Raw genomic sequence first — 57,671 nt, 5'->3', positions numbered from 1 at the left:
GGTATCCTTATAAAACTTTTTATCTTTAGGAATGTCAAATATATAATTGTCGTAAACCGTAGTACGCTTGCCGTAAATTCCTTTCGACTTTTCTTTTTTGCTCAAGCTAAAATCACTCAGCATATAATCGCGTTGCAACAGAAAAACCGAATCATTAACCACCTCAAAGTCTTGTTCAATATAAATTTCCTTAACCCAGTTTATATTAGCACTTTTGGTAACTTCTAAATTTATTTTTTTGATGGCGTAGGTAGAATCGTTAACCCAAAAGTCTCCCTTAAAAGTCAGCTCATTTTTACGCCTTGGATAATACACAATATTATAACACCACTTATTGTCAATATAAGCACTGTCTGACAGGGCATAATTGTAGACATCTATACCCGTTTTTGAAAGCGGACTGGTAAAACTTTTATCAAAAAATTTGAGGTAATTATTGTAAATATCGTAATCTGAATACAAATCTTCAACAAAGGCCGTTATCGCTTGATTGTTTGTAAATCCCGAGTTTTTACTACCCTGAAGCGATTCTTTTTTAAGTCCTAAAACATTATCACCATTGACTTTATGAAAGGTTTCATTGATAAAAACCGGCAAATATGTTTTCCCCGTAATTCTGGAGGTGTCCAAATCGTCAAAAACAAACTCTAAGCCCTTAAACATTCTACTTTTAATAACAGAGCTATCTATGGTATTTAGGTCAAATTCAATTTTCTCATACTTATCATACTGGTACTGTTGATACTTATAAACGCCGTTTTCTCTCTTTTTTGCCCAAATCTTCTTCAGAATATCAATAGCAGGATTGTTTTTTTTGGATAGCTTACCCGAGTAAATTACAACTTCGTTTAGCTGTTCGCCAGACTCCATTAATGTAATTTCCATTTCATAAGTTACTTTTTTTGTCAAACTTATGTCTTGTTTTTTATATCCTATAAATGAAATTTGTAGCGTTTCATAGGTGCTCTCAGACTCCATATAAAACCTACCGTCATCATTGGTAATAGTACCTTCCGTAGAATTTTTAAAAAGCACATTCGCAAAAGCAACAGGATCCCCAAATTCATCAATGACAATACCACTCACTTTGGTTTGTGCCATTGCTATCACGGTACCTAAACTAAACAGAAGCAATAGAAATTTCTTCATAACGCTTATTAATTAAGAACAAGACTACAATTTTTATTCCAATGAAAAAAGCTTTGCCATTACTGACAAAGCTTCTCTATTTTTTTTTAAGAAAACCAGCCTTCTTATTTGTACATTACTTTTTTAACAGCCTTTACAACATCGTTCTTGTTTGGCAACCAAGCTGCAAACAATTCAGGAGAATAAGGCGCTGGAGTATCCGCTGTATTTATACGTTCAATAGGCGCATCTAAATAATCAAATGCGTTAGACTGTATATGATAAGTAATTTCCGAAGCCACATTGCCAAATGGCCAAGCCTCTTCTAAAACTACAAGTCTATTTGTTTTTTTAACCGACTTTAAGATAGCCTCATAATCTAAAGGTTTTACCGTTCTAAGATCTATAATCTCACAACTAATACCTTCTTTTTCTAATTCGTCTGCCGCCTTATACGCTTCCTTAATAATTTTACCAAAAGAAACAATAGTGACATCTGTACCTTCTCTTTTTATATCTGCAACACCCAATGGTATTGTAAATTCTCCTTCTGGCACCTCTCCTTTATCACCATACATTTGCTCAGACTCCATAAAAATAACTGGATCATCATCTTGAATAGCAGCCTTTAGCAAACCTTTAGCATCCATAGGATTAGATGGCACAACCACTTTTAAGCCCGGACAATTCGCAAACCAGCTCTCAAAAGCCTGTGAATGTGTTGCCGCCAATTGACCAGCCGAAGCTGTAGGTCCACGAAAAACTATAGGACAATTAAATTGCCCACCAGACATTTGTCTAATTTTAGCCGCATTATTTATGATTTGATCTATACCAACCAAAGCAAAATTAAAGGTCATATACTCTACAATAGGTCTATTTCCATTCATTGCAGAACCAATAGCTATTCCAGAAAAGCCTAATTCAGAAATAGGAGTATCAATTACTCGCTTGGCTCCAAATTCTTCCAACATCCCTTTAGATGCCTTGTAAGCACCATTATATTCCGCTACTTCTTCACCCATCAAATAGATAGATTCATCTTTTCGCATCTCCTCAGACATAGCCTCAGCAATTGCTTCTCTAAACTGTAATGTTTTCATTTATGTTGAATAAATTAGTATAATCAATAAAACGCTAGCAAAAATAGCAAAATATCTTTCAATTAATGAGCACCACATCGTAAAAAAAAATATAAATTTGTTATGCATGCATAGTAAATTAGAAAATTATTAGCTATCTTAGCACTGTTATTTTAAATTTGATAAAACATGAAAATATTAGTCTGCATAAGTAACGTACCAGACACTACTTCTAAAATAAATTTTACAGAGGGTGATACGAAGTTTGATACTAACGGTGTACAATTTGTAATTAACCCGAATGATGAATTTGGACTTACAAGAGCAATGTGGTTCAAGGAAAAACAGGGCGCAACGGTTCATGTTGCCAATGTAGGTGGTACAGCCACTGAACCCACCATCCGAAAAGCACTAGCCATTGGCGCAGACGAAGCTATCCGTGTAAACGCAGAACCTATAGATGGTTTTTATGTTGCTCAACAATTAGCGGAAGTTGTAAAAAACGGAGGATATGATCTAGTTATTGCTGGTCGTGAATCTTTAGATTACAATGGTGGTATGGTTCCAGGAATGATCGCTACCCTATTGGATATGAACTTTGTAAACACTTGTACAGGTTTGGAGGTTGATGGCGATACCGTAACTGCTACCCGAGAAATTGACGGTGGTAAAGAAAAGATTAGCACCTCTTTACCTCTAGTTATTGGAGGTCAAAAAGGACTAGTTCAAGAAAGTGATTTAAGAATACCCAACATGAGAGGTATTATGATGGCTCGTAAAAAAGCATTAACGGTAATAGAACCAATCGCTGTAACCGCTGCCACAACAGATGTTAGTTTTGACAAGCCTGCTGCAAAAGGAGCTGTTAAACTCATAGACGCAGATAATATAGACGAGTTAATTAACTTATTACATAACGAAGCAAAAGCAATCTAAATATGTCAGTTTTAGTATATACAGAATCAGAAAACGGAAAATTTAAAAAGAGTGCTTTTGAAGTAGCTTCTTATGCATACGCCGTTGCACAGCAACTGGGAACAACAGTTACAGCTGTATCCTTTAATGCCGATAGCAACGACACCTTGGGCACTTACGGTGTCAACAAAGTATTAACTATTAGCAACGACAAGCTTAAAACGTTTAACGCCAAAGCATTTGCACACGCAATAACTGAAGCCGCAGAAAAAGAAGGCAGCCAAGTAGTGGTTGTTAGCTCAAGTACAGATAGTAAATATTTAGCCCCTATCGTAGCGGCTAAACTAAAAGCGGGTTATGCCCCTAACGTGGTAACCGCTCCAGAAAGTACTTCTCCCTTTAAGGTCAAAAGAACGGTTTTTAGCAACAAAGGTTTTGCTCATACCACAATTGGTACGGATATTAAAGTTATTGGCGTGTCTAATAACTCTTTTGGTGCTAAAGAAAATAGCACAACAGCAACAGCAGAAGACTTTTCTCCTTCCTTAACTGATGCCGATTTCGCTACAAAATCTGTAGAAGTAGATAAGGTAGTCGGTAAGGCAACTATCGCAGATGCAGATATTGTTGTGTCTGGTGGTAGAGGCTTAAAAGGACCAGAAAACTGGGGGATGATAGAAGAATTAGCAGAAGTTCTTGGCGCTGCAACAGCCTGTTCTAAACCAGTTTCAGATTTAGGCTGGAGACCACATAGCGAACACGTTGGCCAAACGGGAAAACCAGTAGCTAGCAATTTATACATTGCCATTGGTATTTCTGGAGCCATTCAACACCTGGCTGGTGTAAGTGCTTCTAAAGTAAAAGTTGTGATCAATACAGATCCTGAAGCGCCTTTTTTTAAGGCCGCAGATTACGGTATTGTGGGCGACGCTTTTGAAGTAGTTCCTAAACTAATAGAAAAATTAAAAGAATTTAAAGCTCAAAACGCTTAATTTTTTATAAATTGTGCCCATACTAAAGGGCTGTTTAAATACAAGGAATTCCCTTTTATTTAAACAGCCCTTAGTAATTTTAAATGTGAATATGAGTTTAGTACGACTAAAAATAAAAGGAATATCATATAGCCAAACGCAAAATGGCGCTTATGCCTTGATATTGAATGAAGTTGATGGTGATCGAAAATTACCTATCGTTATAGGTGCCTTTGAGGCACAATCTATTGCCATAGCCCTCGAAAAAGAAATTAAACCCCCAAGACCACTAACACACGATCTCTTTAAAAATTTTTCAGATCGATATGATATTGTTATCAAACAAGTCATTATACACAAACTAGTTGATGGTGTTTTTTATTCTAGTATTATTTGCGAGCGCGATAAGGTTGAAGAAATCATTGATGCCAGAACAAGCGATGCTATTGCATTAGCCTTGCGTTTTGATGCACCAATATTTACCTATAAAACCATATTAGACAAAGCAGGTATTTTCTTGAAATTTTCTAACAAAGAAGAAAAGGAAGAAGAAACGGATGATAGCATTATGGTTGATGAAATTCTTCAAGAGAGCGAAACCGTAGAGATTGAATCTAACCCTTCAGATGCCTACCGTGAATTAACCGTTGAGGAATTACATCAAGAACTCAATAAGGCTGTTGCCAGTGAAGATTATGAAAAAGCAGCCAAGTTACGGGATGAAATCTCAAAAAGAAAATAACCCTCTTTACACCATAAATAACATGAAAAAAAGTTACTGGATTCTCCTCATTGCTTTTTTTGTCATTTTCCCTTCTATCGCACAAGACTCCTTAGCTACTAATCTAGTACCTAAAACCGTTGAAACCATAACCACAAATGATTTTCCCGATCAGTTAATTGACAATCAAGGGTTTTCAATAAACAGTTTACTTCGAGGGGGATTAGGAATGCTAGCGCTATTGTTCATTGCTTTTTTATTTAGCGCCAACCGAAAAGCTATAAATTGGAGAACCGTAGGTATTGGACTGGGACTACAATTAATTATCGCAATAGGCGTATTGAAGGTAAATTTTGTTGCTAAAGTTTTTGATACTATAGGGAAGATATTTGTCAGTATTTTAGAATTTACTACAAAAGGAAGTAAGTTTTTATTTGAAGGCCTTGTTACAGACATGGATACCTTTGGGTTTATTTTTGCCTTTCAAGTACTCCCTACCATTATTTTCTTTTCGGCCTTAACCTCTGTATTATTCTATTTAGGGATTATCCAAAAAGTTGTAAAGGCACTAGCCTGGCTGCTAACCAAAACCTTAGGTATTTCTGGAGCAGAAAGCTTATCGGTTGCCGGGAATATATTTTTAGGACAAACGGAAGCCCCCTTATTGATTAAGGCGTATTTAGAAAAAATGAACAAGTCCGAAATTTTACTAGTGATGATTGGCGGTATGGCTACGGTTGCTGGTGCAGTTTTAGCTGCCTATATTGGTTTTTTAGGGGGTGATGACGAAATCTTACGACTACACTTTGCCAAGCATTTATTAGCTGCCTCCGTCATGGCTGCACCGGGAGCTATTGTTATTTCAAAAATACTATACCCACAAACCGAACCCATAAACACAGAGGTAAAGGTTTCAACAGAAAAAATAGGCGCCAATATATTAGACGCCATTGCAAACGGCACAACGGAAGGCTTAAAATTGGCTGTAAACGTAGGAGCAATGCTTCTGGTTTTTGTTGCATTTATTGCCATGATCAATGGTATTTTAGGCTGGGTGGGTGATATAGGAGACACCTCTTCCATAAACAGCTGGATAGCCAATAATAGTGTGTATGAACAATTTAGCCTAGAAGCAATTCTTGGAACCATTTTTGCGCCTTTAATGTGGCTTATTGGTGTAGCCAAAGAAGATATAATGCTTATGGGGCAGTTGCTCGGTATTAAACTTGCTGCAAGTGAATTTATTGGCTACATACAGCTAGCAGAACTGAAAGATATGGCAAGCAGCACCCATTTTACGTATAATAAGTCGGTCTTAATGGCTACCTATATGCTGTGTGGCTTTGCAAATTTTGCCTCTATCGGGATACAAATTGGCGGTATTGGTTCCTTAGCTCCTGGGCAACGAAAAACATTGTCAGAATTTGGACTTAAAGCCGTTTTAGGTGGTTCTATTGCCTCCTTGCTTTCTGCTACAATTGCTGGGATGATTTTAGGGTAAGGGCTGAAGGGAAAAAAAGCTCAATGAGAATCTTTTAGGAAACTTGATGTTTCGAATGACCTTAGTCAGTTGGTTAAAGATGTTTACTTCCCTATAGCACATCAACCTTCTTCAGACAAATCTGGACTACATTTAACTTTAGAAATAGAAATATTTTCTCCCTTTATGACAGACTAGTTAATAAGTTTTTAATATTGAAATGCATTCTAGCCTTATAATTTCTTTTACATTAATTAATTTTACAATCTAACATAACTCCTATTCATTTCATGGAGATAGATGTCATTAAAAAATGAAACAATACCACGACTTACTTACACACGTATTAGACAAAGGCAATCAAAAAGGAGATCGCACTGGCACAGGAACCACTAGTGTTTTTGGTCACCAAATGAGATTTGACCTAAGCGAAGGTTTCCCTATGGTCACCACAAAAAAACTGCATTTAAAATCCATCGTATATGAATTGCTTTGGTTTTTAACTGGAGACACCAACATTGGCTACTTACAAGAAAATGGGGTTCGTATTTGGAATGAATGGGCAGATGACAAGGGAGATCTTGGTCCTGTATACGGGCATCAATGGCGCAACTGGAATAGCGAGGACATCGATCAAATAAAAGAGGTGATCCACACCCTTAAAACCAACCCCAACAGCAGAAGAATGTTGGTTACCGCATGGAACCCAAGCGTATTACCAGATACCTCCGTTTCCTTTGCAGAAAATGTCGCGAATGGAAAGGCCGCGCTACCGCCTTGTCATGCTTTCTTTCAGTTTTATGTAGCAGACGGCAAATTATCATGTCAATTGTACCAACGCAGTGCAGACATATTTTTAGGCGTGCCCTTTAACATTGCATCCTATGCCCTATTTACGATGATGATGGCACAAGTCTGCGGTTATGAAGCGGGTGAATTTATTCACACTTTTGGCGATGCACATATTTACAACAATCATTTAGAGCAAGTAGAATTGCAACTAAGCAGAGCCATTAGACCGCTGCCAAAAATGACTCTAAATCCTGAAGTTAAAGACATTTTTGATTTTAAGTTTGAAGATTTTAGCTTAACAGATTATGATCCACACCCGCATATTAAAGGAATTGTGGCCATTTAACAAAAAAAAAAAGCTAAATACAAATTTGTATTTAGCTTTTTTTTATACCGAGGCAGAAATTACAATTCTAAGACAGAATTCTCAGTCCCAGCATAATCATTCCATTGGTAACGATCTGCCTTTGCTTCATTAACAAACTCACCATCTACCAAGTACTTAAATTCAAAAGTACCTTCTTTTGGTAATTCTAACGTTCCTTTAAAAGTTCCGTTTTTTAATTTTTTCAATTCACTTTTCTTAGGATTCCATTCGTTAAAATCTCCTACTACAGCAACTTTTTTTGCTTTTTCAGCGGGTACTGTAAAGGTTACTTTACAAACTGGTTTCGATTTTAAATACTGTTTTGCAATTCCCATAATTCTATGTTTATTTTTTCCGCAAATGAACAGCTTAAAACGCTCATTAGCAAGAATCAAGCACCGAATTGTCAATTTCATAAAACGATAAGAACATAAAGTAATTATTACTAATAATACGTTTGTAATTTTACAAAAACACAATTAAAAAAACGATTTCATACGATTTTAACATTCTATAAATCACCGAATTACCATTATACAAAGACAAAAACCAGTACAATTCTTCTAGAATACAGGGCAATGCCCTTCTAAACTATTTGAATTAATGTATATTTGGATGGATGCTCGGTATTCAAAAACCAAGATGAATGAATTGTTTTAAATTTTTAAAAAACACCTCTAAGAAAAATATAAAAATGGCACAAACCATTACAATGATAGCAGCAGCGGCAACCAATAATGCGCTTGGCAAAAACAACGATCTACTCTGGCATTTGCCTGATGATTTTAAACGTTTTAAATTATTGACAACTGGACACCCCATCATTATGGGAAGAAAAACATTTGAAAGCTTCCCCAAACCCCTGCCAAACAGACAGCATATTGTAATTACAAGAAATACAGATTACAAAATTGCCTTTGAAAATTGTGTGGTAGTCAACTCCATAGAAAATGCATTACAACTCACAAAATCTGAACCTTTAGCTTATATTATTGGAGGGGGTGAAATTTACAAACAAGGCCTACAGTATACCCACAAAATTGAACTCACCCGTGTGCATGTTAACCTTGAAGCTGATACTTTTTTTCCGGAAATTAATCCTGAAGATTGGAAACTACTCACTGAAGAATATCACCCGAAAGATGAAAAACACAAGTACGACTTCACCTACCTTAGCTACTTAAAAAAATAGCATTTTTTTAGGGACATTATTTCCTAAGGCTTATCCTCATTAAAATTTGAGGTATTCAATTTTCAAGAAGCTGTTTACATCACTTAGAAACGTACTTAAAATAGTTACATCGGCATTGGTGTAAAATTGATGTTTTACTGCATGCTTAGCCCCGTTGAGCAGCTCACCTTTTTCTAAAACTGCCTTTGTTTGTCGTGCTACGGCCTCACCAGAATCTATAATGGTAATATTGCTTGGCAACAATTCTTTTAATACAGGAATTAAGTACGGGTAATGCGTACAACCCAAAACCAAATAATCAATGTTTGCCCGAAGCATTGGCTCCAAAATTTCTTTTAACAGTATTTTTGTCTCCACTGACGAGGCCTTACCCGCTTCAATTAATGGAACGAGACCTAGCCCCTCTTTATCGATTATTGTAATGCCCTCTCCGTGACTTTTAGCCGTGCTGTGAAACAAACTACTAGACAAAGTCCCTTTAGTAGCTAAAACGCCTACAATTTTAGAATTAGACTGTAAGGCAGCCGGTTTAATTGCAGGCTCTATTCCAATAAAAGCGATATCCGTATACGTATTCCTTAAATAGGATATTGCATTGGTGGTGGCCGTATTACAAGCCACAACAATTATCTTACAGTTCTTAGCAATTAAAAGTTCTGTGTTTTTTACGCTAAGTTGTATTATGTCCTCGGGAGACTTTACACCGTAGGGAGCATTGGCACTATCTGCTAGGTAAATGGTATCCTCATTGGGGAGCAACTTATGGATCTCCTTCCAAATGGAGGTTCCTCCAATACCTGAATCAAAAATACCTATGGGCCTATTCTCCATTTAAGCTTATTATTCCATTATAAATATACTGCAAAGAAACAAAAAAGGCCATGCATTACGCACGGCCTTTTGTATAAAATTATTTTTCTTTTAGAAACCTAATTCCTTTTTAACTGCAGCTAGTAAATCTTTACCTTTTGCTACAAGAACACCAGAACCTGGGCTAGAATCTACAACATAGTCAATTCCTTGCGCAGCTGCTACTTTTTCTATAGCTAACATCGCTTTCTCTTGAATAGGTACAAACAATTCTTGTTGTTTCTTTTGCAATTCTTGTTGTGCCGCTTGCTGAGCAGTACCAATAGTTTGTTGGTATGTCATTAACTCTTCTTGTCTTTTAGCGTTCTCTTCATCCGTTTTAGACGCAGCTTCACTTTGGTATTGATTTGCTTTATTTCTCGCTTCTGTCATAGAAGCTTGTATGTCTGCTCCTAAGGTTTCGTTTAATTTTTTAAGCTCTGCATCTGCCGCTTTCATTGCTGGCATATCTGCTAATAATTCCTGTACATTGACATGTGCAATTTTCCCCTGAGCATTTACAAATCCTGAAGTAGCTACAAACAATACTAATGCAACTGCTATTTTCTTTACTTGTTTCATAATAATAATTGAGTGTTAATTTTAAGTATTTAGTTATATATAATTTGAGATTATTTTATTCGTTCCCGTTCTCTTCGGTATTTTCTTTCTTTTTTGCTTCTCTTTCTTCCAACAACTTCTTTCTTCTTGCTTCGTACGCTTTTTTGCGTTCTTCCCGCAATTTTAACTGCTCTGCTCTTTTCTCTTCCGCCGTTTTGGCTCTGGCAGCCTCAGCCTCCTTCGCTTTTTCTTGACGCTCTAATAAAGCCTCAGTTATTGGTTTTTCCGTTTCTTCAACATCATCATCAAACCTATTTCTAGTGGATGATTTCTTAGGAGCGCTTATTTTTCTAGTTCTAGATATGGCCCTAAGAACCAATTCACTAATATCATTTCTTTTTTCAGCATACAACATTACAACATCTGCTGATTTATCAAAAATAAAATCGTAATTTTTATTTTTTCCTATTTGTTGCACCTCATTGAACACTTGGTCTTGTATTGGCTGTACCAACCTCAGTTTTTGTATCACCAAATCTCCTTGTGGCCCAAACCTGTCTTGTTGATATTGCAACATTTCTTTTTCAAGAATTGCGATTTCTTCTTCCCGTTCGGCAATTAGCTCGTTCGTTAACAACACTTTCTCTGCAAGCAAGGATTGTCGCATTTTGTCGATCTCATTTTGCTCCCCTTCAATTTCTAGCTTCCACTTCTCTACCTTGTTGGCGAGCTGCTCATTTGCTTCCCTATACTCTTCTACATTCTCTAGAATGTATTCCATATCTACATATCCTATTCTTACACTACGTTGCGCAAACATACTCGTAGATACTACGAAGGCGGTAATTATTAAAAGAACTTTTGTTTTCATTTGTTTTTCGTTTTAATACATAGAAAATATCGTGCCAAAAATACTAATCATTTAGGGTTGAGATAGTTAGCATAAGGTAGCTTAGAAATATTCTTTGTTATTAAAACTGTTGTCCAATGATGAAGTGTGTCTGCCAACCGCTAGGTCCTACAGAGCCAGGCAGAAGATCAGAATCAAATCCATATCCAAAGTCAATTCCTAAAAGACCAAAAGCTGGCATAAATATACGCAAACCTAAACCGGCAGATCTTTTTAATTGAAACGGATTAAAATCATTAAAATTGCTGAAAGAGTTTCCTGCTTCTAAAAATCCTAGTCCATAAATAGATGCCGACGGCTTTAAAGTTATAGGATATCGAAGCTCCATAGAGAATTTATTGTAGATAATTCCTCCTTCTTGTTGTCCAGAAATTGGATCTACTGGAGTTACAGATTGGTTTTCATAGCCTCTTAATTGAACCGTTTCTCTACCGTCTAAGGTAAAGTTACCCAAGCCATCTCCCCCAACAAAATAACGTTCAAAAGGCACATTGCCTATATCATTGTTATAATGTCCTAAGAAACCAAATTCTGCATTGGAACGCAATACAAAATCTCCGGTAAGGGTGGTATACCAATCTCCTTTAAAACTTGCTTTATAAAATTCTAACCACTTAAACCTATCTTCCTCAATTTCTTCCAAACGCGTTTGCTCAAAAGCACTTAATGCTCTAGTACTACGTATGTCTTGCAATTCTTCACTTTCTGCTTTCAAGGCTTTGTGGTCTTTATCCGAAAACAAAGAATAGGGCGGTGTAGCCTTTAGTTTTAACTGAAAACTAGAACCACCTCTTGGGAATATCTTTCCACCATCTAATGACTCCCTAGAAATACCAAAGGTGTATGAAAACGAATTCGCTGATCCATTACCGAAATTAAATAATCCGATATTGTAGTTTTTAAAGTCGTACAATTGGTACGCTAATGAATGTGATGCTACAAAGTAATCATCTGGCCATTGCAGTCTTTTTGCCATCCCCACAGAAATACTAGATATAGAAAATTGTCTATCCTTATCTATATCTGCCGTTTGATAATCATAAGAAAATTGCTGCGTTCTAGACAAAGACATATTAAACTGTACTGGTTTCTTACCCCCTAACCAAGGTTCTGAGAAATTTAAACTGTACACTCTATACGTTCTACTCGCCTGTAATCGCAAGGCAAATGTTTGCCCGTCTCCCATAGGAACAGGTCTGTAAGCTTCCTTATTAAATATATTGTTCAAGGAGAAGTTACTAAAAGACAAGCCCAAAGTACCAATAAAACCACCACCTCCGTAGCCCCCTTGCAATTCTATCTGACTAGAACCCGCTTCTAACACACTGTAGTTAATATCTACCGTACCCGCATCTGGATTAGGGTTTATCACATCTGGTGTAATGCTTTCTGCATCAAAAAATCCTAAAGCACCCAATTCTCTAATACTTCTAATAATATCTGCCTTATTGTATTTTTGACCTGGACGAGTTCTTAATTCTCTAAAGATTACATGGTCATTGGTCTTATCATTACCACTTACAGTGACGTGATCTAAAAAGGTTTCTTTTCCTTCTATGATTCGAATCTCAAAATTAATAGTATCGTTTTCAGCAGAAATCTCCACGGGATTAATACTAGAAAACATATATCCAAAATTCTGATACAAACTAGCTATATCATTTGGTTGTGGCTTGGTATTATCCTCTATTCTTTCTTTCAATAACACCCCATTGTAAACATCGCCTTTTTTAATTCCTAAAGCTCTCTCTAAAAAACGGTCTGGATATACTGTATTTCCAACAAACTCAATATCACCAAAGTAATATTTATTACCCTCTTCTACTTTTATTTTTAAATTGATAGTCTTATCGTTCACCTTAGTTATGGTATCAGACACAATTCTCGCATCTCGGTACCCGTTTTCTGCGTAAGTTGCTATCAATGATGTAAGATCTGCTTGGTAATCTTCTTCTATAAACTTGGAACGTTTTAAGAGACGGTAGAATTTTTTCTTCTTTGTTTTCTTTAAAGATTTGCGAAGTTTTTTTGAAGACAATTGTTCATTCCCTTCAAAGGCAATTTCATTAATCTTAACTTTTTCACCTTTTTTAATATTAACTACCATCTTCTGCGCATTAGTTTCAGAAGTGTCTTTTGCAGTGGCTATAGTAACTCTAGTATTTAGAAAACCTTTTTTCTTGTATTTATTCTGTAAGTAGTTTTCAGTGTTATTGATAAGACTCTGGGTTATCTTCTTTCCCTTTTTAAGATCCGTATCATCAATAATTTCAGCGACCTTTCCTTTTTTAACTCCATACACAGTAACATCTGTTAAGGTAGGACGTTCAATAATATTCAGTTCTAAAAAAACTTCATCTCCTTTTATATCCACCAGGTCAAAACTAATATCACTAAACAGCTCCAAGCCCCAAAGTTTATTAATTATGGCACTAATCTCTTCTCCGGGTAGTGTAATGGGTTGCCCCACACGTAAACCTGTATACGTTTTTACTGTTTGCTCATTAAAGCTTTCCAGGCCTGTTACTTCCAAACCTCCTAAAATATACTTTTTACCGTCTTCATAAGACGTTACTTGCCCAAGGGCAGTAAGGCTGGTAAATAATAAAAGGATGGTAATAATTGAACCAAAAGAAATGGCTCTCTTGGCATTGTTAGTTGAGTTGTTCGCTAGTTTTTCCAAATCTTCTTTCTCTGTTCTGATAATTCTTAATTGCATCTACCAAATGATGTTCTTTAAAGTCTGGCCAAAGAACATCTGTAAAGTACAGCTCTGCATATGCTATTTGCCACAATAAGAAGTTGCTTATCCTATGCTCACCGCTAGTTCTAATAAGCAAATCTACGTCTGGCAAATTTTGCGTGTAAAGATGGTTATTAATAATGGTTTCGTCAATATTTTCAGGAGAAATTATATTATTTTTAACTTTGATGCTAATTTGCTGAATGGCTGTTTTAAGCTCTTCTCTGGAACCATAGCTCAAGGCCAATGTCAGTGTCATACCAGTATTTGCTGCTGTTATTGCCATTACATTCCTTAACTCCGCACCTGCTTTTGTAGGCAGAGAATCTAAATTCCCAATGGCATTAAGTTTTATGTTGTTTTTGTTAAGAGTTTTAACTTCTTTCTTTAATGAGGACACCAAAATACGCATCAAAGTATCCACTTCTAGCTTTGGTCTATTCCAATTTTCTGTAGAAAAAGTATATAAAGTGAGGTAACCAATTCCAAGTTTGGCGCAATTTTCAACAGTTCTTCGCACTGTTTTTACACCATTTTCATGCCCAAAGATGCGTAATTTTCCTTTTTGTTTTGCCCATCTACCATTGCCATCCATGATAATAGCCAAATGGTTGGGCAGTTTTTCTGTACTTAAATCTTCTATTGTATTCATAAAATTTTTTACTCAAAACAATCTCTACATGGCTTTCTGCCAAAAGTATACGTTAGTGTAAAACCAGAAAAAACATACCAATCATCACTAAAAATATTGCCAAATTTAGGGTTTATTTGTACAGCAACGTTTGATTTTTCAGGATTGCTAGCATCCAAATTATCTGTAAAAGTATACCTCGCACCTATTTCGGCACCTAATATAAAGAAATGATTTAACCTATACTTAAGACCAACTGTCATTGGAATAGCAAATGCACCATCACGCTGGTCTAAATCTTGTAAAAAACCGACTTCAAAATAATTGTAATCGTACCTAAAGTACGTTATTCCGGTGTATAAATAGGGTGTAAATGCCGGTCCTAGTCGGTGTAAGTTATATTCTGTAAAGTTCACTTCTAGTCCGCCTGAGAATTCAGTAACGGTATTCTCCATTATCAATTCTCGTTTTTGCCTAGAAGCCAAACCCGATTTTAAATCGTCTGCTACAAATTTTCCATGCATAACACTAGCGCGCCATGCGTATCGTTTACTTTTATTCCATTTAAAAATACCCCCGTAGGCAAACCCACTAGGCATTATAAAATCTGTTCTCCCTACATCACCAATGTTATTTAACCCTCCCGCAAGCACACCAACCTCAAAGGTTTGCGCATTGGAAACACCAAAAAATAAAAGCAATAGAATTACACTAAATATTCTCATAAAATTTAAAAGTTTGCAACTATAATAATGATAGGATTTTGCAATACCTTAATTACTACACCTCTGTTCTCCCTTTGAATAACAGTTTTAAAGGCCATTTATTGTTTTAAAAACAATTAATTACGTCGGTCTTCTCCCCACAGTAATTTATTGCGAAGTGTTTTTAAAAAGCTCTCTGAAGTATATTCTATCATTTTTATGGTGAAATTGGCCTTTTTCACTGTTATTTCATGTCCGTTTTCTAAGGTAGCAATTCTAGAATCTAAAGACACTAAATGAAACTTCTCTCTCCCCGAAACTTTTAATTTAACTACAGTGTCATCTGATACTACCAAAGGTCTGGCATTTAAATTATGTGGAGCTATTGGCGTTAATACCATCGATTTTGCTGTTGGCGTAATTACAGGGCCCCCACAACTTAAGGAATAACCAGTTGAACCTGTTGGAGTAGACACAATAAGTCCGTCTGCCCAGTACGAATTTAAATACTCATCATTTAAAAAGGTTTCTACAGTGATCATAGAAGTGGTATCTTTTCTGCTTACCGTAACTTCATTTAAAGCGAAATTCAGTTTTCCAAATTCAGGGATTCCTTTAGCAGAGTTCACCTCTACCAAACTCCTATCTACAATGGTATACGCCCCTGCAACAAATTCCTGTACAACCTTTCTAACATCTTCTTTTTTAAAGGTAGACAAGAATCCTAACCTACCGGTATTCACACCCACTATAGGTATATTTAAATCCCTTACATAGGTAATTGCCCTTAAAATTGTACCGTCACCCCCAAAACTCACAAACATATCAAAAGAACCATCCAAGCCTTCAGATTCGGTAAAAACAGGGAATTTTAACAAGGTATGTGAACTATTTACAAAGGCATAAAAATCGGCCTCAAAAAAAACTTCTGCCTGGTGTTGCTGTAATTCATCTAACAACTCTAAAACATAAGCAGCCGCTTCCTTATTGTAGGCTTGTCCGTAAATGGCAACTTTCATACGTTTAAGTATTTGTCTAAATATTTAGAACGCTCTTTTAAATCTTCTAAAAAAAGATCATCTTCATTACCGTACAAAATACTGTAATTATAGCGCCTAAAAGATTGTGTAATTTCGTTTAAATTTTCGGTAGTTATTTTTAAGGTAATCTCTACAATATCATTGGTAATATCAGTTATTAACGCACCGTATAATTTGGCGTTATTACTTTCTACTATTTGAGAAATCTCACTAAAAGAGTAGTCTTTAACACCCTTTGAAACCACCAATATACCACCGGGCTCCGTAAAAAATGGAGTATTTATAAAAACACTGACAATATCTGTTAATCCATAATACCCCATAACGGCATCATCCTTATCTAAAACAGGTATTAAATTCGCGTCATTTTTTGCAAAAACCTCCAAAACATCCAACCATAAAGTTTCTTCCCGAACAAAAAAAGCTTCCAAGACAAATCTGTAGTCTTCTATTTTTTTTTCTTTTTCAAAGGTTTCAAAATCATTTTCAGAAAGCATTCCTAAGAGCTTGTTATGTTCCATAACAGCCACATGGGAGAAAGTAGTTGTTTTAAAAAAACGAATTACTTTTTCCATTTCATCTTCTATTGCAAAGATGGGAATTGTAGTTAATATGTGTGCTTGTATTTGCATAGCTTTAATAATAACGCAAATTAATAATAAAAATTTCTACAGACCTTATAATTTAGTTTGCTTTTGCCATAAATTAAAAATCCTTACAAAAGTAACTACAAAACCTATGCCTTATTTGTATTTTTGCAATTGATTAAAATTCTAAAAATGACAAAACTTAGCGTTAATATTAATAAAATAGCCACTTTAAGAAACTCTAGAGGAGGCAACATACCTAACCTTTGTAAAGTAGCCACTGATATAGAAGGTTTTGGTGCCCAAGGTATAACAATACACCCTAGGCCCGATGAGCGTCATATAAAATACCAAGATGCACGCGATTTAAAAAAAATTGTAACTACTGAATTCAATATAGAAGGCAATCCCATTCAAAAGTTCATAGATTTAGTTTTAGAGGTGCAACCTACACAGGTTACTTTGGTGCCAGATGCTGTTAATGCCATTACCTCCAACGCGGGATGGGATACTCTAAAACACAGTGAATTTTTAAAAGAAGTGATTGCTACCTTTAAAGCAAATAATATAAGAACTTCCATTTTTGTAAATGCCGACTTAAAAATGATTGAAGGTGCAGCAGAAACGGGTACAGAGCGTATAGAACTGTATACCGAAAGTTATGCCGATGCATATGCCATAGGTGACAAAAACGGTGTTCTCCCTTTTACCGAAGCCGCCAAACTAGCCTACCAATTAGGCATGGGAATAAATGCAGGCCACGATCTTAGCCTAGACAATATTCAATACTTTAAAGAAAATGTTCCCAACCTATTGGAGGTCTCCATTGGACACGCTTTAATAAGCGAATCCTTGTATTTAGGACTAGACAATGTCGTGAACATGTACCTTAATAAATTAAAATAATGCAAACACTACATTCCACCATACTTGGAGAAGGACAACCGTTGTTAATTCTACACGGATTTTTAGGAATGTCTGACAATTGGAAGTCTCTTGGACTAAAATATGCCGAGGCTGGCTTACAAGTGCATCTTATAGACCAGCGCAACCATGGTAAAAGCTTTCATGCTGCCGCCTTTAATTATGATATTCTTGCCAATGACATCAAAGAGTATATAGCCCAAAACCAATTAGAAAACTGTATTGTACTAGGACATTCTATGGGGGGCAAAACAGCCATGCAATTGGCCTGTAGCTATCCAGATTTGGTGAGCAAACTTCTCATTGCAGATATTGCTCCTAAGTATTACCCTGCACATCATCATGACATAATTAATGGCCTGCAAGCGTTAGACCTCAACACCATTACCTCTAGAACGGCAGCCAGCGAGGCGCTCTCTCGACATATAGCCAACAAAGGCGTACGGCAATTTTTACTAAAAAATCTTTACTGGATAGAAAAGGGCAAACTAGCATTTCGCTTTAATTTAGAGGTTTTAGCAGATCGCATGGAAGAAATAGGAGAAAATATAGGAGCTTCCGCCATCTACAACAAGCCAACACTTTTTCTAAGAGGTGATAAATCTGAATACATTTCGCCCCAAGATGAAGACCTAATTAAAAGACATTTTCCAAAGGCAACCATTACAACCATTTCTAATGCAGGACATTGGTTGCACGCAGAAAATCCCAAAGAATTCTTAGAAAAATCACTTATCTTTATAAAAAATTAACCTTAAATTACTGCTCTATGAATACTATTTTACGCGTTTTATTAAGTGCTATTGCCGTAGTTGTGCTAGCCAAAATTTTACCTGGTGTAGGTGTAGATAGCTATACCACTGCTATTATAGTCGCCGTAGTTTTAAGTATATTAAACTTCTTTATTAAACCCCTATTGGTCATCCTAACCCTGCCCGTAACTATCATAACCTTAGGCTTATTCTTATTGGTGATTAATGCTTGTATTATTCTATTAGCAGACTATTTTATAACAGGTTTTACGGTAGACGGACTGCTTTGGGCTATCCTATTTAGTGTATTATTATCCGTTTTTCAATCCCTATTATTTTCCATCTTAAAAAACGATAAGAAAAAATAAGGTACTCTTTTGTATTGCAACCACTTAAAAACTTGTAGAGGTAATTAAAATGTACTATTTTTGCATCCCATTTTATTTAAGTAAAATCAGATTCAAAAATGAATATTACAAAAGAGCAGATTGACGCATTAAATGCAGTTGTAAAAGTTGCCGTAACTAAGGAAGATTACCAAGACAAGGTGCAAGCTATTCTTAATGATTACAGAAAGCAGGCCAACATACCTGGTTTTAGAAAAGGACATGTACCTATGGGTCTTATTAAAAAGCAATATGGTAAAGCTGTTTTAGTAGACGAGGTAAACAAACTTATACAAGACAACCTTAACAAATACCTTACAGAGGAAAAATTAGATGTTCTTGGTAACCCATTGCCAAAACAAAAGGACGATTTTAATTGGGATTCAGAAAACCTAGATTTTGAATTTGAATTAGGTTTAGCTCCAGAATTTGAAGCTCCTATTAAATCTAAAAAAGCAATTACCTACTACAAAATAGTTGCTGATAAAAAAATGATAGACGAACAAGTAGACCGTATTGGAAAACAATATGGAAATCTTATTTCGAAAACTGAAGTTTCTAAAAAAGATGAAGTAACAGGCACCTTTACCAACGAAGCAGAGGAAATAGAGAACAAAACAACCATAGAGCTAGATAGCCTTAAAGCTAAAAAAGCCATTGACACCCTAATAGGTAAAAAAGTTGGTGATGTTGTTACCTTAAAAACAAAGGGACTCTTTAAAGAAGATTACCAATTGTCTAGCGCCTTAGGCTTGGCCGCTGATAAAGCTGCAGAAGTAGACACGGAAGTTAGCTTCACTATTGAAGAAATCAACGAACGTGAGGCTGCTGAAATGAACCAGGAGTTGTTTGACAAACTTTTTGGAGAAGAAAAAATAACGACCGTTAAAGAATTAAGAGCAAAAATAAAAGAAGATACAGAAAAGCAATTTGAGCAACAATCTGATCAGAAGTTATTGAATGACATTACGGAAAACTTTATTGAGAATACAAAGTTTGACCTACCGACACAGTTCTTAAAAAAATGGATTCAGATGACGGGTGAAAAGCCATTAACTGAAGAAGAGGCAAGTGCTGAATTTGAAAAATCGGAAAAGGGATTACGCTACCAACTAATTGAAGGTAAAATAATTCAAGAAAACAATATTCAAGTACAATTTGACGAATTAAAGGAATTTGCTAAAGGTTTTATTAAGTCTCAAATGGCACAATACGGTCAGTTAAATCCTGCTGAAGAAGAGCTAGATAATATCGCTGCCAGAATTATGTCTAATCAAGATGAAGTTAAGCGATTATCAGAGCAATTAATGAGTCAAAAATTATTGTCACTTTATAAAGAAAAAGCGAACCTTAAAGAAAAAGAGGTTACCTATGATAATTTTATCAAAGAAGTTTACGGAAAGTAAATGTTGCCCAACTAAAACATCTTCAATTTAAATAATTAAGCTGTTCAAAGTTAAAAACTACACATTCCGTTAATTTTAGTATAAAACTATACTTTTAGACTTTAAAAGCAGTTTATAGTTTAGGTCGCCACTAAAAAAAATAAGTATATTTACGGTGCCGAAAGTATATCTCTCGGCACTTTTTTATATTAAATTACCAAATATTACCATGGACTACGGAAAAGAATTTAAGAATTACGCTATAAATCATCAAGGGATCAACAGCATGTACTATGATAAAATCATGAGTACAATGTACCCTAGCAACATGACACCCAACATTATTGAAGAAAGACAACTAAATGCCATTGCAATGGATGTTTTCTCTAGATTAATGATGGATCGTATAATATTTTTAGGGACAGGAATAAATGACCAAGTTGCAAATATTGTACAGGCCCAGTTATTGTTTTTAGAAAGTGCGGATGCCAATAAGGACATCCAAATTTATATCAATTCTCCAGGAGGCAGTGTATATGCAGGCTTAGGCATCTACGATACAATGCAGTTTATTAAACCAGATGTTGCAACCATATGTACAGGTATTGCGGCTTCTATGGGTGCTGTTTTATTGTGTGCTGGTGAAAAAGGCAAGCGTAGTGGCCTAACCCACTCTCGCGTTATGATTCACCAACCCTTAGGTGGTGCTCAAGGACAAGCGAGTGATATTGAAATTACAGCAAGGGAAATATTAAAACTAAAAGACGAATTATATACAATTATATCCAACCATTCTGGGCAAACTTTTGACAAAGTTAGTCATGATAGTGATAGAGATTACTGGATGAAAGCTGATGAAGCACAAAAATATGGGATGATAGATGAAATTTTAGTTAGGGATAAAAAATAATTCCGACTAAAAACACATTGTATAAAAGATGAAGAGGTAGCGTTATGGCAAAGGAAAATTTAGAATGTTCTTTTTGTAAAAGAACCAAAGCTGAAACAAACATATTAATTGCTGGCGAGGGAGCGCATATTTGTGACCGCTGTATAGAACAAGCATACGGCATTGTAATAGAAGATAGCAAACAATCTAAAACAGATAGTTTATCTGCTGAATTGGTTCTAAAAAAACCCAAAGAAATAAAAGAGTTTTTAGACACATACATTATTGGTCAAGATCGCACAAAAAGAGTAATGTCTGTCGCAGTTTACAACCACTACAAAAGATTATTACAGCCTAAAAGCAGTGAGGACGAAATAGAGATCCAAAAAAGTAATATTATAATGGTTGGTCAAACCGGTACGGGTAAAACATTAATGGCTAAAACCATTGCCAAAATGTTAAATGTACCATTGGCCATTGTAGATGCTACCGTATTAACAGAAGCAGGTTATGTTGGAGAAGATGTAGAAAGCTTACTTACACGTTTATTGCAGGCTGCAGATTACAATTTAGAAAAGGCAGAACGCGGTATTGTTTTTATTGATGAGATTGATAAAATTGCTCGTAAAAGTGACAATCCTTCTATAACAAGAGATGTATCTGGTGAAGGTGTACAACAAGGTTTACTTAAATTGCTTGAAGGGACCGTTGTAAATGTACCGCCTAAAGGTGGAAGAAAACATCCCGATCAAAAATTTATTGAAGTAAACACCGAAAACATATTATTTATTGCTGGTGGTGCTTTTGATGGAATTGAACGCATGATTACGAAGCGTTTAAACATGCAAGCCGTTGGTTATAGCGCCTCAAAATTAGACGACACCCTAGACAACACTAATATTTTACAATACATTATTCCAAAAGACTTAAAAGACTTTGGTTTAATTCCAGAAATTATTGGTCGTTTACCCGTGTTAACACACATGAATCCATTGGATGAAAAAACCTTACGCGCCATCTTAACGGAACCTAAAAATGCCATTATAAAGCAGTATGAAAAGTTGTTTGCTATGGATGATATCAAATTCACCATTACCGAACAAGCACTAGACTATATGGTTCAAAAGGCAATTGAATACAAATTAGGAGCCAGAGGCTTGCGTTCTTTATGCGAAGCTATATTTACAGACGCTATGTTTGAGTTGCCAAGTAGCAACGAAAAAGAGTTTAGGGTAACCAAGCCATATGCGGAACAAAAACTATCGTACGAAACTATTAAAAAGCTAAAAGCCGTTTCATAACAAAACGGCTTTTACAATAATATATAAAAATATCCTGAGGGTACCTTAGGATATTTTTTTGTTTAAAACGCTAACCTTTTCTACCCTTGGCTGTGGTTTTTTGGCAATCACTTGCCCCAAAAGATCCTGACATACCTTTTGGATTATCTTTTGATCAGAATACATTTTGTGACCAAAATTCTCAATAATTTCTGGACGCACACCTATGGCTTCCGACCAATTTGAAGAGGGCTTATACAGGTCTTTACCACCATATAGCATTTGCACATTACAGTCTACCCGTTCCACCTCTTTTCTTAACCTAGTGGCAGAAACAGCATACAAAGACTTCATAGGAACCCCTTTAAGATTTGCTTTCCATGCAATGGTACCTCCAGTACTAAATGCTAAATAATGGGCTGGTTTTGTTTCCTTCTTAACTAAATTAGCAACCGCAGCATCTATGCCACCATTTACAAATTCTGAATGTATATTTTTCTCTGTATTAATAAGGATATCAATATTGGCCAATTGTTGAATATCATAATATTCAATGTCATAATACTGCTGTAAGTATGCCAAATATGAGGTTATCCACATTCCTTTTTTGGCGCCCCACATATCGGATAAAACAACTAATCTTTCTGAAGCCATATGCTTATGAATTTAACTTTGGTTAGGTATCTAACGCAATTTGAAGCATTTGCACCATAAAACCCAATTTATTTGTTCATCAGGGCCAATTCCTAGATAAAGCCCTCATAAATAGATTCTTCCTACAAAAAAGACACCTTAGAATAGATACCATTAAAACCATAAAACGGTAACACCACCCTAATTACTAAAAAAAATTAGAAATAGAGGGTAACAAAAATTATGCAGAATGGATATAAGGATGAATAACAAAAAAAACATTAGTATGAAAAATTTAAAATTAATAGCAATAGCTCTTATAGCACTATTTACAAGTTGTGATAATAATGATGATGCACAAACAAACATTACAATCCCTACAGATGGCTTTACCCATAATGGTCAATTTTTTGAAACGCCAAATATGTATTTGGAAATAAATGAAGATGACAGCGACAATGACAACATACCGGACAGTTATACTGTTTTCTTCAGCAACGGAAGAATGTTTGACAATGACGCCAATGTAAATGGATCTTCTGGTGATTATCTGTTTTCCTTAAACACAACAAATTTTGTGTTCTTACAAGTATATGCTTCAGAAAATCCAGATTTAACCGTTGCAGGTCCATTACCAGGCAATACGTACATCGTAAATAACACGGATGACTCACTACTTATTGAAAACGCACAAATTACCCCACTAAACCCTTCATACATTACTAATGGGATAGAATTTGGTATGGGAGATGAAAATTATGGCACCATTATTACACCAAACAACACAAACCCAACTATTACCTTAAACGAATTAAACATAGACAACAACACCCCCGCAAACAGTACGGTAGATATAGACTATACATTTACAGCTGCAAACGGCGATATTATTACGGGTCATTACTCTGGCACCTTTGGAGTAATACAAGATTAACAAAAGAAAGCCTATCATTTTAAATAAAATGATAGGCTTTCTTTATAAAATAGCACCTTATTCTACAACGTATAAAATACCAACTATTTTAGTTATTTAATAAAAGTAATTCCTCCAAATAGTTTCTAGTATTGGACAACCTCGGGATTTTATGTTGCCCACCTAATTTCCCTCTATTTTTTAACCAATCATAAAAAAGATCCTGTCTTGCAATGTGCACCTCCGGCATTTTTAGCGTACTGTTATTATAGCGTTTTGCTTCGTAATCTGAATTGAGTGACTTTAGTGCATTGTCTAAAAGTTCTGTAAAGTGAGCTATATCTTTTGGCTCTTTTCTAAATTCTATAATCCATTCATGCGCCCCTTTTTCCTTCCCCTTCATAAATATTGGAGCCACCGTATAATCTTTAATTTGCGCCCCGGTCTTCATACACACATTCTTTAGTGCCTCCTCTGTATTTTCTATGATAAGTTCCTCACCAAATACATTGATATGGTGTTTGGTACGTCCTGTAATTTTTATGCGGTAGGGACTTATAGAGGTGAACCGTACCGTATCTCCAATTTTATAGCGCCACAAGCCCGCATTCGTTGTAATGATTATAGCGTAATTTTTAAACAACTCCACATCCCACAAGGGCACCACCTTTTGGTCCTCGCTATCGTAGTGTTCCATAGGAATAAATTCATAAAAAATGCCGTAATCCAACATCAACAACAAATCATCTGCATTGTTCCTGTCTTGAATTGCAAAGAAACCTTCTGATGCATTATAAATCTCATAATAATTAAAGCGTTTTCTAGGCAACAAATTTTTATACTGTTCCTTATAAGGACTAAAACTAACACCCCCGTGAAAATAGACTTCTAAATTTTCCCATATTTCAAACAAATGCGTTTTTCCCGTTTGTTCCAACATATTGTTAAGCAGTACCAACATCCATGATGGAACTCCTGCCAAACTAGTTACATTTTCTAATTTACTTTCATTAATGATAGCATCTAGCTTGGTTTCCCACTCACTCATAAGCGAGACTTTATTACTAGGCGTACTACTTAGTTCTGCCCAAAAAGGCATATTATCTATTAAGATTGCAGATAGATCCCCAAAAAAGCTTCCATTGTCTTCATACAGCTCCTTACTACCCCCCAGGCGTAAACTTTTACCGGTAAACAACTGGGAATTTTCATTATTATTCAAATACAAACACAGCAAATCCTTTCCTGATTTATAATGACAATCTTCCAAGGCTTCTGTACTTACCGGAATAAATTTACTTTTTGCATTGGTTGTTCCACTACTTTTTGCAAACCATTTTATTGAAGTTGGCCAAAACAAATTTTGTTCTCCTTTTCTGGTTCGCTCAATAATAGGTTCTATTTCTTCATAACACAGAATTGGCACCCGTTCTGCAAAAGTCTCATAACTTGTAATGGAGGCAAAGTCATACTTTCGACCAATTTCAGTGTCTTTGGCAATACTCACCAACTTAAACAAAACCTCTTCTTGCACTTCTGCAGGATATTTTAAAAAAAGTTCTATTTGATGATACCGCTTTTTAAGCAACCAAGAGGCAATAGAATTCACAAACGGTATTGACATTTTTAGGTATCTTTATGCCGAAAAATATTCAGCGTTTATTTTTATAAAAATAGACTTTAGTTCGTTAATATTCAAATTGATTTTATGCAGTACGAAGGTGTTTTACAAAAAATGCAAACAGAAAACGGAAGCCCTATTCAATACTACTTGGTTTTTGAAAATGATTTCTTAAATGTAAATCAGATTATAAACAAATCCATAGTGCTAACCCTGTTAAAACACCAATGCCTTAACTGCAAGCTAGACAGACCAATATACAGGCAAGGCTTTTGTAAAACTTGTTTTTTTGAAATACCAACGGCTGGAGATTGGATCATGAGACCAGAATTAAGCAAGGCACATTTAGATCAAGAAGATCGGGATTTAGCCTATGAAAAAAAAGTGCAATTACAACCACATATTGTATATCTGGCTAATTCTAGCAACGTAAAAGTGGGTGTTACCCGCAAGGCACAGATACCAACGCGTTGGATAGACCAAGGAGCACACGAGGCTATTGAAATAGTTGAAGTCCCTAATCGTTATCTCGCGGGTATCACAGAAGTTGCCCTTAAGGACCATGTGGGCGACAAAACCAACTGGCGCAAAATGCTTACCAATACAGTAGATGATGAAAACCTTATAGCCTGGCGCAATAAACTAAGACCATTTATTCCAGAAGAAGCTGCACCCTATTTTATTGAAGACAACCAAGAAACACATTTGAATTTCCCTGTGACCCATTATCCAGAAAAAGTAAAAAGTCTTAATCTAGATAAAACGCCAGAATACAAAGGAGTTCTTACAGGTATTAAAGGCCAATACCTAATCTTTGCAGATAATACAGTATTTAATATAAGAAGCAACGAAGGTTACTACGTACGCTTAACTATTGCTTCGTAGTATCCTTCTCGGTTTCTTTTTTCTTTTTACCAAATAGGCCGCCTAATATTTCTTTAGCCACCTCTTTTTGAGTTTCCTTCTTTGCATTGGATGCAGAATCTTGTTTTACTGCTGTGGTATCCTTAGTTCCAAACAAGCCACTGGCTACCTCTTTAAAAACAGAATTTTTTTCGTCTTTTTTAGCCAAAGAATCGGTTTTTGATTTGTTTTTGTTGAGCAAATCACTAATTACACTGCTGGCCTTATCTTTTCCTTTGGCGATCAGTTTTTGTTTTTCAATCGCTACCAATTGGGTGGTCAAATTCTTAATGCCGCTTGTTAAGTCGGTCTTTACCTCTGGACTTGTAAAATCACCCCCAATAGTCGCGGTAATTGGAACAGTTAAATTTTCCAATTGCTTATCGTCTATTTTGGCAATAAGGGCATTTACATCAGCCCCCAAGTATTTAGCCGGTACTTCAATGGTTGCACTGTACGCCATTTTACGATCAAACGTATGACTCCCAGAGACATTCATAGCGATGTCACCGTAATGCAAAACAAAGGGTTTTACTGCTACCTTTCCATTATCAAAGGATAAGGCTGTTTTTAATCCGTTTAGGTTTAATTTTTCAGGCTTTAAGAAACTGAGTTTTTCTCCTAAGGCCGACATAAATTTTTGTTCTTTTGCATCCAATTCGGTCGACAATAACTCGGCTAATACCTTACCTGAAATAGTGGATAAGTCTGGTGTAAAATCATCCTTTAAATTCCCTGCAATTGTAATGTCTGAATTTAAATTCCCTCTAATAATTTTAGCTATGGGTGCCAAAACCTCTAACATTTCCAGTCCCTTAAGTGCTTGCCCAATATCAAATTGATGCATGCCGAGGTTCATGGCAAAAGTAGCCGTCTCATTTTTTGTAGATACCTCGCCATTAAACGCCATATCACCACCAAACAAGGCAGTTGTCATATTAGACAAGGTTGCTGTTTCATCTTGTATCCGCAAGCTACCTTTTACATCTTTAAGCGTTAAATTATCATACAATACGGTAGTTGCATTAGCCGTAATAGTTGCATCAATAAATGAGGGTATTTTTAATTTTTCCGTTGCTGAAGATTGTTTCTTTTCTGTACTTTGGGTTAAAGTTGATTCTGCCTCATCGACCATAAAATCGTTTAAGGAAAACGTATTCGAGTTTAGGACAAAATCTCCTTTTACCTTTTCGTCTTTAAACATAAACCCTAACAAATTGGTAATGGTTCCTTTAGCTGAAAAATCTGTTTTCCCCGTTTTCCCTTGAAAGTCGTTTAAAGAAACTGTTTTTGGATTAAAGGTTAAGGTCGTTGTTGTGATCTGTACCGGATTTTTTAGGTCAGTAGCGTTGTACTCAAAATCCCTAAGCCGCAAGGTACCGCTTGAACTTGTATTTTGATATTGCTCCTTTTCAATAGATGCCATATCAAAGGAAGTGGTAATATCTGCATCTAACAGCCCTTTTAAATTTAAATCTGTCGGCATTGGATAAGCCTGCGAAATATTTGCTAAGTTCATTTTTCCGTTGATATGCGCCTTCACCTTTGTATTGCCCATGAGGTCAACAATCTTAGCCGTAAGACTAAATTTATCTTCATCTATTCCAAAAGACAAACGTTCTATATCTACCGCAGTATCTTCTGTAATACCTGTTGTGTTACTTACAGTTGCATTTATGAAAATATTTTTTACAGATTTAGGTAAATCTGGGTATTTAAAAGATGCATTGGTAGAATTTAGTTGAATTGAAAATGTAGGTATATGCGTATCGTCTACGATTCCTTCAAACTTACCTTCTATGATAAAATCGCCACTGGTTGCGACATTCTCAATACTTTTTGAGTATTCTTCCGGCACTAACGCCAAAAAATTCTTAAACTCACTCTCCAAGGTTTTAAAGTTTATTGCTACTTCTTGGCTATCCTCATTCAGCTTTACAAATCCATCAAAAACAAGAGGCAACTTATTTACGGTTGCCGTATTTTTAAGAAAAGTAAACTTGCTCTCCTTTAAATCAATCCCGATGATGGCATCTAGACCTACCTTATTTTTGTTTAAATAATTGGTCCCTCCCATCCCAAAGGATACCAAAGCATTTGTTTTTGTGTCCAATTCTGATTTCTCCAAGGATAAATTCCCAGTACCTGAGTGCTGTACGTCGGTTAACAACAAAGACATTTCAGACACCACATCTGTATATTCAATAGTAGAATTTGTAATCTCATAAGACTCCATTGCCAAGGTAAAACTATTGCCATCAGCAGTTACATCAGCTGACGTAGTTTCCGTTTCTTTTGCAATATCATAGTTTGCATTTCCGTCTTCATCTACTTTCACCTTTAATACAGCGCCATCTACAGCCAAGCTTTTAATGCCAATTGGTTCACTGGCATCTTTAAAGAGTTCCTTGATAGACATATTTAGTGCAATAGTCTTGGCGGCAAAAAGTGTATCTCCTGCAAAAGGTGCCTTGTTCACTAATACCAAATCTTCAATTGTTACCTTGGCATTGGGAAAACTTGCAAGCAAACTAAGATCGGCATTTGCAAAATCTAAAGTTGCCTCAATATTATTATTTACTTTATTTTTAATTATCTTCTCTATTTTACCTTGTAAAAAAAATGGGATAGCGATGAGCAACCCAACAAATAACACTAGTAAAACACCAATAACCTTAAAAATTTTTCTTTTCATACAATCCTATTTAATACAACTTTCTCCCTTGTTTTTTCTCTTATTAACCTATTGCTTTTAACAACTAAACATACAACAGTATATAACTGCTTTTAGTATGAAACAAGTTTTATTTCTTGCCCCAATTGTAATTTAAATCGTTTCCGTAGTATATATACGAAAAAATACAGCAAAGGGGTGTCTAGAAATGCTATAATTATCTTAAAAATAAATCCACTAATTAACAAACCGGTAAATCTATCCCATGCAATTTCACCAAAGGAGCACAACAAAAAAACCACGGTAAACGTATCTACCAACTGCGAAGAAAAGGTAGAAAAATTATTCCGCAACCACAGGTGTTTTCCCTTGGTCAGTTTTTTCCAAAAATGATAAATCTGAATGTCTATAAATTGGGCTAATAAATACGCCACCATGGATGCAAAAACGGCAATAATAGTATTCCCAAACACGCTACTAAACATTGCATTACTAACCGGAGACCAAGCTGTTGCCGTTGTATAAGAGGCTACCAATACAATCAGCAATGAAAAGAAGGAAGCAAAAATACCGGCAACCACAATCTGATTGGCGCTCTTTTTTCCATAAATTTCAGAAATTAAATCGGTGATTAGGAAGGTTACGGGGTACGGAAGCACCCCTACCGAGATCTCAAACAAAGTAGCCCCAAAAATAGTTACATCGCCAAAAGGTTGCCAAATAAAGAACTTCTGAAAAATAAGATTGGAAACCACCAAAGAAGTTATAAATAAAGCGCCCAAATAAAGGTAAATTTTATAGGCCAGTTTTCTATCGGCAAAAGTCATCCTTGTCTTAAATTCATTTATTTGTTTCTCCATAATTCAAAGATAAATAAGTTATCCTTTTTTCTTTCCCTTACTAAAAAGATATTTAATTTTAAGATAGTGCCTTACCAACTATTTTATTTACTTTGTTTTTAAATGAAGAACAACACTACAACTGTTTACCTTTCTATAGGTAGCAATCTAGGGAACAAGCTAATTAATTTGCAAGAAGCTGTCTTTTTACTCAAGGAAAAGACAGGGGCTATTAGTGCTATTTCAAAAATATATAAGAGTGCCGCATGGGGATTTGAATCTGATGATTTTTTAAATGCCTGTATCGCAATCAACACCACCAAAACACCTCAAGAAGTACTAGCAACGGTCTTGGCTATAGAAACACAACTTGGCAGGGAGCGCTCTACAGAAAAAGGGTATCAGGCAAGAACCATTGATATTGATATTATCTATTACGGAAAGGAAATAATAGCAACTACAGATTTAATCATTCCGCACCCCAACTTACAAAAGCGACAATTTGTTTTACGCCCATTAACGGACATCGCTCCTCAATTTTATCATCCTATATTCAATAAAGATTCTAGAAACCTTTTGCAAGAATGCAAAGACAAAAGTACCTTGGAAAGAATAGAGCGGAAAATATATGCGAACAGAACACAATTGTTTTCTAAAGTACAGTTTCTCGCCATAGAAGGAAATATTGGTGCTGGTAAAACCACATTGGCTCACAAAATTTCTGAAGATTTTAATGCCAAGTTGGTTTTAGAGCGTTTTGCAGACAATCCCTTTTTACCAAAATTCTATGAAGACCAAAGCAGGTATGCTTTTCCCTTAGAAATGTCCTTCTTAGCAGACCGTTACCAGCAGTATACTGATGACACCTCTCAATTGGATCTTTTTAAAACCTTTATGGTGAGCGATTATGACATTTTTAAGTCGCTCATTTTCGCCAAAATAACCCTTCAGGATGAAGAGTTTAAATTGTACAGAAAGTTGTTCGACTTAATGTATAAAGAAGTAAAAAAACCGGACATCTACGTGTATTTGTATCAGAATACAGCGCGATTATTGGCGAACATTAAAAAACGTGGGCGTGATTATGAACAGGAAATACAAACCGATTATCTAGAAAAAATTAACAGTGGGTATTTAGATTTCATAAAAAGTTACCCCCAACAAAACACATTAATCATTGATGTTAGTGACTTGGATTTTGTAGATCACAAATCTGATTATGAACTAATTACAAAAAAAATAGAACAATTTATCCTTTGTTCCCTATAAAACAAAACGGTGTTTTAATTAACAATGATTTCACATTTTATTTGCACAAACCAAAACCTTTTACTTAATTGCACCCCTCTACAAAGAGAAATTAACTAACTCAAACTATATAATCGGTCCAACTTTGTTGGACCTTTTTTTTGTTCTCTACTTTCCAAAAATCAGTTAGGATTTTAATTTAGACCAAAGGTCCCATACAACCACACCGGCTGTTACAGCGATATTTAAGGAATGTTTGGTGCCGTATTGCGGAATCTCTACAACAACATCACTAGCGGTAACCACTTCTTGTAAAACACCTTTGACCTCATTGCCCAAAACCAAAGCATATTTTTTTGTTGCCGCTACCCTGAGGTCATTTAAAAAGGTAGCATTCTCTGCTTGTTCTATGGCGCAGACCGTATAACTTTCGGCTTGCAAACGCTTTACCAAAGCCAAGGTATCTTCTACATACTCCCAAGCAACACTTTCTGTTGCCCCCAAGGCTGTTTTTTGAATATCCTTATGTGGCGGCTTGGCCGTAATACCGCACAAATATATTTTTTCCACTAAAAAAGCGTCGGCTGTTCTAAATACCGATCCTATATTATTAAGACTTCTAATATTGTCTAACACGATAACGATTGGTGTTTTTTTCGCTGCCTTAAACGCTTCTACATCCAACCGGTCTAACTCGCTATTCTTTAATTTTCGCATTACAATTTTAACTATTCAATTTAAACTACAGTAAACTTATCCACAAATATCAACAAAGGTTTTTTAACCAAATAGAAAAACTTAAATTCGTTTTCATTACATTAGGATAAACTCAATTCAATTTCGCTGTGTCAAAGAAAAATACCCCAAAGAAGGTAACCCCTTTAATGAAACAATACAACGCCATCAAGACAAAATACCCTGATGCGTTGTTGCTATTTAGAGTGGGTGATTTTTATGAAACTTTTGGGGAAGATGCGGTAAAGGCCTCCAAAATTCTCGGGATTATTTGCACGCATAGAAACAATGGCGGAGAAAAAATTGAATTGGCTGGGTTTCCGCACCATTCGGTAAACACCTATTTACCCAAATTGGTAAAGGCAGGGCATCGCGTAGCTATTTGCGACCAATTGGAAGACCCAAAGCAAACCAAAACCATAGTAAAAAGAGGGGTTACCGAATTGGTAACTCCTGGGGTGGCCTTAAACGACGATATTCTTTCTGCCAAGACCAATAACTTTTTATGTGCTGTACATTTTGGCCGTAAAAAACTAGGAATTTCCTTTTTGGATATCTCTACCGGTGAATTTTTAACCTCCGAAGGCAACGACGAACAAATTGATAAATTACTTCAGAATTTTGCACCCAATGAGGTGCTGGTTTCTAAAGCGCATAAGAAAGAATTTTTAGAAATTTTTGGCAAACAATTCCATACTTTTTTTATTGAAGATTGGATTTTTCAAGAAGACTATGCAGAGGAAACACTAACCAAACATTTTAAAACTAGTACCTTAAAAGGATTTGGTGTAGCACATTTACAGCAAGGTATAATGGCATCTGGTGCAGTTTTGCATTATTTATCAGAAACACAACACCATCAATTACAACATATCAATACCTTACAACGTATTGCGGAAGAGGAATATATATGGATGGATAGGTTTACCATTAAAAACCTGGAACTCTATCATTCGTACAATCCCAATGCGGTGACGCTTTTAGACGTTATAGACAAAACTATATCACCTATGGGCGGGCGCTTATTAAAACGATGGCTGGCCTTACCGCTTAAAAATATTGAAACGATAAAGAAACGGCATCAGGTTGTCTCCTTTTTACAGGAAAACGAAACTACCCTACACAAATTGCAACATTCTATGAAGCAAATGGGAGATTTAGAGCGTTTAATTTCTAAGGTGGCTACTACAAAAATAACACCCAAGGAGGTCATTCAACTTAAAAACTCCCTTGAAGCTATACTCCCTGTAAAGCAATTAACAAGCAATAGCCCTAATTCGGCCGTAAAGGGTATCGGTGACCAATTAGAATCCTGTGATATGCTTCGTTCCAGAATAAAGGAAATGATTAGCGAGGATGCCCCGGTAAATATGCTAAAAGGCGAAACCATAGCCAAGGGTTTTTCTAATGAACTGGATGAGCTACGAGGCTTGGCATTTTCTGGCAAGGATTACCTCAACAAAATGCTAGCTAGGGAAACTGAAAAAACAGGAATAAGTTCTCTTAAAATAGCGGCAAACAACGTTTATGGCTACTATATAGAAGTGCGCAACACCCATAAAGATAAGGTGCCAGATACCTGGATCCGCAAGCAAACCTTGGTCAATGCAGAACGCTACATCACTGAGGAACTCAAAGAATACGAAAGCAAAATTCTAGGTGCAGAAGAACGCATACAAGCCCTAGAGAACCAACTCTTTACGCAATTGGTTCTTTGGATGCAGACCTATATTGCTCCTGTTCAAAACAACGCCCAACTCATAGCTCAGTTAGACTGCCTTTGTGGTTTTACGCAACTGGCAATAGACAACAATTACAAGGAACCAACCATGGATGACTCTACGGACTTGATCATCAAAAATGGAAGGCATCCTGTGATCGAAAAACAACTTCCTGTTGGAGAAGCCTATATTGCCAATGATGTTACCCTAAATCGGGAAGAACAGCAAATTATCATGATTACCGGTCCTAACATGAGTGGTAAGTCGGCTATTTTACGACAAACTGCTTTAATTGTACTTCTTGCTCAAATGGGAAGTTTTGTACCAGCAGAATCTGCTAAAATTGGTTGTGTAGATAAAATTTTTACACGGGTTGGCGCCAGCGATAATATTTCTATGGGTGAGTCTACTTTTATGGTAGAAATGAATGAAACAGCCTCTATCCTTAACAACCTTTCTGAGCGTAGTTTGGTATTATTGGATGAAATTGGCCGCGGCACAAGTACTTATGATGGTATTTCTATAGCCTGGGCCATTTCTGAGTATTTACATGAACATCCAGCCCGTGCAAAAACATTATTTGCCACCCACTATCATGAGCTCAATGAAATGACTACCACTTTTCCTCGGATTAAAAATTTCAATGTTTCTGTAAAAGAACTCAAAGACACGGTGCTTTTTCTACGTAAATTAACTGCAGGCGGCAGCCAGCATAGTTTTGGAATCCATGTGGCAAAAATGGCTGGTATGCCACAACAAGTAATTTCAAAAGCCAATAAAATTCTCAAAAAATTAGAGAAATCGCACTCCAGTGAAGAGTTAACTACCAAATTAAACGATGCTCAAAACGAGATGCAATTGAGCTTCTTTAATATGGATGATCCGCTCCTTGTAGAGCTCAAGGAAGAGATAATTCATTTGGATATTGACACGCTAACGCCTGTTGAGGCTTTAATGAAACTAAACGAGATAAAAAGATTGCTCTCTAAAACAAAAAAAGCAAGCTCCTAACCCACTCATTTTACGCAATTTGAACCCTCAGCAAGCCGTCAAAATAAAATTGTCTGCTTTTTTACTAAAAATTCCTTTGCTTTTTAGAGAATTGTATTAAATTTGCATCCGCATCTGAGTAAGATGCAACGTTCATTAAAACTTGCGAAAGTAGCTCAGGGGTAGAGCATCACCTTGCCAAGGTGGAGGTCGAGGGTTCGAATCCCTTTTTTCGCTCATGTATTGAGAAAAATGGTAATTGCAAACTAGTTGTTAAAAATTTTAATAGCCTTGTAGTTCCTCTGAAGTATCGGAGTCATTTTTCACTCAAAAAATTACCAATTGTCTGTTCCTAGTAACAGTCACGCTCGAGTGGTGGAATTGGTAGACACGTTGGACTTAAAATCCAATGGACATTAGTCCGTGCGGGTTCAAGTCCCGCCTCGAGTACAAAAACCCTTGTTAATCTTATGATTTTCAAGGGTTTTTTGTTTTCTTCTTCTTTTAAAAAGGTTTTATATTCGTTTTTTTTCTATTTTTAGTAGCTCACTTCCGTATTGCTTACGCAATACCGAATTGAACAACCACAACCAACCTTATTATGATGTCACTAAAAAGAAGCAACCAAGTGTTGATCAATTTCACTCCACTTCCCTTCTTATTAGACAAATTACCACGCTACAAAAAAATCAGTGCAATGCGTAAACTCAGCAGCCGCCTCTTACCTTAATATAGCACCCAATTAAAAGTACCCTATTTCAAAAAACCAAAAACCAAACTATTAAAAGATGAAAAAAATAATTATTTTAAATGTACTATTCTTCTTCATTCTATGTATTTCCAACGCCCAAGAATCAGTCGTCTCCATAGACGGTGAATTAAAAAAATGGCACAGAGTGACCCTTAGTTTTGCAGGCGAACAATTATCGGAATACGGAGAAGTAAATCCATTTTTAGACTATCGTTTAAATGTCACCTTTAAAAATAAAGACAAAACCTATGTGGTACCAGGATTTTATGCCGCAGATGGCAATGCAAGTGAAACCAGTGCAAAATCAGGGAACATTTGGAAAGTTAGGTTTACACCAGATACCACTGGAGAATGGACCTATGAAGTGTCTTTTAGAAAAGGCAACGCCATAGCTGTTAGCGATGATAAAAACGAAGGTGAGGCCGTACAATTTGATGGTAAAAAAGGAAACTTCACCATAGTAAAATCAGATAAAACAGGAAAAGATTTTAGAGCAAAAGGTCGTTTAAATTATACGGACCAAGGCTACCTTCAATTTGCAGAAACCAAAACGTATTTTATAAAGGGAGGTGCAGATAGCCCTGAAAACTTTCTAGGCTATTATGAGTTTGATCAAACTCCGCCATCACACAAATACAAACCCCATGCCCAAGATTGGAATTCTGATGATCCTTCTTGGCAAAATGGCAAAGGAAAAAACATCATAGGCGCTTTAAATTACCTCAGCTCAAAAGGTATGAATTCTGCTTATTTCTTAACAATGAACGTACAAGGTGACGGTAAGGATGTATGGCCGTGGACTGATATTAATGAACGCTACAGGTTTGACTGTAGTAAACTTGACCAGTGGGAAATTGTTTTTAATCATATGGACAAATTGGGCTTAATGCTACATATTGTAACCCAAGAAACCGAAAATGAAGTCTTGTTAGACATTGGACAATTGGGAGTTCAGCGCAAACTTTATTATCGGGAGTTAATAGCTCGTTTTTCGCATCATTTAGGAATTACATGGAATTTAGGGGAAGAAAACGGGCCTTTAAAATGGACGCCAAAAGGGCAATCTGATAAGGACAGGAAGGATATGGCCAAGTATCTAAAAACACATGACCCATACAAAAACTTTGTGGTATTGCACACGCACGCCCAGAGCAAAGACCAAGACTTATTTCTAGAACCTTTGTTAGGCTATGCCCATTTGGATGGCCCCTCAATGCAAACACATCATCCACATGAAGTACATGAAAGAACTTTAAAATGGATTAATGCCTCTAAAAAAACCGACAAGCGATGGATTGTATGTCAAGATGAAATTGGCCCTGCCTCTAAAGGGGTAGTCCCTGATTCAGATGACCCAGAACACAATGAGGTAAGACACCATACACTCTGGGGTAACTTAATGGCTGGCGGTGCTGGAGTAGAGTGGTATTTTGGATACAAATTGGCCCATAACGATTTAAATTGTGAAGACTGGAGATCGCGAGATATTCTTTGGAATCAAACGAGACATGCCTTAGATTTCTTTCAAACATACCTTCCTTTTACAAAAATGCATTCGGCAGATGACTTAACGGAAAACCCCGATGACTATGTGTTTGCTGAAAATGGCCATACCTATGCCGTTTACCTTCCCAAAGTACTAGAAACCAAAATTAACTTATATGGGACCTCTACTAAATTTACGGTAAAGTGGTACAATCCTAGAACAGGTGGGTCACTTCAAAATGGCACTGTAAAATGGGTAAAAGGAGGTGAAACAGTTTCTATTGGTTTTCCTCCCAACAGGGACAAGGATTGGGTTGCCTTGTTAACCACAAAAAGAAAAAATGTAGCAGAAGTAAAATCCATAAAAGCAATAACCTATAGTGCGGTGGTTGATTTTGACATAAACACCTCAAGTAAGGCTACATATTACAAAAATATTCCGCTTGGCTACAACGGAAACCCAAATTCTGCTTTAGCGATAAATGCAGCCGACAAAACCCAAAGAGATCAGTTTGCAAGTGCTCGTTTGGTATTTAAACACCCTAGTGGTTTGTATCATGGTGCCTTTATAACTATGGCCGAAAATGATGGGGAATCCGTTTATAAAATCCTTGTTAATGGAACTGAAATAAAACAATTTCAAAACCCAGAAACGACAGCAGATTATGAAAGAGTTAGACATACTATTGACCCTATATATTTACATAAAAATGACATTATAGAAGTAGTATCCAAAGCGGTAACCAATGGGAAAATTCCTGAAAACGATGAAACCGCCTGGGCTAGAGGAAGGTGGAGTCAGCTAGCATTTTCTCCAAGCCAAACAGCACTTAAGAGCAAACTTAAAAATGTTACACCTTTTACAGAGAAAAATGGCCTTTTAAATGTAGAGGCAGAAGCGTATCATCACAAAACAAACAATGGCGCTCCACGCGAATGGTATGTTCGCTCACAGAACAACAGCCTCCCTTTTGCGGCAGAAGATATTGAAAATCATTCTGAATCAGCCAGTGGTAATGGGTATATAGAAGCCTTACCAGACACTAGGGTTGCCCATACTGACAAGCTTATTGAAGGCGATAATTTTTATCCTATAGCAGGTTCAGGCGGTATTGTTTCTTATAAAATAAAAATTGAAAATCCAGGGATCTATTATGTATGGGGAAGGGCATTTTCAAGTGGCGGAGAAGATAATGGCTTACATGTTGGAGTGGATGAAGAATGGCCAGAAAGTGGTGCTAGAATGCAATGGTGTGTCGGAAAAAACCAATGGACATGGTCTTCAGCGCAGCGTGTTCCTGAAAAGCATTGTGGCATACCACAAACCATTACTCTTAATTTTAAAAATAAAGGTGAATATATCATTTCTTTTTCCATGCGGGAAGATGGCTTTGAATTGGATCAATGGACCTTGGCAAAGGATAAAAATTTTATTCCAGAATAGATACCGTTACAGCAAAGTCATGCTTGTTTATTTTATGCTTTTAAAGGTTTTCCACACCTACTATATGCGATTTTTTTCTTAATTTTAATACAGAACTTACTTATCGGACTGTTGCCCATCACCTAAGTTATGTAGGCCTAAAAAATTGTAGCCATATGTCATTAAAAAGAAACAATTACGTAGATTTTCATTGTCACGCTGCTATGAAACCGTACGGAAAAAGCTATAACTACAAAACTATTGGCCGCAACAATCCCAGAAGAAACAGATCTAGTAGTATTTGGAAATACAATCCGCCTTCTATAGTAGACAAACTTATTAATTACCTCATCCATTTAACCAAATTTTCGCAAGCTAATTTTACGAGCTTAGCTAAAGGAGGTGTTAGTGTTGTTTGTGTCTCCCTCTACCCACTTGAGAAATGGTTTTTTGAAAATAAAATTAAATCGGAATTCATCAAGGATATTTCGGCCAACTTTGCCACAGGGGTTGGTAAAAAAAGAGTAGACCATATACAAGGCATCAAAGATTACTTTAAAGACCTTGAAATGGAATATGATTTCTACAAACAGCTCGATGATACGATCATTACCCTACCGGAAGGAAAATTTAAATACAAGCTGGTTAAAAATTACGAAGAAATTGAATTGATACAGTATGCCAACCAAAATTCGACCCTCTCTACCATTTGTGTAATTCTCTCTATTGAAGGCATGCATGTATTAAACTCAAACCTCCCCAACCCTCCTCGTGAATCTGAAATTATTGCGAAGATAAATACTATGAAATCTTGGGAATCGCCTCTTTTCTTTGTTGCCATAGCACATCATTTTTGGAATCATTTGTGCGGACATGCCGAAAGCTTTACAAAACTGGTAAAAAAGAAGGTAGACCAATCTGAAGGTATCAACACTGGTTTTACCGATTTAGGAATAATGGTGGTGCATCAATTATTAAGCAATGCTAATGGCAGACGTATTTTTATCGACATTAAACACATGAGCGTTGCCTCTAGAAAACAGTATTATGACCTCCTAGAAAATACAGCAGACTATAGAAATGTACCTATTATTGTAAGTCATGGTGCAGCCAATGGCCATGCTTCTGTAGGCAACAAAACCGCTGAAGGTTCTAAAGTGGCAAAAAAATTAAAAACGGTCGACATTAATTTCTACGATGATGAAATTATTAGAATCGCAAAAAGTAAAGGCATATTTGGATTGCAATTGGACGAAAGGAGAATAGCGAGTAATACGACCATTAAAAATGTAAAACACGCTACAAAACGCTCTAAAATAATGCATTATCGGGCTGAATTGCTATGGTACCAAATACAACATATTGCAGAAATGCTAGACAGCAACGGCTTGTTTATTTGGGATTGTCTAGCACTGGGAACAGATTATGATGGTATTATAGATCCTTTAAACGGATTTTGGACTGCGGAAGAGCTTCCTTTTTTAGCAGATTTCCTAGAGCGCCACGCCTACAATTACAGAGCAACCAACAGCTTTAACCTGCCAGAAAACAATATTGACGCCGACGAGATAGTAACACGGATTATGTCTACAAACGGGCATCAGTTTCTAGAACGATTTTTTAGATAAAAAAATCGTTCCGAAAACCAACAGAGACTTGAGGATGAATTTTTAGATAGAGCTACCGCAATTAAAGTAATAAATTAGCGGTTGGGTGGCTTTAAAAATTCGGAAAATCATAATTAGCAACCCATTTTTTATACAATGTTTTATTCTTAAAACAATATTAAGAGCATTAAGAATGCTGATTTGCTACTAAATTTATACTTTAGCAACTCTTTTATTCAAACACCATATTTATGACACACTTTTTTAAACGTATTCAATGCTCAGTACTAACCATTCTTGGCGCCGCGATATTCTTGGTTGGCTGTTCTTCTTCAAAAAATGCAAAGTGGGAACAACTATTTAACGGCAAGGATTTAAAAGATTGGGAAATAAAAATCACCAATCACGCTTTAAACGAAAATTTTGCGAACACTTTTCAGGTAAACGATGGTAATATTGAAGTACGCTATGATGGCTATGACGCTTTTGATCAGCAATTTGGACATCTATTTTACAACAAACCGTATTCTACGTACCTCTTTGCTACCGAATACCGTTTTGTTGGAGACCAAGTAAAAGGCGGACCAGGTTGGGCGTATAGAAATAGTGGTATTATGATTCACGGGCAAGATCCAAGCACCATGACTTTAGATCAGGATTTCCCCAATTCTATAGAAGTACAACTTTTGGGTGGTGATGGTACTAACCCTAGATCTACAGCCAACCTATGTACACCTGGCACACAATATGTTTTGGATGGTAATATTGTAAAACAACATTGTGCAAACTCTAGTTCTAAAACGTATCACGGCGAACAATGGGTACGTGTAGAAGTTTTAGCCATTAGAGATTCATTAATTGTACACTACGTTAACGGAGAAGAGGTAATGCGCTACAACAAGCCCCAATTAGATCCTATAAACGGAGCAAAAGAAGGACAGTTACTTACGGGAGGTTCTATTTCCTTACAAAGCGAGAGTCACCCAGTAGATTTTAGAAAAGTAGAGATCGTTAACCTAGAAAAATATGCAGACGACCCTAAAAAATTAAAAGAGGTCGTAGACCAATTACTGGCTGAAAAGCGCGTAGCAAAACAGGAATAAGAACAAAAATACAGTTACCCCTACTTTATAATAAGGCATATATCAAGTAGTTAAAGATGTTTTTTCTTATATTTATAGTTCAACTATATCTTATGAAAAAACATCTTTTTGCATTGGTTATTTTACTCCTAGTATGTAGCAGTTGCGCTACAGATGTTCCCAAAGAAATTACAAAGGATTACTTTATGAGTAATCTTGCAAACCCCGTTTCCATTACAAAAGCAGAGATTGTAAACAATACTACGGTTACTTTATACGCGACTTCACCAGATGAAGTCTATTCTATTGCTATAGCTAAAAATGATGATTTAAGTAGCATTATAGAATATTTGAAAATAAATCATATTCCCTTTACGCAGAAAAGCAAGGTTAAGACAACCAAACACAGTTCCCTTCCCTTGGCAAGCCTGATGTTGGTCTTTGTAACTCCCTTCCTGTATTTTATGTATGCCTTGATCCTATTCTTTGTTTTAAAAAATATTGTTCGCAAGGAATTTCAGCCCGAAACAGATAAAATCGTCTGGGTTATCATTGTGCTCTTTGCTCCGTTTATTGGGTTTCTGTTGTATTACTTCTACGGTAGAAAAACAAACAAATAACTGCAAAGTCGGGAGCTACGTTCCTAAAACCTTTTGATTGTATTTATGGTATATACAATCCCTAAAGATACGCTAGTCCATGCTTGGTCCTCCAATTGTATGCCGGTATAAGATAGATTCACTTCGGTGTGTTCGCTCATTAAAAACCCCAACTGCGGTCTGTAGTACAAGCCACCTTCATTACCATCATTTAAGCCAAAGCCTTGGCCTATATCACCGCCAAATGAAAACGTATCAGAGGCCCAAAAACGAATAGAAGCGGCTGCTTTTAAAAACTGAATGCTCGGCAAATCGTTGACAATAGTACCGGTATGGTACTTTTCTGCAAACCCGTGAATATAACCCCCGGATACACCTACATCTACTACTTCGCCCAAGGCCCACATATGACCCAGGTCTACCCCTACCATTAAACTCACATCATCTGTAAAATCACCGAGCGGTATACCACCTTGAATTCCAATTTTTGCGCCCTCTTGCGCAAATACACTTGTTGCTGCTACTAGAAAAACTAAAGCAAGTACTCGTTTTTTCATTTTGTTTTGTTTTATACGTAATCCTGTCAAAGCTAAAACCTTATCTAAAACAGCAACTATTTATGTTGCAAAACAATACTAAAAAGTGGTAGAATGCATGTTTTACCGTGCTTACTTGTTTTTAACCCTTGTTTTTTTGATATGTTGAAGTACCCAATCCAGTTCTGGATCAAGGTGTTGGATCCTATCTTGATGCGTGGGAACAATAGGTACATCGGGCTGTACCCCATAGCCCTCTATTTCTGTTTTAAAGGGGGTTTCTAATACCATCATCCCAAAGTAGAAGTCTAGTTTAGAATTTGGCAAGGTTACCACCTTGGTCTGTCCGGCTACCGTACTATTATAAGCACCACCACTTTCTTCACCCACAACCAACGCACGGTTGGTGGCTTGCAAATAATTAGTCAGTACAGAAGATGCGGAAAAAGAATAACCATTAATTAAAACGTATACCGACCCACTAAAATGCAAATCTTTGGCAGGCTTTAGCTTAGCCTCTTTAAATCGATATACTTTTTTACCCTCCTTTTTGTGGGTTTTGAGAATATCGCGCACAAAAAGGGCAGGTACAAACAAGCTTCTAAAAAGGGTGTTGCTCACAGAAGTACTGCCAGACATGAATGATTTTACTGTAGGAAAGCTTGTCTTTATCTCTCCTTCTTGTATAAACTGAAACGGTGTATCGGTAAGGTAGGAATACAAGGTATGAATTTCGGATAGCCGACCACCGCCATTGTTTCGCAAATCTAAAATAAGGTTATTTGCTTGGGCAGAATCTATTTTTTTAAAAGCTTCTTCATAAAAGTCTTTATAATTGCCATAGGTAAAACTGCGGATTTGCATATAGGCAACAGGCTCCTCTTCTCCTATAAAATCTAAATTCCGATGGTAATACTTCTTGGCTTTAATATAACCATACTTATCCTCTTCTTTTAATTTTTTCTTCCGCTCCCTTTTAGCGAGCACTCGTTCCTCCTTGCTCAGCTTTCTGGGTTTTTCAATTGTTGCAGAATCCTTTTGTTCCTTTTCAAAACGGGTAGAATCTTTGAGAATTCTCCGAAATACTTTGGTATACACACTATCTGCAGCAGAAAAGGTAACCGCCAAACTGTCTAGATACCCCTTATCCGCATAGTAATACTTCGCAAAATTGCGGGCTACCTTTTTATCATAAAAGGTGGTATTGTAACCGTCTGATGCAAAATAGCGCTTGTACTCTTCTACGAGCTTACCTACAGGTTCACCACCTACTTTTAGAAGCTTACTCCCTACAAGGGTACTATCTTCACCCAAGGTACTTTCTACCCATAAGTTATGGTCTAGGTGTTCAAAATTTAGGGAATGAAACTCAAACTTCTTTTTGCTTAATTCTTTGCGTTCCTTTTTGGTGAATTTTTGCATGGGCGGAATTACACCTGCGTGCCCTTGGCGCACCTCAGCCACAACCGAGGCCAAGCGTTTATAAAACTGCCTACTGTTTAGTGGCGTAGTAATGCTCATTTTTAAATCACGAAACTTAGCATCGAGCTCTTCCTTAGAAATATAGGTGTACAAACGCGGGTGTAGGCGTTGTAATTTCCGATAGACGATGTCTACGTCTTTCTGTAAGGCTTCTGGGGTATGAGCATTGTTAATTTGCGCATTATAGCGATCTACACTGGCGCAAGACAGCAACAAAAAAGATGTAAAAAGGCCGACGTATAATTTTCTCAAAACAGCAGTGTTGTTTTAGTGATTCTTTAGTAAAGATAATACTCTCTTGGCTGAACCTAAAACTGTACATCCGTTCCGTTACAACAAATAGGGAACTCCCTATAATTTTTAACAAAGGATTGTTTCAATTTTGTACCTTTAATCTTCTATGAAGAAAAAGCTTGTTATATCTAGTCTCGTTTTTATTGTAGTCCCTCTATTATTGGTGTTTTGTTGCAATAGCATTATTAAACTAGCTACGGCTAAAAAAACATACAATGCGGTTACTGAAATTCCGTACAATAGGGTTGGTTTGGTGTTGGGTACATCGAACCGACTTACCAACGGACAACCCAATTTGTATTACTCCTACAGAATAAATGCGACGCTTGAATTGTACAAGGCACAAAAAATAAATTATGTATTGGTCAGTGGTGATAATGGCAGCATTTATTACAACGAACCAAATACCATTAAAAAGGATTTAATGAAAGGCGGTATTCCGGCAGACAAAATATTTTTGGATTATGCGGGCTTTAGAACGCTAGATTCTATGGTGAGAGCACATGCTATTTTTGGCTTGGACAGCGTTACGGTTATCTCACAACAATTCCACAACGAACGGGCCATATTTTTGGCCGAAAAGAAAGGCATGACAGCCATTGGATACAACGCAAATGACATTACAGGAAAAGGGGGATTAAAAGTACAAACCAGAGAGTATTTGGCCCGTGTCAAGGTTTTTATAGATCTTATTTTTAAAACGAAACCCAAGTTTTTTGGGGAGAAAATAACCATAGTCTAACAAAAAGTATTGTAGTTATGCAGTGATGAAAAATAAAAAAACCAAGAACCAAACCACTATCTATGTTACCCTTTAAATCCCTCCTTAAAAACCTGGGTCCTGGGCTGCTTTTTGCCAGTATGGCCATTGGCACCTCCCATCTTGTATTATCTACCCGAGCCGGGGCGCAATACGGCTGGCTTATGGTGATTCCTATTCTCCTGGCCAATATTTTAAAATATCCATTTTTCGAATTTGGCATTCGGTATACCAACGCTACTAGCAAAACACTTATAGAAGGCTATTTAAACCGCGGTAGGGGCTATCTGTGGTTTTACGCTATTATCACGCTTATTTCTACCTTTACCATACTAGCGGCCCTGTATTTGGTTACCTCTGGTTTGTTGATAAATCTGTTTCAGCTTTCACAGATTCCCATTGGTTGGGTTGCCTTGGGTTTGTTTGCGTTTATTTCTATTTTACTTATTGTAGGGCGCTACCTCCTTCTTGAAAAATCTTTAAAAATAATTGTTTCCGTTTTGTTTGTAGCCTTGGTAGTCACTACCACTGTGGTATTGTACAACGGACAAGTTACCCAAGCCGCTAACTTTACACCCCTCCCTTTTTTTGATAGTGTGGGTGTTTTATTTATCATTGGTTTGGTAGGTTGGATGCCAACAGCGGTAGAAACCTCAAGCTGGTTGAGCCTATGGACTATTGAAAAACAAAAGCTCACCATCGAAAAACCTCTCCTTAAAGATGCCTTGTTTGAGTTTAATCTGGGCTATGTGCTCACCGGAATCTTAGCCATTTTGTTCCTTGTCATCGGTTGGTTTTCACTCTATGGCACTGGCACGGCTATGAGTAGTAGTGCGGTAGGTTTTGCAGACCAACTCATTACCCTCTTTACCGTAAATATTGGAGAATGGACCACTGTTTTTGTGGCCACAGCCGCCTTTGCCACCATGTTTAGTTCATGCATGACCGCCCATGATGCCATTGCCAGGGTTAGTTTGGATGTCCTTGAAAAATTGAGTAGCAAAACCACCGTTCGCAACCCACCAAAGAAATCTTATTTTACAATCACTGTACTGCTTTTAGCTGCCATTAATTTAGGGGTCATCATCTTTTTCAATGCCAATATGGGCAAGGTGGTAGCCTTGGCAACTACGGTTTCTTTTCTAGTGGCTCCCATAGTTGGATATATGAACCTTAAAAATGTCATGAGTACAGATATGCCCGCTGCTGCCCGCCCTAAAAAAGGACTGCAATTTTTAACCTATGCCGGCATCGTATTTTTAAGCTTGTTTGCGCTCTATTATGCATGGGTGGCCTATCTCTAGGGATTCAATTATAATTAATAGTATTTATCACGTTGGTTTTGTTGGTAAACTGACGGCAATTGTAGGTATATATGTTTTCTATATTATTTTTCAATCAGTTTGCTTTTTAATGCAATATTTGTCAATACTATAATTATAAAAGAAAAAATACCACCAAATATTTGGCCATAAATAGTCACTCTTAATCCAGAGTCAAATCGAGCTAACCATGTACCAGCTTCATTACTTCCAACTTTTTCATTCCAAGCAAGAATTACTCCTAGTAGGAATAAAAAAATGAGCATACTCAGGTAAAAAATAACCGATTTATATATCCAATTTTTTTTATAATTCAAAATCGGATATTGAAAATAAATTATTGGGATTGCGATTACTATTGATATTCCAAAAAAATTAAAAGGATAATCATTACCTGTCCCATTCATAAATTGAAGTAATACAAAACTTAAGACCATAACCAACCCTAAATTAATCAGATAGAATTTTAATCTTTTATTCATTTTATAGTTTCTAATTTGTATTTCTTAAATGAACGTTAACACACAACTGTATTCTAGGAATCAATCTGGATAAACGAAATGAGCTTAGTATAAGAGCCGAAAGATTAAGAACTACTAGGAAATATGACTTCACTATGGTAGACTGGACTAGGTTTTTTTAAAGAAGACCTTGTTGTTTTGATCTTTTAATCATCAATTTCGTCAATTTTCAATAAGTGCATTAATCTATGAGCAAATGGCGCAAAAAATATGGCTACCGTACTTAAAAAAATAACCCCACTAAATATGGCGTAGATTGAAGCAAATAACTTTGCAGAATCAGTATTCAGTTCGTTTACTGGGCCCATCCCAGTTAATATCATGGAAGCATTATAAATACTATCAATCCAATTTAAATCTCCTATGTAGTGATACCCAAAAACTCCTATCCCAATTGAAATACTTAACAAAACTATTGAAAATAGGGAATACTTAAGTACTCGTTTTGCAAATTCTCTAGGTGAAAGAATATTTTTCTTTTTCATTTTATCCCATATTCACATTGAACAAATAACCAACTAATGCTGTAAGTCCCATTGCAATTGTACCCCAAAATGTAATTCGAATAATAGCTCTTCTTATACTTGAACCTCCCGTTTTGGCAGCTAAGGCTCCTAAAATTATTAGAAAAAACAAAGCAAAACCATAAAGTGAATATTCCATACTTTTTAATGGAAGAAAAAGTGTTACTAAAAAAGGAAGTACTCCTCCTATGGTAAATGCTAACCCAGATGCCAATGCAGCTTGCAAAGGTTTAGCCTGACTAATTTCGTTAATTCCTAATTCATCTCTAATATGTGTTCCTAAGGCATCGTGTTCCGTTAATTCTTTGGCAACTGTTAACGCAGTCTCTTTTTTAAGACCTCTTTTTTCATAGATTTCCGCTAATCGTTCTAATTCGATTTCAGGCATATCATAGAGTTCTTGTTTTTCACGTTCTATATCCGCTTTTTCAACATCTGTTTGTGAGCTTACTGACACATATTCTCCCGCTGCCATTGATAAAGCACCAGCAACTAGTCCGGCTAATGTTGCCAAAACAACTGGTTCCCTAATATCACTAGCAGCAGCAACTCCAATTGCGATACTTGCAGTAGACAAAATTCCATCGTTAGCTCCAAGTACAGCAGCTCTTAACCAATTACTTCGGTGTATATAATGATTGTCTAAATAATTATCTAAATCCTCTGTTTTTTCTGTCATTCCTCCTATTTGTTTAAATTACACACAACGGTTGGTATAAGAATAGTAGCCGACTTCGGGACTCGAATTTTTCAAGGCACAACTAGATTTTATGCGGGCTACAATGTTCATATTTACGGCTTTCTTAGCAATTATTTTTATACAGTTTTATAGCCAGTTTTTACTTCTTTTTTATCGCCAAACTTTTAATGAGTTGAGCAGTATAGGCTCCTATTATTGCTGGAATTGTATAAAAGCCATAGAGTATAAATTCAATTGGAAACATATTATGAGAAGAAGAATCGGCTATCATTTCACAAATAGCGGCCAATGGAAATAAAATCATACTCATTAATCCAATTTTCCATGAGGGAACATCACTAAATAACTTAACAATAAATCCTGAAAAAATCAGGAAGCCTAAACTGTACATCGATATGCCTTCTATTCCAGTTCTGATTAATGAAAATAAAGGTGAGTCATAATGTTTTAAATCGTCAAGAAAAAAAACCGGTAAGACTATTGAACCCATTCCTAATATTGCAATTGTTACGAATGAAATTATTCTTTTTGTTTTCATACATTCTAAGATGTTTTTTTAGTTTATTTTTTTAATTAGTTACAACATACGGATAGCGGTAAGTGTACTGTTGCTTCCAATTATAGTATGTAAGGTACCTAAAAAGCACCCTTAGTATTTCAATTTTGATCACTAAAGTTAAAACGCCTGTTATTCCGGCTACCTTCCAAGCTAAGAAGAAAGAGGAAGCGCTACTATAGAAACAGAATTTCACTAAGCCGGACTTCATAAAGGTTTATTTAGGAATCGTTGTTAGCAATAAATTGGTCATTACTTATTCGATAACTGCGTCAAAACTTCAATGGCTGTAACTGCGTCTTTTTTATCTACAAAAATATGGTCGTGATAATATCCTGCAATGACATTACAACTAATATTATTTTTTGCTAATTCCGTAGAAAATACGGCTGTTAAACCAACAGCATCAAGTGATGAATGAATCATAAGGGTAATCCAAGCGGCACTATACTCATAACTCAAGTTTAGTTCATCTGCTTGCTCTTTCGCAATAACAATAGTTGTACCTTCTTTTTCTTTGAACTCACAAATGGTGTTTTTTCGATCAATTATACCAACATCTTGTAATGTCACAAAAACATATTCTCCATCGTTCAGTATGGGAGTCATTCCTTTTATTAATTCAGATAAATTGGTTTCACCAGCCATGTAATCGTTTTATTTATCGTGTATAAGAGAACTTAAAGATACAACAATCCCATCCCCTTCACCTAAATTAAATGGAATGTATTATATAAGGTACGAAGCTAAACAAGCCATACCAAATAGTTCATTCAGTTTACTATTTAGCGTAGCTTGGTATGGCTTTCTCTATTTTTATTTTTTTAGCTTGTTGCCAACGCTATGTATAAGGTTCTTTGCGGGATAACCAACTGATTTAGCATTGTTTTATACAGAGTTCTAAACTGTTTTTTGTAATTATAATTTAATTTCTCTGTCCGAAATATAGGGTACAATGGGGTATCCATATACACTCATATCAACATCCAATTCTTCGGGGGATGGTCCCACGAATTCTGATTTTTTACCAAACAATTTAAAGGTGTTATCTGTCGAAATTTCCGCATAGGCCCAAATAGGATCTTTGTAAGGGACTGTGTATTTTATCCATTCATATGTTTCATTTACTTTTTCACTATACCGTATATGCTGATATTTGCTTCCCAACCATTGATATGACATGCTGTTGATTTGGATGTAGTGGATGTCGTTTATTTTATTGTAGTAGTCTTGATGGTGGTGACCTGAAAATACAAATTGTACTTTTTGAAAACCTGCTTTTTTGTTTGCTTCCTCCAATACTAACCTACTTTCTGTACCATTGTAAATACCTCCTAAATCATTATCTAAACCTTGGTGACAAAAAACAATGGTTGGTAAGCTGGTATCTGCCAAATCTTTCTCTAGCCACTTTAACTGTTCCTTTCCAATAAATCTAGCATATCCAGATGGCCCATCTGGAGAAGGGTTCTTATCATTGCCATCTAAAACCACAAAATGGTAGCCGTTACAGTCATAGGAATATGATTTGCCAATAGCATTCCAATAGCTCACAACCTCATCTCGTGAAAAACCACCATCCATATCATGATTCCCTATGACGTGGTATTTTTTTCCGGGATAACTATTCCAAATATTCATGAATTTTTGGTTATAATCATACGGACGACAAAAGTCACCTAATTGAATAATAAAATCAAAATCGCTCTCTTTTACCTCATCAATAAATGCTTGGAGTCTTTCTTCCCCATCATGCATAATATCATGATGTATATCAGCACAAATAGCGAATCTCAATAACTTTTTTTTCTTCTTTGTAAGGTTCTCAATACTATTGGCGCTCAAGCTTAGTGGAAGCATAGCTGCAGCCCCACCAATTGATAACACTTTCACAAAATCTCTTCTTTTTTTCATGATCTATTTAATGATTTATTCTAAAGCTTATTTATAATTCGTTAGGTTGTATAACAACTTACTAATTGCTGTAGACATACTGTTATTTCTATAGCTGCACTAAGGTACCAAAAGTACATTTGCTTTTTAAAAATTGACCACACAAAACACCTTCCATGTGTATTCCCGAACTTATTTGAATAAAAAAAGAAGCGCTACCAAGAAAGCAAGAGTTCATTAGCGTGGGCTGGTCTTGGGATGCTTATAAGAGGTTTTGTTGGTGTTACTTTTAGTGGGTACAAATAATAAGGTATGGCATATCCCATTTGCTCAGCTTTTACTGGGCAGAATTCGGCATATGCCTGTTTGTGCTTTGGTTATTTTTTAATAATGTCTTAGGCGGAACAATTAAAATTACTTTTCAGCGTCTGCCAATTTTTTAGTATCCACAAACTGCTGAAAAGCAGTAATTTTTCCTTCATCGTTAAGCGTCCACAAATGAGCGGCTTGTGCATTATAGCTCTTCCCTGTAGCTTTTACTTTAGCATCATATCGCATTGTAGCTAAGACCATGTTATCATTCATTCCGTGGACTTTCACATCCTGTAATCCAAAGTGTTCGTGGTTAGCTCCAAGATTTGCAAATACGCCTTCTAAAATTGCATCTGGACCATTGTAGGGATTCCCCACTGCAAGCGAATTACTTTCGGCTTCGTTCCATTGTATTTTAGCATCCATTAATCCAAGTACAGTGGGCATATCGCCCGTTGAAAACCCGTTGTACAACGCGTTAATTACTTGAATGTTTTTTTCAGTTGTCATGATTGTGGTTGTTATTTTGTGCCTACTCTGGACGGTTTTCGGCTTTCCCATTTTTAGTTCTCCATTGCGATTAATCTAACAAAGGAACACCTACGGTTATTTATCGGTAGATGCCTGTTTTTTATTAGAACACCTAAGTTATTAAAAATGAATTCAGTATTAAAATTTGTTCCTGAAATCACAACCAAGAGAATTCCCGGCTCCTGTCAGAATCAACCATACTTTTTCATAGTACACCTTGTTGATCTTCCGTTACTCCAAGTCTTACATTGCAAATTATTAGTTGTTTAAAACTACTCTATTCTTTTACCTTTCATTTCGCGCCCTCCTTGAAAAAGGGTCACACTCTCAATGGCGCCAGCATCATTTTTATTGAAGGCCAATTGAGCATCAACTACTTTTAAATAAAATTCATTTTCAGATTTTGGAAATAAATCAAATACCGGTTGCCCTGTAGCCTGGGCTTTTAATTGATTTTCTTCTCTGGTAACGGTAAGAATAAACCCTGGTTGGAGCTCGTATGCACCGATATAAGTTTCTAAAATAGCAATGGATACTTTTACCTCTTTTACCAAATCGCTTACATCATCCCCAAGTTGCTGTAACGCATCAATACCGCTTTGGTTATTGGGGTTTAAGGTTACCGATTTTCTATAATTTTCAATAGCAAGATCCTTTTTACCTAACTTCATTAAGCTTTCTCCAAAACTATCATAGGCATTGAACGATGTTGGAAATTCCTTCGTAATAAGTTCAAATACTTTGTTGGCTTCTTCAACTTTGTCTATACCCATAAGTTGATAGCCAATTGCATTCATTTCACTTTCACTTAAACTATAGTTCTCAGAATTTTTAATACGATTATAATGTACTATTCCTGCATCAATCCCCTTCTCTTCAATAACAGCGAAAACCACGTTAGCTACTGATTTTTTAGGCATGTCGTATTCTTTGCCATGCATAATGCCCCGAATAGCTTTTGTTATATCGTCAAGTGGTGCTCCACCTGTATTATTTAGAAGTACAACCAATGAATTAGTAGAAGTTGTCCTAGAAATAGTAGTATTAAAACCGTTGATTCCACCGCCATGCCCTATCCCGTAAATACTATCTGTAGATTTTCCTATTTTAGCATACCCAACAACCCATCCATAAGCGTAATGGACGTTACCAAAAGCAGGGATATAAGGTTTAAAATAAAGGGCCATAAATTCCTTTGGTAAAATACTAGTGGTATACAAGGCCTGATCCCATTTATATAAGTCTTCAACCGTAGAATACATTGAACCTGCTGCATAAGGAATAGACATGTCTAAATAGCTAGAATTCATAAAACCTCTACCTAATTTTTCGTAACCCGTTGCTCTATTTTTTAAGATATCCCCATGATGATCATAACCCGTATCCTTCATCTTTAATGGGGTAAAAATCTTATCTTGAAGCATTTGTTCATAGCTTTTTCCAGACAATTTTTCAATAAGAACCCCGAGAAGAAAATAACCCGAATTACTATAGCTAAATTTTTCGCCTGGTGTAAAATCCAATTCCTTTTCATTAAACATTTTTACAAAATCTTCAGGGGTATAGGGGTTGCGACTTTCGTCTTCCATAAATTTAGGAAATGATGTGTAGTTTGGTATTCCTGAAGTATGTGTTAGTAAATGATGGGTGGTTATTATAGCGCCACTAGCTTTGGGATAATCTGGCAGATAGATAGTTATAGGCGTTTGCAAATCTAATTTCCCTTCGGCAACCAATTGCAAAATTAGCATCGCTGTAAATTGTTTGGTGATAGAGCCTAAGCGATGTTTTGTATTGGGTTCATTTGGAATATTCCATTCCATATTTGCCATACCAAATCCCTTCTTAAAGATTACTTTACCTTCATTAGACACTAAAACGGAACCATTAAATTTTCCATAGGTTTCATAGGTACTTAAAAGTTTTTCGATTTCCTCTACTTTTGTTTGAGCAAAACTCAAATTGCTTATGAATACTAAAAAAAGTATGAAAATTCCATTTTTGTACAATGGATAATTTGAATTTGATTTCATAATCGACTATTTAAATGGTTTATGGTTGTTTAGAACAAAGCGCAACCTACAAATAAAGGCACTCCTGCACTTATTTTACTAGAACCCTAAGTTACTAAAAATGAGCTCCCTATTTAAATTTAAACCTAAAATTACTTATAAGTGTATTCCCAGTACCTATCTGGATCATAAAGCTTAAATGATAGTAAATTACTTACACAGGACTATACGAAGTGCGTTTTACAGGAGGCTTATTGGCCGTAGTTGTTATAAATCTTTCACAAAAGTATTTTCTTCTAATTCTGATTTAATCCACGCTTCCTTTTCCATAAGATATTGATACGGAAATGAGTATTTTGATTTCCCATTCTCAAATTCAAACGCATATATGGTGCTGAAGTTAGTCCTATTTATATACCGATCTTTGCTTATAGGCAAGATTTCAATTTTCGGAAACACTTGTCCATTTTCCGCTTGTTCCCGCTTATAAAATAGTTTACTTTCTTCCATCCAAAATATTCGTGGACCATAGGTGCCAACTACATCATTCAATTGATTTTGCAAGGCTACGGAATCTATGCTTTGAATATAATTAATATGTTCTAAAACATCTTTTAAATAATAGTGCTTCGGATTGGCTTTTATAGCTTCCGTATAGGCAATTTTAGCGCCATCTAATTTTTTTTCATCAAATAGTGCTTCCGCTTTTTTAATGGTGTTGTCTAATTTCCAATAGTAGAATACAGTAGAATTATCAAAGTCGTTTTGTTCATTTTTATAGCGGTAATACTTATTCCTTTCATCCTTAGAAAATGTAATTTCCCAAGTTCTACTATTATTTGGGGATCCCGCTACAATAGTGTTGGCTCCAGCCATTAAAAAGGGTGTAATATTTTGGTTTGAGACATACTGCAATAAGGTATTGTTTTCAACCCATAGTTTTACGGTTTGTTCATTGCCGTTAAAACGATACTCGCCTTCAAATTTTTTTAAATCGGCTCTAGTAACCTTATGACCTTTTAAATAGGTGACTGCTTTTTTAAAGACTTTAGTGAGATTCCCTGTTTTGGGAAATAACAAATCCATTTTAGATAAGTTTTTTTCTGCAGCCTCTAGATCGCCTTTAAATAATTGGGGCTGAATTTTAAGTGGAAATATATTATTATCATTGAGTAGCAAAAGTTCTAGCCTATTTAATTCATCAAGGACCATTTTATAGTCTTCATTTATTATACCTGGATGTATTAATTGAAGACCATGAGTTGTAGATGGTTCACTTTTATAATTGTTATAAGCTAATTCTGTATAGTCTCTTAAGTTTTGAGTGCGTCCATAAATACTGTAAAGTAAGCGCGAATAGGTTTTATCGCTTGGGTCAACCTCTAATTGCAATTTTATAAGCGTTTCAGCATTGTTAAACTGGTCATAAGCTAGGTTTTTAAATATAAGGGTTTCACCTCGTTTTTGTAATGGAAGCTTATCACTGTAATTATAAGCATGGTCTGCAAGGGTGCGTTCTTCAAATTTACTTTTATTAAAAAGTAGATTTACTTTTGCTGAAGCCAAATAGGCTAAAGCAAAGGTGCTGTCTTCTTTTATAGCGTTCTCAAAATCTCCGTTTCTATAGTACGCTAAGGCTTTTAAGGAGCTGCTGGTAAATTCTTCTACATCTAAGTCCATGTATTGAGGTGCATTCAATTCGTTAGAGGTAAAATTAGCAGTAACAAAAACAGTCATCTCATCAACAAGACTTAATATATTTTTCCCTTCAAAAGTTTGCTGATTGGTCACTTTGCCGTTCCTTGCATTTCTAATAAACATAGTAATTGTATAGGTATCATCGTTGATGTCAAATTCACCGTCTATATAAAAATCATTAAAAATCTTAGCATAATCCACTTTATCTACCGTGTTTGTTATGCCTTTAACTTCTGGGCTAATATTTTTGTTTTGTAGCAAATCTTCTTGAAGTAATATGGAAATGCCAAACTCTAACCATACATGGGTACTGTCTTTCGTTATGGGTTTAAAATTAAAAATAGGAAAGCTCGTTCTAAATTCTTCTTTAGTGATCAGTGTGGTTTCTTCTTTACCTTCTGCGTTTGTATACGCTATGGTCTTTGTCGTGGCTCCTAAATCACTATTACCAAAACCAAAATAGGTAACCACCATGATGAACAAAATATTAAGTGGAAAAATAATCTTCTCCCGTAATTTCAAGATTCTATTATTAATACGGTCTTGATGGTATAAATAGATAAGGAGTGAAGGAATGATACCACTAAAAATCCACAACAAAAGATCTACCCAATAGGGTGAAATACTATACCGAATTAAAACCCAATCTACAAATTGAAGTAAGGTCCACGCAGCAACCAAATAGGCCGCAAAAAACTGAAGTGTTTTTATTGCTTTCTTTTTGTCAATTTTTCTATTCTTAAGTTCTTCCTCCATGAATTTAAGGTACTACGAACATACAGATAGCTATAAAACTACCATTATTTCTATTATAGCACCTAAGTTACTAAAAATGAACACGCTATAGAAATTTGCCTCCAAAAATTACCAGCAAGTGTATTCTGCTCTTCGAAGTTTGCAACTTCTTTTAGTGATTATTCATTTTTTTCTTGCTGAAAAAACGAACCAAAAAAATCAAGGCTGGATCGCTACGGATATATTTCGCATCCTCGGCGTTACATCAAATGAACTCGCTAGCGCTCAGACAGCATTTGATTCTTAACGCCCTCTGCGGTGGAAATATGAATCCTGCCAGAGGTCTAGGCCGACACAAGTAATAGTATAGCTTCTAGCTACAAAAAGCCATTTATATTTTAAAATTTAAGCTCAGGAATTTCAATTTAAGCACCAAAGGCCTCATTAGATTTAGGTCTTGTTGGTTGCACTATTTCCTTTTTCAAAGAGTTTATTGACTTGTGGTTGTATAAACCAAATTCCAATGAAATAAAACCACAAAAAGATAAATTCTCCAGCAAAATCTCCAAATCCAACTTTTGTTTGCAATTCAGCAGTTTTAATTGTTTTTGCAACAAAATACATTGAATAGAAAATACTGAACATAGAGAACAGATGAAGGGGCAAGATAATAGGAACAAACCAACCACTATCTGGAAATCCATTTACTCCCATTCCAGAATAAAGGCCATCCATAAATATTAAAACCAAAGTAATATAGATTAGAGGAATAAAGAATAAAATCTTAAATTTTTTAACTTTCATTTTTATTTCTTGCGGAATTTTTTTCTGAAGGCCAATTGCAATTGACCAAAACCATCCAAAAAAAACAACGGTATATAGAATCATAATTACAGGAAACGCTTTAAAAGTGTGCAACAAATATTCTGGGTTTTGACTCGATGTCATTTCAAAATCCGAGGACATACTTAACAAAGCATACAATAGAAAAAGAATTGGAATACCCAGCATTGCGACAAATAATTGCCAATGTTTGGCTTTTAAAAAAACAGCAATCATATATATGCCTTTTAGTTTTTACAATTAAATAACCATTTTTGGTTTTGGTTGTTGGTAATTTGTATAAAACTAATTTAGTAAATAAAACCCAAACCTTTTGGTAAGCATACAGAACTACCCTATTTCAATAATTAACGGGAAGAACCATTAAGAGTGGTAAAATTACCTAAGGTTAACTTGACTAGTCTATTTACTGGAATTTTCGTCGGGTATTCGCCCTCATTGCAGTTGACTTTTTAGTTTTTCTGGGTCATTTCGGGTATCGAATAGCGTGATAATTTCAATTTCCTTCTTAGAAAAATTCACTCGGTAGAAAAATGTAGTTTGTTTTGTTACCACACATTTATATATTCCCCCAGATGCTAAGGATTTTTGACAACTTTCAGGGAACTCCGAAATCTGCTCTATTTTTGCGGTTAATTTCACCAAAAAGTCTTTTTTGACCTTATAGCTCCATTCTTCCAGTAAATATTCTGTAAGTTGTTTAAGTTTATATTCGGCTAGCTCCGAAATAAAAACCTTCATTAAGAAATTTTATTAAGCACGTCTTTGTACGAAATCCGTTGTCCATTGTCCAATTGCTCGATTCCTTTTTTAATTTCCGCTTGTTCAGATGCACTTAACTCGTTCCAAAAGTCCGATTCTTCATTCCTAATGAAATCCGTTACCCTTTGGATAAAATTGTCATTTTCGATATTCAATATCATTTTGACAAGTTCTATTTTCGATGTTTTGATATCCATTTCGATTCCTTTCCTTCAAATTTACAAAAAAATCGCATTCTTCTGGAACTTTTGACCGAATGAAGCATTACATGCATACTAAGATACCAAAACCACCCTTACATTTTCAAAATTTGCTTCTAAAATTATCTGCTCTTCGAAGTTTGCAACTTCGAAGTAGAATAAACAATCCAAGTATTAAAATATGTTTGGAGACTTTAACTCTTTTGTTCATTTTTTTCTGGATAAAAAAACGAACCAAAAAAATCACGGCTTGACTCTTCGGATATATTTCTCATCCTCGGCGCTAAATCAAATGAACTCGCTTGCGCTCAAACAGCATTTGATTCTTAACCCTTCCTGCGGTGGAAATATCACTCCTGCCAGTCGTCTGGGCCGACACAAGACAATAGTATAACTGAGTTATCAAAAGCACACTTACTTTTTAAAATTAAATTCAAGGATTTTACGATAAGTAGTTAACCTTAAATCTCCATAGGC

At 36.0% G+C, this 57,671-nt stretch carries 52 protein-coding genes and 2 tRNA genes (1 of these 54 running past the window's edge); 24 read left to right on the top strand and 30 right to left on the bottom strand.

From position 1 onward, the window contains the following. A protein-coding gene (locus MWU65_RS02385) for a DUF5686 family protein (protein WP_247075476.1) crosses the window boundary here: on the bottom strand, window positions 1–1,149 show its 5' portion. The gene continues 1,347 nt to the left of window position 1, outside the view; only the first 1,149 of its 2,496 coding nucleotides appear in the window; its start codon is at window positions 1,147–1,149; its stop codon lies beyond the left edge, outside the window. 104 nt (window positions 1,150–1,253) lie between these two features. Next, a complete protein-coding gene (locus MWU65_RS02380) occupies window positions 1,254–2,231 on the bottom strand; it encodes a pyruvate dehydrogenase complex E1 component subunit beta (RefSeq protein WP_247075474.1) in 978 nt (325 codons plus the stop codon). 168 nt (window positions 2,232–2,399) lie between these two features. Between MWU65_RS02380 and MWU65_RS02375 the strand changes: the two genes are divergently transcribed. The 5 genes from MWU65_RS02375 (at window position 2,400) to MWU65_RS02355 (ending at window position 7,435) form a co-directional block, all read left to right on the top strand. Next, window positions 2,400–3,146 carry an electron transfer flavoprotein subunit beta/FixA family protein gene (locus tag MWU65_RS02375; protein WP_247075472.1) on the top strand — a complete coding sequence of 249 codons (747 nt, stop codon included), beginning with the start codon at window positions 2,400–2,402 and terminating at the stop codon, window positions 3,144–3,146. 2 nt (window positions 3,147–3,148) lie between these two features. Then, a complete protein-coding gene (locus MWU65_RS02370) occupies window positions 3,149–4,117 on the top strand; it encodes an electron transfer flavoprotein subunit alpha/FixB family protein (RefSeq protein WP_247075470.1) in 969 nt (322 codons plus the stop codon). 91 nt (window positions 4,118–4,208) lie between these two features. Continuing rightward, window positions 4,209–4,838: a bifunctional nuclease family protein gene (locus MWU65_RS02365; protein WP_247075469.1), complete on the top strand. Its 630-nt coding sequence runs from the start codon at window positions 4,209–4,211 to the stop codon at window positions 4,836–4,838. A 22-nt stretch (window positions 4,839–4,860) separates the two neighbouring features. Beyond that, window positions 4,861–6,318, top strand: coding sequence for a nucleoside transporter C-terminal domain-containing protein (locus MWU65_RS02360; RefSeq protein WP_247075468.1), 1,458 nt, complete (start codon window positions 4,861–4,863; stop codon window positions 6,316–6,318). A gap of 292 nt (window positions 6,319–6,610) precedes the next feature. Then, a complete protein-coding gene (locus MWU65_RS02355; protein WP_247075467.1) occupies window positions 6,611–7,435 on the top strand; it encodes a thymidylate synthase in 825 nt (274 codons plus the stop codon). A gap of 59 nt (window positions 7,436–7,494) precedes the next feature. Here the strand turns inward: MWU65_RS02355 and MWU65_RS02350 are convergent, their stop codons facing one another. Beyond that, a complete protein-coding gene (locus tag MWU65_RS02350) occupies window positions 7,495–7,791 on the bottom strand; it encodes an isoamylase early set domain-containing protein (RefSeq protein WP_247075466.1) in 297 nt (98 codons plus the stop codon). Between the two features lie 377 nt (window positions 7,792–8,168). Here MWU65_RS02350 and MWU65_RS02345 point away from each other — a divergent pair, with 377 nt between their 5' ends. Further along, complete coding sequence (locus MWU65_RS02345; protein WP_247075898.1) at window positions 8,169–8,648, top strand: dihydrofolate reductase; 480 nt, start codon at window positions 8,169–8,171, stop codon at window positions 8,646–8,648. A gap of 39 nt (window positions 8,649–8,687) precedes the next feature. Here the strand turns inward: MWU65_RS02345 and murI are convergent, their stop codons facing one another. From murI to MWU65_RS02305, 8 genes are all read right to left on the bottom strand, one after another. Continuing rightward, window positions 8,688–9,479 carry a glutamate racemase gene (gene murI / locus MWU65_RS02340; RefSeq protein WP_247075465.1) on the bottom strand — a complete coding sequence of 264 codons (792 nt, stop codon included), beginning with the start codon at window positions 9,477–9,479 and terminating at the stop codon, window positions 8,688–8,690. A 90-nt stretch (window positions 9,480–9,569) separates the two neighbouring features. Beyond that, window positions 9,570–10,079 carry an OmpH family outer membrane protein gene (locus tag MWU65_RS02335; RefSeq protein WP_247075464.1) on the bottom strand — a complete coding sequence of 170 codons (510 nt, stop codon included), beginning with the start codon at window positions 10,077–10,079 and terminating at the stop codon, window positions 9,570–9,572. Window positions 10,080–10,134: 55 nt separating this feature from the next. Further along, window positions 10,135–10,929, bottom strand: a complete 795-nt coding sequence (locus MWU65_RS02330; RefSeq protein WP_247075462.1) for an OmpH family outer membrane protein — start codon at window positions 10,927–10,929, stop codon at window positions 10,135–10,137. Between the two features lie 100 nt (window positions 10,930–11,029). Beyond that, a complete protein-coding gene (locus MWU65_RS02325; protein WP_247075461.1) occupies window positions 11,030–13,687 on the bottom strand; it encodes a POTRA domain-containing protein in 2,658 nt (885 codons plus the stop codon). After that, a complete protein-coding gene (locus tag MWU65_RS02320) occupies window positions 13,623–14,363 on the bottom strand; it encodes an isoprenyl transferase (RefSeq protein WP_247075460.1) in 741 nt (246 codons plus the stop codon). The genes MWU65_RS02325 and MWU65_RS02320 overlap by 65 nt, the downstream gene beginning before the upstream one ends. Window positions 14,364–14,371: 8 nt before the next feature. Beyond that, on the bottom strand, window positions 14,372–15,067 hold the full coding sequence (locus MWU65_RS02315; protein ID WP_247075459.1) for a DUF6089 family protein: 696 nt from the start codon (window positions 15,065–15,067) through the stop codon (window positions 14,372–14,374). A gap of 116 nt (window positions 15,068–15,183) precedes the next feature. Further along, window positions 15,184–16,065 carry an NAD kinase gene (locus tag MWU65_RS02310; RefSeq protein ID WP_247075458.1) on the bottom strand — a complete coding sequence of 294 codons (882 nt, stop codon included), beginning with the start codon at window positions 16,063–16,065 and terminating at the stop codon, window positions 15,184–15,186. Continuing rightward, window positions 16,062–16,718, bottom strand: coding sequence for a CBS domain-containing protein (locus MWU65_RS02305; RefSeq protein WP_247075457.1), 657 nt, complete (start codon window positions 16,716–16,718; stop codon window positions 16,062–16,064). Before MWU65_RS02305 ends, MWU65_RS02310 begins: the two co-directional genes overlap by 4 nt. 147 nt (window positions 16,719–16,865) lie before the next feature. Between MWU65_RS02305 and MWU65_RS02300 the strand changes: the two genes are divergently transcribed. The 6 genes from MWU65_RS02300 to clpX all read left to right on the top strand — a co-directional run bounded on the left by MWU65_RS02300 (window position 16,866) and on the right by clpX (window position 22,310). Next, entirely contained in the window at window positions 16,866–17,579 is a 714-nt protein-coding gene (locus MWU65_RS02300; protein ID WP_247075456.1) for a pyridoxine 5'-phosphate synthase, read from the top strand. After that, window positions 17,579–18,349: an alpha/beta fold hydrolase gene (locus MWU65_RS02295; RefSeq protein WP_247075454.1), complete on the top strand. Its 771-nt coding sequence runs from the start codon at window positions 17,579–17,581 to the stop codon at window positions 18,347–18,349. The genes MWU65_RS02300 and MWU65_RS02295 overlap by 1 nt, the downstream gene beginning before the upstream one ends. A gap of 17 nt (window positions 18,350–18,366) precedes the next feature. Next, a complete protein-coding gene (locus tag MWU65_RS02290) occupies window positions 18,367–18,717 on the top strand; it encodes a phage holin family protein (protein WP_247075451.1) in 351 nt (116 codons plus the stop codon). 98 nt (window positions 18,718–18,815) lie between these two features. Beyond that, complete coding sequence (gene tig / locus MWU65_RS02285; RefSeq protein WP_247075449.1) at window positions 18,816–20,141, top strand: trigger factor; 1,326 nt, start codon at window positions 18,816–18,818, stop codon at window positions 20,139–20,141. Between the two features lie 208 nt (window positions 20,142–20,349). After that, window positions 20,350–21,030: an ATP-dependent Clp endopeptidase proteolytic subunit ClpP gene (clpP, locus tag MWU65_RS02280; protein ID WP_281500991.1), complete on the top strand. Its 681-nt coding sequence runs from the start codon at window positions 20,350–20,352 to the stop codon at window positions 21,028–21,030. Between the two features lie 44 nt (window positions 21,031–21,074). After that, window positions 21,075–22,310: an ATP-dependent Clp protease ATP-binding subunit ClpX gene (gene clpX, locus MWU65_RS02275; protein WP_247075446.1), complete on the top strand. Its 1,236-nt coding sequence runs from the start codon at window positions 21,075–21,077 to the stop codon at window positions 22,308–22,310. A gap of 45 nt (window positions 22,311–22,355) precedes the next feature. Here clpX and MWU65_RS02270 read toward each other — a convergent pair whose 3' ends face one another. After that, entirely contained in the window at window positions 22,356–22,943 is a 588-nt protein-coding gene (locus tag MWU65_RS02270) for a hypothetical protein (RefSeq protein WP_247075444.1), read from the bottom strand. Window positions 22,944–23,208: 265 nt separating this feature from the next. Here MWU65_RS02270 and MWU65_RS02265 point away from each other — a divergent pair, with 265 nt between their 5' ends. Then, window positions 23,209–23,856, top strand: a complete 648-nt coding sequence (locus tag MWU65_RS02265) for a hypothetical protein (RefSeq protein ID WP_247075438.1) — start codon at window positions 23,209–23,211, stop codon at window positions 23,854–23,856. An 88-nt stretch (window positions 23,857–23,944) separates the two neighbouring features. Here MWU65_RS02265 and MWU65_RS02260 read toward each other — a convergent pair whose 3' ends face one another. After that, entirely contained in the window at window positions 23,945–25,459 is a 1,515-nt protein-coding gene (locus MWU65_RS02260) for a GH3 auxin-responsive promoter family protein (protein ID WP_247075436.1), read from the bottom strand. Between the two features lie 84 nt (window positions 25,460–25,543). Between MWU65_RS02260 and MWU65_RS02255 the strand changes: the two genes are divergently transcribed. After that, complete coding sequence (locus tag MWU65_RS02255) at window positions 25,544–26,341, top strand: DUF2797 domain-containing protein (RefSeq protein ID WP_247075434.1); 798 nt, start codon at window positions 25,544–25,546, stop codon at window positions 26,339–26,341. Here MWU65_RS02255 and MWU65_RS02250 read toward each other — a convergent pair. Next, a complete protein-coding gene (locus tag MWU65_RS02250; RefSeq protein WP_247075432.1) occupies window positions 26,328–29,054 on the bottom strand; it encodes an AsmA-like C-terminal region-containing protein in 2,727 nt (908 codons plus the stop codon). The two genes, MWU65_RS02255 and MWU65_RS02250, sit on opposite strands and share 14 nt — an antisense overlap. 92 nt (window positions 29,055–29,146) lie before the next feature. Continuing rightward, window positions 29,147–29,860 (bottom strand): queuosine precursor transporter, encoded by a 714-nt coding sequence (locus MWU65_RS02245; protein WP_247075896.1) that lies wholly within the window; start codon window positions 29,858–29,860, stop codon window positions 29,147–29,149. Window positions 29,861–29,995: 135 nt separating this feature from the next. Between MWU65_RS02245 and folK the strand changes: the two genes are divergently transcribed. Next, the gene (gene folK, locus MWU65_RS02240; RefSeq protein WP_247075430.1) at window positions 29,996–31,141 is read left to right on the top strand and encodes a 2-amino-4-hydroxy-6-hydroxymethyldihydropteridine diphosphokinase; all 1,146 of its coding nucleotides are present in this window, start codon (window positions 29,996–29,998) and stop codon (window positions 31,139–31,141) included. A 165-nt stretch (window positions 31,142–31,306) separates the two neighbouring features. On the opposite strand, the gene MWU65_RS02235 is transcribed toward folK, so the two are convergent. Then, a complete protein-coding gene (locus tag MWU65_RS02235; RefSeq protein WP_247075429.1) occupies window positions 31,307–31,837 on the bottom strand; it encodes an RNA methyltransferase in 531 nt (176 codons plus the stop codon). Between the two features lie 167 nt (window positions 31,838–32,004). On the opposite strand from MWU65_RS02235, the gene mutS reads away from it, so the two are divergent. From mutS to MWU65_RS02200, 7 genes are all read left to right on the top strand, one after another. Further along, entirely contained in the window at window positions 32,005–34,587 is a 2,583-nt protein-coding gene (gene mutS, locus MWU65_RS02230) for a DNA mismatch repair protein MutS (protein WP_247075428.1), read from the top strand. Between the two features lie 144 nt (window positions 34,588–34,731). Beyond that, window positions 34,732–34,803: transfer RNA gene (locus MWU65_RS02225), tRNA-Gly, on the top strand. Window positions 34,804–34,932: 129 nt separating this feature from the next. Beyond that, window positions 34,933–35,016 (top strand) — tRNA-Leu (locus tag MWU65_RS02220). Between the two features lie 338 nt (window positions 35,017–35,354). Beyond that, a complete protein-coding gene (locus MWU65_RS02215; protein ID WP_247075427.1) occupies window positions 35,355–38,246 on the top strand; it encodes a DUF5060 domain-containing protein in 2,892 nt (963 codons plus the stop codon). Between the two features lie 155 nt (window positions 38,247–38,401). After that, window positions 38,402–39,853, top strand: a complete 1,452-nt coding sequence (locus MWU65_RS02210) for a membrane dipeptidase (RefSeq protein ID WP_247075426.1) — start codon at window positions 38,402–38,404, stop codon at window positions 39,851–39,853. A 230-nt stretch (window positions 39,854–40,083) separates the two neighbouring features. Beyond that, on the top strand, window positions 40,084–40,935 hold the full coding sequence (locus MWU65_RS02205; RefSeq protein ID WP_247075425.1) for a DUF1080 domain-containing protein: 852 nt from the start codon (window positions 40,084–40,086) through the stop codon (window positions 40,933–40,935). Window positions 40,936–41,027: 92 nt separating this feature from the next. Then, complete coding sequence (locus MWU65_RS02200) at window positions 41,028–41,534, top strand: PLD nuclease N-terminal domain-containing protein (protein ID WP_247075423.1); 507 nt, start codon at window positions 41,028–41,030, stop codon at window positions 41,532–41,534. A gap of 23 nt (window positions 41,535–41,557) precedes the next feature. Here the strand turns inward: MWU65_RS02200 and MWU65_RS02195 are convergent, their stop codons facing one another. Together MWU65_RS02195 and MWU65_RS02190 are read right to left on the bottom strand one after the other, a co-directional pair. Beyond that, on the bottom strand, window positions 41,558–42,070 hold the full coding sequence (locus MWU65_RS02195; RefSeq protein ID WP_247075422.1) for an outer membrane beta-barrel protein: 513 nt from the start codon (window positions 42,068–42,070) through the stop codon (window positions 41,558–41,560). Window positions 42,071–42,181: 111 nt separating this feature from the next. Further along, window positions 42,182–43,783 carry a S41 family peptidase gene (locus tag MWU65_RS02190; RefSeq protein ID WP_247075420.1) on the bottom strand — a complete coding sequence of 534 codons (1,602 nt, stop codon included), beginning with the start codon at window positions 43,781–43,783 and terminating at the stop codon, window positions 42,182–42,184. Between the two features lie 148 nt (window positions 43,784–43,931). Between MWU65_RS02190 and MWU65_RS02185 the strand changes: the two genes are divergently transcribed. Both MWU65_RS02185 and MWU65_RS02180 read left to right on the top strand, forming a co-directional pair. Then, complete coding sequence (locus tag MWU65_RS02185) at window positions 43,932–44,567, top strand: ElyC/SanA/YdcF family protein (RefSeq protein ID WP_247075418.1); 636 nt, start codon at window positions 43,932–43,934, stop codon at window positions 44,565–44,567. Between the two features lie 62 nt (window positions 44,568–44,629). Next, window positions 44,630–45,889, top strand: coding sequence for a divalent metal cation transporter (locus MWU65_RS02180; protein WP_247075416.1), 1,260 nt, complete (start codon window positions 44,630–44,632; stop codon window positions 45,887–45,889). Window positions 45,890–45,972: 83 nt separating this feature from the next. Here MWU65_RS02180 and MWU65_RS02175 read toward each other — a convergent pair whose 3' ends face one another. The 12 genes from MWU65_RS02175 to MWU65_RS02120 form a co-directional block, all read right to left on the bottom strand. Beyond that, the gene (locus MWU65_RS02175) at window positions 45,973–46,389 is read right to left on the bottom strand and encodes a hypothetical protein (RefSeq protein ID WP_247075413.1); all 417 of its coding nucleotides are present in this window, start codon (window positions 46,387–46,389) and stop codon (window positions 45,973–45,975) included. Between the two features lie 185 nt (window positions 46,390–46,574). Further along, a complete protein-coding gene (locus tag MWU65_RS02170) occupies window positions 46,575–46,913 on the bottom strand; it encodes a hypothetical protein (RefSeq protein ID WP_247075411.1) in 339 nt (112 codons plus the stop codon). A gap of 1 nt (window position 46,914) precedes the next feature. Next, a complete protein-coding gene (locus tag MWU65_RS02165; RefSeq protein WP_247075410.1) occupies window positions 46,915–47,631 on the bottom strand; it encodes a VIT family protein in 717 nt (238 codons plus the stop codon). 160 nt (window positions 47,632–47,791) lie between these two features. Then, window positions 47,792–48,190 carry a hypothetical protein gene (locus MWU65_RS02160; protein WP_247075408.1) on the bottom strand — a complete coding sequence of 133 codons (399 nt, stop codon included), beginning with the start codon at window positions 48,188–48,190 and terminating at the stop codon, window positions 47,792–47,794. Between the two features lie 270 nt (window positions 48,191–48,460). Next, entirely contained in the window at window positions 48,461–48,856 is a 396-nt protein-coding gene (locus MWU65_RS02155) for an ACT domain-containing protein (protein ID WP_247075407.1), read from the bottom strand. Between the two features lie 270 nt (window positions 48,857–49,126). Continuing rightward, on the bottom strand, window positions 49,127–50,122 hold the full coding sequence (locus MWU65_RS02150; RefSeq protein ID WP_247075405.1) for a metallophosphoesterase: 996 nt from the start codon (window positions 50,120–50,122) through the stop codon (window positions 49,127–49,129). Window positions 50,123–50,515: 393 nt separating this feature from the next. After that, a complete protein-coding gene (locus MWU65_RS02145; protein ID WP_247075403.1) occupies window positions 50,516–50,923 on the bottom strand; it encodes a nuclear transport factor 2 family protein in 408 nt (135 codons plus the stop codon). 293 nt (window positions 50,924–51,216) lie between these two features. Then, window positions 51,217–52,977, bottom strand: coding sequence for a serine hydrolase (locus MWU65_RS02140; protein WP_247075401.1), 1,761 nt, complete (start codon window positions 52,975–52,977; stop codon window positions 51,217–51,219). Window positions 52,978–53,223: 246 nt separating this feature from the next. Beyond that, complete coding sequence (locus tag MWU65_RS02135; protein ID WP_247075399.1) at window positions 53,224–55,410, bottom strand: hypothetical protein; 2,187 nt, start codon at window positions 55,408–55,410, stop codon at window positions 53,224–53,226. Window positions 55,411–55,839: 429 nt separating this feature from the next. Then, entirely contained in the window at window positions 55,840–56,448 is a 609-nt protein-coding gene (locus MWU65_RS02130; protein WP_247075397.1) for a hypothetical protein, read from the bottom strand. Window positions 56,449–56,667: 219 nt separating this feature from the next. Next, on the bottom strand, window positions 56,668–56,973 hold the full coding sequence (locus MWU65_RS02125) for a type II toxin-antitoxin system RelE/ParE family toxin (protein WP_247075396.1): 306 nt from the start codon (window positions 56,971–56,973) through the stop codon (window positions 56,668–56,670). Then, window positions 56,973–57,155, bottom strand: a complete 183-nt coding sequence (locus MWU65_RS02120) for a hypothetical protein (protein WP_247075395.1) — start codon at window positions 57,153–57,155, stop codon at window positions 56,973–56,975. Before MWU65_RS02120 ends, MWU65_RS02125 begins: the two co-directional genes overlap by 1 nt. Between the last annotated feature and the right edge of the window lie 516 nt (window positions 57,156–57,671).

Source organism: Cellulophaga sp. F20128 (assembly GCF_023015805.1).
Classification (GTDB): domain Bacteria; phylum Bacteroidota; class Bacteroidia; order Flavobacteriales; family Flavobacteriaceae; genus Cellulophaga.
Note: the sequence above shows the minus strand (reverse complement) of the source record. Positions and strands in the feature narration are given on the sequence as shown.

Excerpts from the sequence above, each read along its gene's own strand:
- MWU65_RS02380 (WP_247075474.1), bottom strand. The coding sequence starts at position 2,231 with ATGAAAACATTACAGTTTAGAGAAGCAATTGCTGAGGCTATGTCTGAG.
- MWU65_RS02375 (WP_247075472.1), top strand. The coding sequence starts at position 2,400 with ATGAAAATATTAGTCTGCATAAGTAACGTACCAGACACTACTTCTAAA.
- MWU65_RS02370 (WP_247075470.1), top strand. The coding sequence starts at position 3,149 with ATGTCAGTTTTAGTATATACAGAATCAGAAAACGGAAAATTTAAAAAG.
- MWU65_RS02365 (WP_247075469.1), top strand. The coding sequence starts at position 4,209 with ATGAGTTTAGTACGACTAAAAATAAAAGGAATATCATATAGCCAAACG.
- MWU65_RS02360 (WP_247075468.1), top strand. The coding sequence starts at position 4,861 with ATGAAAAAAAGTTACTGGATTCTCCTCATTGCTTTTTTTGTCATTTTC.
- MWU65_RS02355 (WP_247075467.1), top strand. The coding sequence starts at position 6,611 with ATGAAACAATACCACGACTTACTTACACACGTATTAGACAAAGGCAAT.
- MWU65_RS02350 (WP_247075466.1), bottom strand. The coding sequence starts at position 7,791 with ATGGGAATTGCAAAACAGTATTTAAAATCGAAACCAGTTTGTAAAGTA.
- MWU65_RS02345 (WP_247075898.1), top strand. The coding sequence starts at position 8,169 with ATGATAGCAGCAGCGGCAACCAATAATGCGCTTGGCAAAAACAACGAT.
- murI (WP_247075465.1), bottom strand. The coding sequence starts at position 9,479 with ATGGAGAATAGGCCCATAGGTATTTTTGATTCAGGTATTGGAGGAACC.
- MWU65_RS02335 (WP_247075464.1), bottom strand. The coding sequence starts at position 10,079 with ATGAAACAAGTAAAGAAAATAGCAGTTGCATTAGTATTGTTTGTAGCT.
- MWU65_RS02330 (WP_247075462.1), bottom strand. The coding sequence starts at position 10,929 with ATGAAAACAAAAGTTCTTTTAATAATTACCGCCTTCGTAGTATCTACG.
- MWU65_RS02325 (WP_247075461.1), bottom strand. The coding sequence starts at position 13,687 with ATGCAATTAAGAATTATCAGAACAGAGAAAGAAGATTTGGAAAAACTA.
- MWU65_RS02320 (WP_247075460.1), bottom strand. The coding sequence starts at position 14,363 with ATGAATACAATAGAAGATTTAAGTACAGAAAAACTGCCCAACCATTTG.
- MWU65_RS02315 (WP_247075459.1), bottom strand. The coding sequence starts at position 15,067 with ATGAGAATATTTAGTGTAATTCTATTGCTTTTATTTTTTGGTGTTTCC.
- MWU65_RS02310 (WP_247075458.1), bottom strand. The coding sequence starts at position 16,065 with ATGAAAGTTGCCATTTACGGACAAGCCTACAATAAGGAAGCGGCTGCT.
- MWU65_RS02305 (WP_247075457.1), bottom strand. The coding sequence starts at position 16,718 with ATGCAAATACAAGCACACATATTAACTACAATTCCCATCTTTGCAATA.
- MWU65_RS02300 (WP_247075456.1), top strand. The coding sequence starts at position 16,866 with ATGACAAAACTTAGCGTTAATATTAATAAAATAGCCACTTTAAGAAAC.
- MWU65_RS02295 (WP_247075454.1), top strand. The coding sequence starts at position 17,579 with ATGCAAACACTACATTCCACCATACTTGGAGAAGGACAACCGTTGTTA.
- MWU65_RS02290 (WP_247075451.1), top strand. The coding sequence starts at position 18,367 with ATGAATACTATTTTACGCGTTTTATTAAGTGCTATTGCCGTAGTTGTG.
- tig (WP_247075449.1), top strand. The coding sequence starts at position 18,816 with ATGAATATTACAAAAGAGCAGATTGACGCATTAAATGCAGTTGTAAAA.
- clpP (WP_281500991.1), top strand. The coding sequence starts at position 20,350 with ATGGACTACGGAAAAGAATTTAAGAATTACGCTATAAATCATCAAGGG.
- clpX (WP_247075446.1), top strand. The coding sequence starts at position 21,075 with ATGGCAAAGGAAAATTTAGAATGTTCTTTTTGTAAAAGAACCAAAGCT.
- MWU65_RS02270 (WP_247075444.1), bottom strand. The coding sequence starts at position 22,943 with ATGGCTTCAGAAAGATTAGTTGTTTTATCCGATATGTGGGGCGCCAAA.
- MWU65_RS02265 (WP_247075438.1), top strand. The coding sequence starts at position 23,209 with ATGAAAAATTTAAAATTAATAGCAATAGCTCTTATAGCACTATTTACA.
- MWU65_RS02260 (WP_247075436.1), bottom strand. The coding sequence starts at position 25,459 with ATGTCAATACCGTTTGTGAATTCTATTGCCTCTTGGTTGCTTAAAAAG.
- MWU65_RS02255 (WP_247075434.1), top strand. The coding sequence starts at position 25,544 with ATGCAGTACGAAGGTGTTTTACAAAAAATGCAAACAGAAAACGGAAGC.
- MWU65_RS02250 (WP_247075432.1), bottom strand. The coding sequence starts at position 29,054 with ATGAAAAGAAAAATTTTTAAGGTTATTGGTGTTTTACTAGTGTTATTT.
- MWU65_RS02245 (WP_247075896.1), bottom strand. The coding sequence starts at position 29,860 with ATGACTTTTGCCGATAGAAAACTGGCCTATAAAATTTACCTTTATTTG.
- folK (WP_247075430.1), top strand. The coding sequence starts at position 29,996 with ATGAAGAACAACACTACAACTGTTTACCTTTCTATAGGTAGCAATCTA.
- MWU65_RS02235 (WP_247075429.1), bottom strand. The coding sequence starts at position 31,837 with ATGCGAAAATTAAAGAATAGCGAGTTAGACCGGTTGGATGTAGAAGCG.
- mutS (WP_247075428.1), top strand. The coding sequence starts at position 32,005 with ATGAAACAATACAACGCCATCAAGACAAAATACCCTGATGCGTTGTTG.
- MWU65_RS02215 (WP_247075427.1), top strand. The coding sequence starts at position 35,355 with ATGAAAAAAATAATTATTTTAAATGTACTATTCTTCTTCATTCTATGT.
- MWU65_RS02210 (WP_247075426.1), top strand. The coding sequence starts at position 38,402 with ATGTCATTAAAAAGAAACAATTACGTAGATTTTCATTGTCACGCTGCT.
- MWU65_RS02205 (WP_247075425.1), top strand. The coding sequence starts at position 40,084 with ATGACACACTTTTTTAAACGTATTCAATGCTCAGTACTAACCATTCTT.
- MWU65_RS02200 (WP_247075423.1), top strand. The coding sequence starts at position 41,028 with ATGAAAAAACATCTTTTTGCATTGGTTATTTTACTCCTAGTATGTAGC.
- MWU65_RS02195 (WP_247075422.1), bottom strand. The coding sequence starts at position 42,070 with ATGAAAAAACGAGTACTTGCTTTAGTTTTTCTAGTAGCAGCAACAAGT.
- MWU65_RS02185 (WP_247075418.1), top strand. The coding sequence starts at position 43,932 with ATGAAGAAAAAGCTTGTTATATCTAGTCTCGTTTTTATTGTAGTCCCT.
- MWU65_RS02180 (WP_247075416.1), top strand. The coding sequence starts at position 44,630 with ATGTTACCCTTTAAATCCCTCCTTAAAAACCTGGGTCCTGGGCTGCTT.
- MWU65_RS02175 (WP_247075413.1), bottom strand. The coding sequence starts at position 46,389 with ATGAATAAAAGATTAAAATTCTATCTGATTAATTTAGGGTTGGTTATG.
- MWU65_RS02170 (WP_247075411.1), bottom strand. The coding sequence starts at position 46,913 with ATGAAAAAGAAAAATATTCTTTCACCTAGAGAATTTGCAAAACGAGTA.
- MWU65_RS02165 (WP_247075410.1), bottom strand. The coding sequence starts at position 47,631 with ATGACAGAAAAAACAGAGGATTTAGATAATTATTTAGACAATCATTAT.
- MWU65_RS02160 (WP_247075408.1), bottom strand. The coding sequence starts at position 48,190 with ATGAAAACAAAAAGAATAATTTCATTCGTAACAATTGCAATATTAGGA.
- MWU65_RS02155 (WP_247075407.1), bottom strand. The coding sequence starts at position 48,856 with ATGGCTGGTGAAACCAATTTATCTGAATTAATAAAAGGAATGACTCCC.
- MWU65_RS02150 (WP_247075405.1), bottom strand. The coding sequence starts at position 50,122 with ATGAAAAAAAGAAGAGATTTTGTGAAAGTGTTATCAATTGGTGGGGCT.
- MWU65_RS02145 (WP_247075403.1), bottom strand. The coding sequence starts at position 50,923 with ATGACAACTGAAAAAAACATTCAAGTAATTAACGCGTTGTACAACGGG.
- MWU65_RS02140 (WP_247075401.1), bottom strand. The coding sequence starts at position 52,977 with ATGAAATCAAATTCAAATTATCCATTGTACAAAAATGGAATTTTCATA.
- MWU65_RS02135 (WP_247075399.1), bottom strand. The coding sequence starts at position 55,410 with ATGGAGGAAGAACTTAAGAATAGAAAAATTGACAAAAAGAAAGCAATA.
- MWU65_RS02130 (WP_247075397.1), bottom strand. The coding sequence starts at position 56,448 with ATGATTGCTGTTTTTTTAAAAGCCAAACATTGGCAATTATTTGTCGCA.
- MWU65_RS02125 (WP_247075396.1), bottom strand. The coding sequence starts at position 56,973 with ATGAAGGTTTTTATTTCGGAGCTAGCCGAATATAAACTTAAACAACTT.
- MWU65_RS02120 (WP_247075395.1), bottom strand. The coding sequence starts at position 57,155 with ATGATATTGAATATCGAAAATGACAATTTTATCCAAAGGGTAACGGAT.